We start from the raw sequence: 52,430 nt of genomic DNA, 5'->3' as shown, positions 1-52,430 counted from the left end.
ACGAGTTCGCCGTCTGCATCGAAACAGTCTGCCTCCATGAAGGCAGCGGATTTGCCGAGCTTCAGGATGCGCGCCTCGACGCTCGCCTTGCCGGGCATCAGGCGCTTCAGGTAGCTGGTCTTCATTTCCAGCGTCGGCGCCGTCATGGTGACATTGGACGCGATGATCACTGCCGTGCTCATGGCTTCGTCCAGCATGGCCGCGATGAAGCCGCCCTGCACCGCGCCGGTGGGGTTGGCAAAGCTCGGCGAAACGTCGAACTCCATCTTCACCCATTGCCTGTCCTGATTCAGGTCCGCCAGGCGCATACCGAGCGTCTCCGAACAGGGCGGGCGTTTCTTGGAATTCTGGAACCGCGCCAGCATTTCGGCGTCGGTAACGCGGGGTTTCTCTTCGGTGCTCAATGTGCCTGTCCGGGCTTACTTGCGCCGGAACGCATCGAGACTGACCACCGTTTCGCCAGCGGCCTTCTGCGTCGGCGCAGGCTCCTCAACCGGCGCAGCCGTTGCCGGGGCAATGACGCCGGCATCCTTGGACTGGGCTTCAAACGCGATACCGAAATTCACCGAAGGATCCACAAAGCGCGTGATCGCCGCCAGCGGGATCGACAGGTGCTGGGGCACGCCGGAGAATTTCAGCACGACTTCAAAATGCCCGTCATACACTTCCAGATCCCAATACTGGTGCTGGATCACGATGGTCATCTCTTCCGGGAACCGCTGCACGAGCTGGGGCGGAATCTTCACGCCGGGCGCCCGCGTGCGGAAGGAAATGTAGAAATGGTGCTCGCCCGGCAGGCCGCCATTGGTCTTCCCGCGGCGCAGCGCTTCGCGCACGACACCGCGCATGGCTGCCTGGGAAAGCGCTTCGTAACCGATATAGTCCGTCATGCTGGCGCTCTGCATCCCCGTTAATTTTTCGTTTCAGGTACAAACTAAGGCGGTGGCTTTAGCCTCGCAACGGGCTTCGCACAACGGGCGAGGTTTTTCTTTTCCCCAGCGCTTTTCGGGTGACAAGAACAGGTAACCTGCAGCGGGTGGCCAGTTGGGGAGTTCGCCTCTACTCTCCTGCGCAAACAGAGCCTGAAAACGGAGGAGGACCGCCATGCAGATGCCCAAAGAGGGCCGCCCCTGGGACGAGGTGCGCGCAGAAATGCTGAGCCGCGGCGCAGGCGATGTGGCCTGGCGGGAAGGCAAGACGGCGGTTTATGTCTTCAATGCAGGGGAGGATGTGCACGCCCTCCAGCATGAGGCTTATGGCCTGTTCATGGCGGAGAATGGCCTTGGCCCCCTCGCCTTCCCCTCGCTGGCACAGATGGAGAAGGATGTGATCTCCATGGCGCTCGGCCTGCTGCACGGCCCGGAGGGCGCGGCGGGCGCCATCACCTCCGGCGGCACCGATTCGATCACCATGGCGATCAAGACCGCGCGGGATTATGCCCGCGCCAATGGCAAGCCTAAGGACCGCGCCAATATCGTTATTCCCCGTTCCGGCCACCTGGCCTTCCACAAGGCCGCGCTGCTGATGGACATCGAAATCCGCAGCGTGCCCCTGAAAACCGATGGCAGCTATGAAGCCGACCCCGCCGCTATGGCGGAGGCCATCGACGAGGCCACGATCATGATGGTCGGCTCGGCCCCGAACTTTCCCCACGGCATCATCGACCCCATCGCCGAGCTCGGCAAAGTGGCCGAGGAGAAAGGCGTGTGGCTGCATGTGGATGCCTGCGTCGGCGGATACTTTGCCCCCTTCGCGCGGATGAACGGCGTGCCCGTGCCGGACTTCGACTTTGCCGTGCCTGCGGTGAAATCGATGAGCGCGGACCTGCACAAATATGGCTACTGCGCCAAGGGCGCCTCCACGGTCCTCTTCCGTTCAGCCGAGCTCTACAAGCATATGCCGTTCACCCTGCATGACTGGTCGGGCGCGCCCATGAAGACACCCACGCTGGCAGGCACGCGGCCGGGCGGCGCCATCTCGGCGGCCTGGGCGGTGATGAATGTGCTTGGCGTCTCCGGTTACCGGGAGAAACAGGGCCTCGTCTGCCAGACGCGGGAGCGAATCGAGGACGGCGTGCGCGCGCTCGGCTTTGAAGTGCTCGGGCGCCCGCTGCTCGGCCTCGTCGCCTTCCGCCATCCGGAAGCAGACACGCTCGCCCTTTACAGCGCGATGCGCCAGCGCGGCTGGTTCACCTCCTTCACCGTGGAGCCGCCAAGCCTGCACCTGATGCTCTCGCCCAAACATGCCGAAGTGGCCGATGACTACCTCGCCGACCTCGCCGCGTGTCTGGAGGCGGTGAAGGCCGGCAATACGGCGCCGAAGGTGGAAGCGCGTTATTCCTGACCCTGCAAATGTCCGGATTTGACCGTGAAAGGGGTTAGAGAGGGTGCAAGCGGAATTCTGGCTTGCGACTTCTTGAAGGATACAAGGCCATGACACGCACCTTCCTAGCTGCCGCTCTTTTCGCGGCTACGCTTTCACTCTCCGGCTGCGGCGGACAGACAGGTGAGACTGACGGTCAGAGCATCACCCGGGCGTCGTCAGGCAAGGACATGGCGTCTGCCTATGTCAAGGAGATGACCCGCGTGGCCGACGCGCTGGACGGTGTGACCGATGAGGCCAGCGCGCGCGCCGCAGCCGCGGAGATTCGCACCGCGGCGCTGGGCATGAAAAACCTGACGGAGGCCCTGGAAGGGTCGGGCATGAAACAGGTGGAAGCCGCTGCGGCCCTCAGCGCCCGCGCGCAGGATATCGGCGCCGCGCAGATGCGGATCATGGCGCGGATGAATGAGCTGCAGCAGAACAATCCTGAACTGGCGAGCCTCGTCGGCGAGGAAATCGACCGGCTGTCGGACTGATACGCCCCTATCGCGCCGCCGGGCAGCGCCCGCCGGTCACCTGCTCCACCACCGCCGGGTCGCCATCGGTTTCTGCCGGCTCGATGCCGAGCGCGCAGGCGATCATCAGATAGACGTTCACATTCTCGAACGGGGCGGTCATCTCCCCTTCCGGGAAGACCGGGCCAGCGGCGATGAAGGTGGCCGCCATGGTGGGATGGAGATTGTCATAGCCGTGCTGGCCGGGGATCGGCGCGCGCCAGCCGCCGAGATTGGCATTGCGCACCGACCAGCCCGGATCGGCCACGAGGAAGAGATCCGGCCCGCGCGTCGGGTGGTCGAAATGATAGTGCGCGGGCATCTCGCCGCGCTTGTAGACATGGATATGCTCGTCGAAATTCTTCAGGCCCTGATAGGCTTTCTCCAGCGCTTCGCCCTCGCCATAGATGTGCAGGAAGGGATGGTTGGAGCCGCCATAGGGGCCGTTGAACTGCGGCACGTTCAGCGCGGTGAGGTCCAGGAATTGGCCGATGTCCAGCACCTTGGCCGGATCCACCCACACCATGCCATGGTCTGACACCACGATCACGGTGGTGCGTTCCAGCAGGCCGCGCGCGCCCAGCCCTTCGACGAGCTGGCCAACATAGCCATCCACCTCAGCAACCGCTTCCTTTGCCTTGTCAGACCCCGGCCCGAAATAATGCGCGGCTGTGTCCACCCGGTCGAAATAGATCGCAGCGAAACGGGGCAGCTCAGCTTCGGGCGCATCATACCAGCCGAGCACTTCGTCCACCCGGTCCTGATAGGGCTTGTTGTGTTCATAGGGCGTCCAGCGCGTGGGACGCACGCCATCATGGGCCACTTCGGAACCCAGCCAGAACATGATGGAGGTGGGCAGGCCCTGCTTTTCAGCGGTGATCCAGATCGGCTCGCCCTGCCACCAGCGCTCCTCCTGCGGGCCGGTGGCGCGGTCGAACTGCTCGTCGGCGGCTTTGTCATAGGGATAGTTCTCCACCATCCCGTGATGCTTGGGGTAAAGGCCGGTCGCCAGCGAATAGAAGTTCACGAAGGTCACGCTCGGCATCACCGGGCGCATGGCTTCGGCCCGCACGCCGCGCGCGGCCAGCGCCTTGAGATTTGGCGCGTCCCAGCGGTCGATCATCGGCGGGTTGAGCCCGTCCAGCCCGATCATCAGCACCAGAGGCGCCTCGGCAACCGGCGGGGCCGCGTCTGTCTCGGTGATCTGCGGCGAGAGAAGCGATGCGGGCGGGGGCACTTCATTTTGCGCGGACTGGCATGCGGCCATCAAGACCGCTGCCACTGCCGAAATCATCCCTGCCCTGAACCGACCCATGCCCTGCTCCTCCGTGCCATCGGCAAACATGTTTCAGCCTTAGACCCTGAATGTAGCGGCGATGTGAAGCCCAGGAACTGAAAAAGGCGTGACGGCGAGGCTGAAAGCACTAAACAAAACGTCATGAAAAACTTCTGATGGGGAAACCGCCATGAAACGACGCAGCCTTCGCCTCGTGTCTATTGCAGTGCTTGCCGCTGCTCTTGCCGCCTGCGCCCAGACCGCTACGGCGCCTGCCGCCACACTCACTGAAGCTGCCGCCCCAACGGTCGCCGCCGAGCGCGTGACCCGGGGCAATCTCGTCCTCGAATCGATTCCGGAAATCCCCGCTGCCGTTTCCGAACGTCTCTCTGCTTATGAGAATGTCCGCAGCCATGGCTTCCTGGACTGGACCGGCGATGGCAGCATCTTGATCACCACACGGTTTGGCGACACCAATCAGATCCATGAAGTGAAGGCGCCCGGCGGGGCGCGCCGGCAGCTCACCTTCTTCAACGAAACGGTCAGCAACGCCGCGATGAGCCCGAAAGGCGGCGCCTTCCTCTTCGCCCGCGACAAGGGCGGGGATGAATATTACCAGGGCTACCGCTTCGACCTGCAGACCGGCACAATCACGGGCTTCACCGAGCCGGGCACGCGCAATGGCTCGCCCCTCTGGGCCGATGACGGCCAGCTTGCCGCCTGGGCCCGCACCAATCCGGGCGACCCGAACAATGACATCATCGTGGGCAACCCGGCCGACCCCGCCAGTGTGCGCGTGGCGCTGGAAGGCGAAGGCGCCATTGGCCCGGTCGACTGGTCCGATGACGGATCAAAACTGCTGCTGCAGCGCTATATTTCCATTGCCGAAAGCCGTCTCTTCGTGCTGGATTTGACATCCGGCGAGCTGACGCAGATCAATCCTGGCGAAACGGTCTCCTATTCCGGCGGCGCGCTGCTTGCCGATGGCTCGATCCTCACCGCCACCGACAAGGACAGCGAGTTCACCAACCTCGTTCGTATCGCGCCCGATGGCACTTTCACCAACTATACCGGAGATATCGACTGGGGCGTGTCCGACTGGACGCTCTCGCCCGATGGCAATACGGTGGCCTTCACGCTGAATGAAGGCGGCCTTGGCACGATCCATCTGCTGGAGGTCGAAAGTGGCCATGTGCGCCCCGGCCCTACCCTGCCTGTGGGCATCGCTTCGGGCCTCGTCTTCTCCCGCAGCGGCAGCCATGTCGGCTTCACCTTCAATGCCGCCACCAGCCCGGCTGACGCCTGGTCGTTCGATGTGGCAACGCTGAACCTCACCCGCTGGACCGAAGCGGAAACCGGAGGCCTCAACCCCGACGCCTTCATTGAGCCGGTTCTCTTCGATTATCTGAATGCGGACGGCATGGATATTCCCGCCTTCATCTACCGGCCGAAAGGCGAAGGCCCGCATCCGGTGATCATCTCCATCCATGGCGGGCCGGAAGGCCAGTCGCGCCCCGGCTTTGCCTCCTCCTACCAATATTGGGCCAATGAGCTTGGCATCGCGGTTGTAGTGCCCAATGTCCGCGGGTCCTCCGGCTATGGCAAAACCTATGTCTCGCTCGATAACGGCCTCAACCGGAAAAAGTCTGTCGAAGATATCGGCGCCCTGCTGGATTGGATCGAAGCACAGCCCGATCTCAACAGTGATAAGGTGATCGTCCATGGAGGCTCCTATGGCGGCTACATGGTTCTCGCCTCGATGATCGATTACGCAGACCGGCTTGCCGGCGGCATCGACATTGTTGGTATCTCGGACTTCAAGACGTTCCTCGAGAATACCGAAGGCTACCGCGCAGACCTTCGCCGGGCCGAATATGGCGATGAACGGGACCCTGTCATTGCCGCCTTCTTTGACGAGATTTCGCCGCTGAAGAATGCCTCGAAGATCACCAAGCCCCTCTTCGTCATTCAGGGCTATAACGACCCCCGCGTTCCGTATACGGAGGCTGAGCAGATCCTTGAAGCGGTCAAGGCCAATGGCGTGAAAGCCTGGTTCCTGATGGCGATGGATGAAGGGCACGGCTTCCGCAAGAAATCGAACCGCGAAGCCCAGCGCGAGGCAGAAACCATGTTCCTCCAGGAAGTTCTGGCGGAAGAATAAGGCGCGTCCTGCCGCTCTTTCCTGGTCCTTCCCGGGAAAGAGCGGCGTTCGCCGCCGGAAACTGATTTTCCTCTCGACCGCGCGGGGCGGCGCGCTAAGTGTAGGCGGGCGCCGCCCCGGCCGAGAGGACACGCCATGATCACCCTGCACCATCTTGAGAAATCCCAGTCCATCCGCATTCTCTGGCTGCTGGAGGAATTGGGCGTTCCCTATGAGATCAAGCTTTACGACCGCGACCCGCAGACACGCCTTGCCCCGGCGGCCTACAAGGCCATTTCCCCGCTCGGCACCGCGCCGGTGATCACCGATGGGCCCGTCACGCTGGCCGAAACCAACGCCATCGTCGATTATATCTGCGACAAGCATGACACCGACCGCCTGCGCCCGGCGCCCGGCGCGCCGGAGCGCGTCAAATACCTCTTCTGGTTCCACACCTCGCAAGGCAGCCTGCAGCCCCTGCTGACCAACAAGTTCGTGATGATGGCAATGCAGACGCGCGCGCCCTTCCTCGTCCGCCCGGTTGCCAAATCCCTCGTCGGCGCGCTGGACCAGGCCTTCTTCGGCCCGCGCCTGGCCGCCCTCTTCCGCGAGATCGAGAAAGCCCTTGGGGAAAGCAAATGGTTTGCGGGCGATGACCTCACCGCAGCAGACATGGTGATGGGCTATTCGATGGAGCTTTGCGTTCACCGCGCCGGCATGGACGAGAAAACCTATCCCAACGCCTACCGTTTCCTGAAACAGATGCGCGAATACCCCTCCTACATCCGCGCGATGGAGAAGGATGGCAAAGGCACCATCCTCCTCTGATCTGATCAGCCTGCGGAGCGGCGTCTAGTCGAGCACATCCTTCACGGCCGGGCCCCAGGGTGAATTGCCGAGCATTGCCAGCTGTGTCTCGCGGGAGACCGCGTTGATCGCTTCCTGCGGCTTGTTGCCGGGGTGAACCGGGCGGCGCAGCGGGCGGGTGCCGCGCGGCATGGCAATGATTTCGGCAATCGCGCGGGGAATATCCATCGGATCTGTGGTTCCGCCGCCGCTGTTTGGCTGGCCCATGCCGGCGGTCATCTCCGGATAGGCATCCAGCAATTCCTGCGGCGTGCGCGCCTTGAGGGCGGCGGCGCGCGCGGTGCTCTTTTCCCAGATCTTCGTGGGATAGCCGCCCGGCTGGATGATCGTCACCTCAATCCCCTGTGCGGCGACCTCATAGGCAAGGCTCTCCGACAATGCCTCCAGCGCAAACTTCGTCGGCGAATAGTGGCCGATGCCCGGCACGATCACGCGGCCGAGTTGCGAAGATAGCTGGAAAATCTGTCCCTTCCCCGCCGCGCGCATGGCCGGCAGAACGGCCCGCGCCATCCGGTGGGGGCCGAACACATTCGTTTCGAAGAGCAGCTTGGTGGCTTCCATGTCCTGCACCTCGGCAGGCCCGCCAAGGCCAATCCCGGCATTGTTGATCAGCACGTCCAGCGTGCCGCCCGTCTTCTCCAGAACGGTGGCCACGCCGCTGGCGGCGCTTTCATCCGACATCACATCGATCTCGACCACCTCGATGGCGAGCCCTTCATCGCGGGCAAGCTGCGTCAATTCCTCAGCTTCTGGCCGGGGCAGGTTCCGCATTGTGGCGAACACGCGCGCGCCAAGGCGGGTATAATGCTCCGCCCCAAGACGGCCAAAGCCGGAGGCCGCCCCGGTGATCAGGATGGACTTGCCTTCCAGCGCGCCGGGCGGCGGGGTTTGCGGGCTCGTCTCGCCCAGGGCTTTGGGCGCCCCGCTCATCGCCCCCAGCACAGCGGCTGAGCCGCCGATCATCTGCCGCCGCGTTGCGCCCATCTTGCCCATGGCTCTCTCCCTGCCTGCTTGCTGACAGAAACAATAGGCAGAAAATCCGGGGAGACAAACGAAACCGGCCTGCGGCCCCGGCAAGGCCTCACCCTTCTCAGAGATTTGAAGCGTGGGCGCGCAAGGCGAGATCTGCCCCCACACGGCAAGGCTGTGGCAGGTCAGGCTCGCGGCAAAAATCCGGCCAGCGATTGGTTTCACGCCAATAATTCACAAGGCCCATGTCCGCGACCAGCGGCCAGAACCGGGCATCGTTCCGGAACGGGGCCATATCCGGATAGAAGAATACGATTTCATGATAGCTCCGCCCCTTTCTGAAGCTGCGCACTTCGGCAAATGCCCGGTCAAGATCACCCAGCTGGGTGAACATGCGGATCCGCCAGTCAATCTGGGTCCGGACGCAGACGCTGTCGACGCGCGCCACATCGGGCTCACTTGCAAGCTTCTCTTCAAGAAAGGCAATCTGGCAGCGTTCGCGGTTATCAGGGGGCCGGCCAGCGGCAGCGATCGCTGCACGTTTCTTTTCCAGCGCAATCGCCGGCTCTTCATGAAAGAGGGCGAACTGATCGGTGCGTTGGGCAAGTTCCTCAAAACCTGGATCGCCGCGCTCGACGATATCAAATTCCCGGCGCGCTTCCGCAAGGTTGCCCATTGAGGCTTCCAGCCACCCTCGGCGCGTACGCCAGACGCTGGAGGAAGGATGCGAACGGAGTGTATCACGCAGGCCGAAACTTGCCTCTTCCACACGCCCGGTCCGGCGAAGAAACGCGACCATGTCCGAGGTTACCAGATTGCGGGCATCCGCCTGGCGCGCTGCCCGCAAAAGCCAGGCTTCTTCGGCGAGCCAATCGCCGTTGTGCGCCTCAAGAGCCGCCATTGCCAGGCTGGCAAAGAGGTTGTGGGGATCTTCGCTCAGCACTTCCTCGGCAAGACGCTGGCTCTCCTCGCGCAATTGCCGGGCAGCAGGGTTCTCCGCTTCTCCGCCTTCGCTGCTTCCCGCCGCAGCCATGGCAAAAGCTGAAAGTCCCTTTGCTCCGGGCAGGGATGGGTCGTTGACGTATAACGCCCGAATGGCGGACGATGTCTCCAGCGACTTGGACCGGGCATTCTCGCAGATCTCGCGCAGGAGGATCAGCCCTTCGGTATTTCGGACGGGTATCTGTGTGCGCAGATCGTGCAGACAGCGCAGCATCTGAGCAGCCTTCACCGCCGTAAACTCCGGCAGCCGCACCGCCTTCTCTTCATGCGCTACCATGCCCAATGACCAGACCACGTAGTCCGAGGCCGGATCGGTGAGATGCAGGTCGGCGCGCACGGCGCTACCCCGGCGGCTGATGGATCCTGTCAGCCTGTACTGTGCATCCGGCCGGGCTTCTGCGCTCTCCGCCATCGGACGCAAACCATTGCCGCTGAGGCCCGTCGACACGGCAATCGGAAGGGCATCGGCAATGTCGCGCAGGGAAGGATCGTCCCCCGCGATGGTGAACTCGCCGACAGAGACCACGCCCGGCAGCGGCTCAAGCACGTTCTTTTCCCCGGACATCCACGCTGTGCTGCCCATCAGGAAGGCCAGGGCAAGCGTGCTGCCAGCGGCCAGCGGCCATATCCGGTGCAGCAGTCTTTTCTGCGGCGGCAGCGCGGGGGATGGCGCATCAGGGACGGCCAGAGGGACTGGCGCAGCAGGCTGAGGTTCCAGCAGAAGCCGGTATCCCCGTCGCGGAACGGTTTCGATCAGCGTGCGCTGGCCATGCACATCTCCCAGCGCCTTGCGCAGAATGGATATGGCCCGGGTCAGGCTTTCATCGCCGCCATGCTCGACCGCCCAGACTGCCTCGATCAGCTCCTGACGAAGCACAACCTCGCCCCGCCGGGCAGCCAGCACAAGCAGGACATCCATGACCTTTGGCTCGAGCGTTACAGTACCGGCAGGTCCGGCAATGGTCAGAGCAGTAGGCTCGACGCGAAACGGACCGATCATGAGTGTGCAGAGTGTCCCGCCGTGCGGCCCCGCCTTGTTCATGCCTTCCTCACTACGGCTCAAGGCGCAGTTCCTCTCTGTCTCGATGCCCTCCCCTACATCTGAACTCTAGCATAAGGCGAGCGGCTGGAAACATTCTTGGTATTCAATTTTTTCCTTTTGATTCTGAGGCTTCATAAATCCATCAGGAAAAAATCCGCTAGTCCTCAGGACTTGCGCCAGCTTCTGCAGGGCAGGGTCATTCTGCAGCCCGCAACTGCACACACCCCCTGCCCCCCGGAGACAGTCATGACCCTATCATTCAAAAGTGCCGCCGCTTTCCTCGCTGCCAGTGTTGCCTGTGGCGCCGCCTCAGCCGCCGGCCCAACCGCAACCTTCCGCTATGATCCCGCCCTTCCCGCCGAAGCGACCTATGCCAGCTTCGAGAAGCAGGCCCGCAGCGCCTGCAGAAGCGATTCCAAGATGCTGCTGGTCAAGGCGCGTGAAGAAGCCGCCTGCCAGAGCGACATGATGGAACGGATCGTCAAGAAGGCCGGCAATAAGGAAATCGCCGCACTTCACCACGCAAAGTCTGGAGATCGTCAGCCCACCCGGCAATTCGCCGCGATGGATTGATCCTGGAAAGGTGGGGCTGTCCTTTTACTTACGCCCTCGGGGCCAGCCTCATCGCCGGCGGTGACTCCAAACCGCCGGCATTTCCCCTTTTTTCCGGATCACCCGATGCCGGCTGAATAGTCGATATCAAAACAGTGTTCGCCCGCCGTATCCCGCCGCTCGCCGAGCGCGGGCAGCGCGGTTAGGGAGGCGTATGTCAACGGCCCGTTGTCTTGTTTTCGTTTGGTGGCGAAGTTGGCGCAGATCTGTATGACGCGGCCATTCTCACGCATCAGCGCAAACGGCGCCTCCGTTACAGGGTCGGCGCGCAGGTCGCTATTGAAGCATTTCTCCTGGCCCGTAGACCGGTATTCCTTCCATACCGCCTCCTGCTGAGCCCGATCCTCGGGAAACGCCACCCCAGCCCTCTCCAGACAGACAAGCGCATTGGCCGTCGAAAGCAGCGCCGCTTCCCGCAACTGATCTTCCTTCTGCCGCCGTGCTTCGGCAGGCCCGCCCGTCACAAACAGGCCGGCAATGATCGCCGCCACCACGATCGCCCCCAGCCCGGTTCCGATGGCCGTATCCCGGCTAAATGCCATTGGCCTCATCCCGCTCCGCATTGGTGATGAAATAGCTGAAGATCGCCCCGGCAATTGCCGCCACCACAAGCGATTTCAAGGCAAAGCGCAGGGTCAGCTCGCCGCTGAGGAAATTGTAGACGACCGAGATCGCATCGGCGACGAGGATCGTGCCAGCGATCACGAGGCTGACATAGATCAGCCATTTGCGGATGCGCGAGCGTTGCAGGGCGGGATTGCTCCGCCGGGCCTTCAGCAGGATCCGCGCCAGCCAGAAGAAGATCGGCGTACCTACGACCAGCCCGGCAATCGCCGAGCGCATCTGCGTATCCGGTCCGCCCCAGTAACGGTACGGCTGCTCGATCTTGTCCGGCACGGCCGTATCGATCAGCGCAAACAGCAGCGAGCCGAGATTATAGGCCACCACGCTGAGCACGATGAAGAACAGCAGATAGAAGAAGGCCTCCCGGGCCGAAAGATAGGATTGCGGCCGGGGCACGGCGATTGGGAAGACTGTCTCAGCAAAGGCGGAGAGGGATTCATCCACCTCCTCTGCCCGCCATCCCGCATCCAGCAGGACCGCTCGGATTGCGGGCCGCGCCTGCCCCCGTTCGAGCGCTTCCTTGACGAAATCTGTCAGTATGCTGTTGGCCATAGGCTCCCCCGGATCGCCATCGCTGCTGACGCGCAGAGTGGACGCCAATCACGGCGTTCACAAGGCAATTTCCAGGAGGAGAAGGTGGAGGCTTCTGTTGCCAGGCGCCTCCGGGCCCCGCCTAGGGGTCTGATACCCTAGGAGTTAAGGTCGGAAAACATCCGGCCGCTTACGCAGCCATCAGTTCGCCTTCAGCAAAGTTGTCGTTTGCAACTATTTGCTTGTGAGCTTCTAACGCAGCTCATGCGAGCGAAAGCCTCGTCTTTACACGTCCGTCGACACTATTTCGGCCCCGTCAGAAACAGACCTGCGGGGAGGTCTGCTTGTGGTGGAGCCGCCGGGTACCGCCCCCGGGTCCGAGCCGCTTATTACACGCGCGTTTATCGCCATAGTCCGAAGACCGGGCCAATATAGGGGATCGCGGGCGCAAAGGTAAGCCCCCACAATCCCCTATAGGCCCCTCGGGCAGCCATCACCCGGCCTGCCCTGCCGCGCCGGCCGGGAGAGCCGGGCGGTATGCCTCCGCATTTGTTGTGAATTCGGCATGGCCATAGCGCCTGAGCAGCCTGTGGATTTTCGCCACCAGCCGCCGGTCTGCCAGCTCCCGCAGGCCGGGCACCTTCGCCGCCGCGCCATAGAGCGCCATTTTCACCCCGATCATCGGCAACACCAGCCCGGCCACCAGATAGTCGAGGAACCCCACCTCCACCCCCATGTCGCGGGCAGCCTGGACGCTGCCGCCCAGGAAGCTCTGGACCAGCACCATCCGCCCCACCCGGCGCTCCAGCGAATTGTGGATACGGTTGCCCAGCGACCGGTCTGGCGGCAGGTAGGCGGCGAGCGTTGCGCGCACCAGCTCGCCGCAGGTGGCGTCGTCAAAGCCTTCGCGGATGGAGGCGCTGCGGGCATTCATGATGTCGATAATGCCCTGGGGGGTATCCATCAGAAGGTCTTCCGGCAGGCCCAGCAGATAGCAGCGATAACGGCTGAACTCGACGCGCGCGCGCTCCTCCGGCGTAAACTCTGTGCGGCCCTGTTCCACCATCTTGAACGCCAGCAGGAAGACGTCGATCAGCCCGGCGGGCATCTGGTCCACCTGCGGGATCGGAATACCGTAGACGGACTTGTCCCAGCTCTTGCTCATCCCGCGCAGCACATTGAAGCGCACCATCGAGTGCATCAGGCGCACCATTGCCGCCGCCTTGAACCCCTCCCCGCGCGGCTCCAGCGCGTTCGGAAGGGTCGTCACGGTGAAGAAGGTCGCCGTCTCGTTCACGCGCTTGGCTGCCGTGGTGTTGGAGAGCGTGCCGGTCAGCGCCATTGGCAGAGCAGTGTATTTGTTCATGAACGTCGCCAGGAAGGCGCCCCGGATCGTCCAGGGCGCAAACACCGCCATCGGCAGGCGGTTCAGTTCGGCGCCCTTGCGCACCAGGTCCATGTCCAACCAGGCGGGCCTGACTTCCATCTCGGCAATCAGTGCGGCAAGTTCCGGCGGCGCATCCGGCGGCGCGCCGATGCCCTCATCGCAGGCGGTCTGCAGCATGCTGACCAGCCGCTTGAACCCGTATTTCGGCATCAGCGCCGCATAGGCATCGGCCGTCACATCGCCCAGCATCGTGTAGGCGCGCACACGCGCCACCATATCTGCCGGCGGGGCCGGAAACTTGTCCGCATAAGCGGCCATCGAGCTGACGGAAATATCGTCGGTGTAGCGCTCCGGCGTCGCCGAGAAATCCACGCCGCCATACATCACCGGCAAAACAGTCTTCTGGAGCTGGATGCGCTGGTGAACAGCGTCGAGGGATACGGTCATCGAGACAAGTCCTTGGCTACCTTCGAGAAATAATGTAAGCAATTCTCAGATTTTCCACTCGCATCAGAAAAATGCTGAGCGACGGAAGGTTGGGGGACGCAAATGACTGAAAAGACGCGGAGAAATCCGAAACAAGCGCGTGCGCAAGCCACTGTGGACGCAATTCTGGCGGCAACCTTTCAGCTTCTTGAGAGCGAAGGCGAAAGCCGCCTGACCACAAATCGCATAGCTGAGCGGGCCGGTGTCAGCATCGGCACGCTCTACCAATACTTCCGGGACCGGGACGACATTCTTGCAGCCATGGGCGAACGCCAGGCCGAAGCGCTGCGCCAGAAGGTCACCGAGATCGTGCTTGCCGCACCGGAACAGGATGCTATCCGCACCATCATCCAGGCGATCATGGGGGGCATTGAGGGCTCACCTGAAACGCGCATCGTGCTGATGGACGCCCTGTTCAAGGCGCGCGGCGAAAGCATCATGAGCGAGCACCACCTCGCCTTTGTCGAGGCGATCAGCTCACGGAGCGATCTCAATCTTGTGCTGGGCCGGGAGTCTGCCTTTGTGCTGACCCATGCCGTGATCTGCCTGCTGAGGGCTGCGGCGGCCGAACCGGAACTGGAACTTGATCCCAAGGCACTGGAAGACGAGCTGGTGCTGCTGATCGAGAGCTATCTCATCGCCCTGGGCGCGCGCGCCGAGAAGGCATCGGGCAAGCCCTAACCGCCGTGGAAATGGCCGTAGATGCGGATGGCCAGGGCTTCGTTGACGCCCTCCACCTCCATCAGGTCGGCCACCTTGGCGCGGGAAACACCGCGAGCAGAGCCGAAATGGTGCAACAGGGCCTTCTTGCGGGCCGGGCCGATGCCTTCGATTTCATCGAGCGGTGAGCGGGCCGCTTCGGCAGCGCGCTTCTGGCGGTGCGCGCCGATAGCCCAGCGGTGAGCCTCATCCCGCAATCGCTGAAGATAATAGAGAACCGGCGCATTCTCCGGCAGCTTGAACGGAGCTTTGCCGGGGCGGAAGAATTGTTCGCGGCCAGCATTGCGATCAACACCCTTGGCGATGGACACAAGGGTGACATCCTCCGGGGTCAAACCAAGCTCCGCCAGCGTTTCCAGAGTGGCATTCAGCTGGCCAAGGCCACCATCGATCAGCACCAGATCCGGCCATTCCTGGACATTTCCGGACTCTTTCTCCTTCAATGCGCGGGCAAAGCGGCGGCGCATGACTTCCCGCATCATTCCGTAATCATCGCCGGGGGTGAGCTCTGTGTCCTTGATATTGAACTTCCGATAGGCCTGTTTGCGGAAGCCTTCGGGGCCAGCAACGATCATGCCGCCGACGGCGTTGGTGCCCTGAATGTGGGAGTTGTCGTAAACCTCGATCCGCTCCGGCGGACGGGGAAGATCAAACACCTTCTGCACTTCCGTCAGCAACCGCTCCTGGCTGGCGCTTTCAGCCAGCTTGCGGGAGAGCGCTTCGTGGGCATTGCGCTCGGCCTGGGTCAGCAGATCACGCTTGGCGCCGCGTTCGGGACGGCGCAGCTCGATCTTGCGGCCAGCCTTCAGGGCGAGGGCTTCCTCGATGAGCTCGGCCTGTTCGGGCAACTCGTTGACGAGGATCAGACGGGGCGGCGGGCGCTTGTCATAGAACTGCACCAGGAAGGCGGCGAGGATCTCGGCCACGGACTGATCGCGCTCATGGCGGGGAAAGTGCGCGCTCGCGCCCCAGTTCTGCCCGGCCCGGATGAAGAAGACCTGCACGCAGGAGACCCCGCCCTCCATCGAGATGGCAAACACATCGGCTTCCTCGATCCCGTCGGGGTTCACGTCCTGGGTGGAGCGGACATGGGCGATGGCGCGGATGCGGTCGCGCAGGCGCGCGGCGGTTTCGAACTCCATCGCCTCGGAGGCCGCTTCCATCTCTGCGGCGAGCCGCTTCTGAAGGTCAGCCCCCTTCCCGCGCAGGAAGTCGGCCGCCTCATTGGCAAGCTCGGTATAGTCTTCCTTCGAGACGAGGCCGACGCATGGCCCGGCGCAGCGCTTGATCTGGTAGAGCATGCAGGGCCGCGTGCGGGCCGAATACACGCTGTCCTCGCAGGTGCGCAGCAGGAACGCCTTCTGCAGCGTGTCGAGCGTGCGCATCACCGCGCCGGCATTGGCGAAGGGACCGAAATAATCGCCCTCATCCTGCTTGCTGCCACGATACTTCTTGATCTGCGGCGCTTCATGATTGCGGCGGATAAGGATGTAAGGAAACGACTTGTCATCGCGCAGCAGCACGTTGAAACGGGGTTTGAGCGATTTGACGAGGCTGGCTTCCAGCAGCAGCGCCTCTGTCTCGCTTTCGGTGACGACGAATTCCATCGCCCGCGTCATCGAGATCATCCGGGCGATGCGCTGGGTGTGGCCGCCCATACGGGTATAGTTGGAGACCCGCGCCTTCAGGTCGCGCGCCTTGCCGACATACAGCACCTCCCCCGCCTCACCGAACATACGGTAGACGCCGGGCTTGGCCGGGAGGTGTTTCAAATTCTCTCTGATGACGTCCACCCCGCGGATCGGGGCAGCGCCGGGGCTCGTATCGGTCATGGGGCAGAGATAGTCGAGACCGGCGGGGCGGGAAAGCTTGTGCGCTGCGCGTGAACTGTCAGAGGGAAATGTCGCCGGACATCACCAGCCCGGCAAACACGCCAGTGGCAACGAACAACAGGAGGATACCGGCGAAATATCTGCCGCTGGGATTGCCCGCGCCATCGCCCCGGCCACCTGGCATGAACATGTAGCATAACGTCGCCACCCCCAGAGCGCCCAGCAGGATCTTCTCGACCAGGCTCAGCCCGCCGAGAAACTCTGAAAGAGTCTCGGTCAGCCCCGAAAGCTCGTAGCTGGCGCGGGTAAGGGCGGCGTCAAATTTCTGAGTCCAGCTATCCATACTCATGGCACTGCTCGGGATGTGGTACTCTGCTTTCAGGCAGTTTTATCCGCAACACCGCTCATTATGGGCCAGTTGCGTTATCGGCTCGCGAAAAAGCCGGTAAAATTTCATCGATCTGGTTCACCCGCCGGGCATCCCTGCCCATGCCTTGCCTCTGGCGGGATGGGGTAGCGCCAATTCAGCGCCTTGAAGGCCTGCCGGGCCTCCAGTAAGCGTGCGCCGCAACCGCCCCTCCAGAAAAAAGGACCGCCCCAATGGCCGCCGACCTCCGCCTGTCCGATGCAATCGACCGCGTGAAACCCTCCGCCACGATTGCCGTTACGACCAAGGCCAACGAGATGAAGCGTCAGGGGCTGGACGTGATTGGCCTGGGCGCGGGCGAGCCGGACTTCGATACACCGGAAAACATCAAGGAAGCGGCCATCCGCGCCATCCGCGAAGGCAAGACGAAATACACCCCATCGGACGGCATTCCGGAGCTGAAGGAAGCGATCGTGGCGAAGTTCGCCCGCGAGAACGGCCTCACCTACAAGACCTCTCAGGTGAACGTATCGCCCGGCGGCAAGGCTGTGCTGTTCAACGCCTTCATGGCCACGCTGAATGCGGGCGATGAAGTGGTCATCCCGGCGCCCTACTGGGTCAGCTATCCAGAGATGGTGCTGCTGTGCGGCGGCACGCCGGTGGCGGTGACCTGCGGCGCAGAGACAGCCTACAAGCTGACGCCGGCTGCCCTGGAAGCGGCGATCACGCCGAAGACCAAATGGCTGATCCTCAACTCGCCCTCCAACCCTACCGGCGCGGCCTATACCGGCGCCGAGCTGAAGGCACTTGCCGATGTGCTGCTGCGCCACCCGCAGGTCTGGGTGCTGACGGATGATATGTATGAGCACCTTGTCTATGACGGGTTTGAATACAAGACGATCGCGCAGGTCGAGCCTTCGCTCTATGACCGTACCCTGACGATGAACGGTGTTTCCAAGGCGTATGCCATGACCGGCTGGCGTATCGGCTATGCCGCCGGGCCGGAGAAACTGATTGGCGCGATGCGCAAGGTGATGGACCAGTCCACCTCCAACCCCTGTTCGATCAGCCAATGGGCAAGCGTCGAGGCGCTCAACGGCCCGCAGGACTTCCTGCCCGGCTTCCGCGCCGCCTATGCCGGCCGCCGCAACCTGATGGTCGAAGGCCTGAACCAGGCCGCCGGGATCGTCTGCCCGAAGCCGGAAGGCGCGTTCTATGTCTATCCCTCCTGCGAGGGGTTGATCGGGAAAAAAACCGCTGCCGGCACGGTGATCGACAGCGACAAGACCTTCGCTGCCGAACTGTTGGAAGCGGAAAAGGTCGCCCTCGTCTTCGGCGAAGCGTTTGGCCTCCCCGGCACCTTCCGGATTTCCTACGCCACATCTGACGCGATCCTTAAGGAAGCACTGGTCCGCATCCAGCGCTTCTGCGGCAGTCTGTCCTGATCAGCCGCCATAGGCGGAACCTATAGCCGCAGGGCGGGTTTCGGATTGGAAAATCAGTCTCACAGTCCCAATATGCATTGGGCACGGGGAGCTGTTCCCCATTCTGTTTCAAAAGGAGAAATTTCATGTCCATCGACATCGGAATGTCTGACGAAGCCCGCAAATCCTCAGCTGACGCCCTGAAGACCCTACTGGGCGAGACCTATGCGCTCTATATCAAGACCCACGGTTATCACTGGAACGTCACGGGCCCGCGCTTCAATTCGCTACACAGCCTGTTCATGACCCAGTACACCGAGCTGTGGGCGGCCCTCGACGAGATCGCTGAGCGAATCCGGGCGCTTGGCCATTTCGCGCCGGGCTCCTCGGGCGAAATGATGAAACATGCCACGATCAAGCCAGACAACGACGTGCCCGACGCCGACACGATGGTGAAGAACCTTGCGGCGGGCCATGAAGCCGTCAGCCGCGCGGCGAAGTATGGCATCACCATCGCCGAGAAGAATGCCGACCCGGTGTCGGTCGACCTCTTCACCCAGCGCGCGCAGATTGCCGAGAAGACAGCCTGGATGCTGCGGGCTTCAGTCTGATACGCTCCTTGCCATCCTTCCGTACAACGCTCATCCTGAGCGAAGTCGAAGGATGGCCACAAGCGTTGCCGCCAAGCCCCGGCTCGCCCTTCGACTTTGCTCAGGGTGAGCCGAGGCGCGCCCCCTACCCCTCAAACGCTACCCCCAGGCCGCGGGCCATGCCAGCCAGCGCGTCGCGCATATAGGTGCGTGAGACTTTGGCGCGCATATCGCGCATATAAGCATGGGGCGCGCCGGGATAGACGTGCAGTTCCACCGGCACGCCCTCGGCCATCAGGCGGCGGGCATATTCCAGATTTTCCTCCGTAAAGAGATCAAGTGCGCCAGTCGAGATGAAGGTGGGCGGCAGGCCGGCAAGGCTTTCTGCGCGGGCGGCCGCCGCATAGGGCGAGACATCCGGGCTGCCCGGCGGCTGGCCCAGAAGCGAAGCCCAGCCGAAATGGTTTGATCCATTTGTCCAGATGAACTCGCCATACATTGGCGAGAGATCGGCGCGCACCGCCGTGCGATCGTCCAGCATCGGGAAGATCAGCTGCTGATGGCAGAAACGGTATTCGCCCCGGTCACGCACCAAGAGGGCGAGCGCGGCAGAAAGCCCGCCGCCGGCGCTTTCCCCCGTCACCGCGATACGGGCCGGGTCGAGGCCGAGACTGGCCGCTTCCCGGTTCATCCAGGCGGTGGCGGCATACGCGTCTTCCACATTGCCGGGATAGCTGGTCTCCGGGGCGAGGCGGTAAGCCGGCGAGACGACGACCGCATCAAAGAGCTCTGCCCAGAGCGCGCATTGCGGGCCCATGAATTCCGGATTGCCGGAGATATAGCCCCCGCCATGCAGGTGGAGGATCGCCGGGCGCGGGCCCTTGGCGCCGTCTTTCCTGCGGTAGAGTTTCACGCGCACATCGGGGGCGCCCGCCGGGCCGGGGATGAAGCGCTCCTCCATCACCGCCGTCTCGGGCAGCGGCGGCAGCAGCGCGAGCCCCGCCCGGTTCATCTCGCGCACCGCAGGCAGATTTTCAGCATTGATGTTGATCGTCGGGAAGCTCTCCAGGAAGGGCAGCAGTTCAGGATCAACAAGATGGCGGGATGACATGGGTTTCCTCCGGATAGTTTATCGCCACCAGCATTCCCGATCCTGAAGGGAGCGTCGAGCCCTTGCGGCGGGGCAGCCAGAGAGAATCCCGTTGACAGAAGCCGCTGACATGCGACCACTCAAACCGCATGACGATAACCTCCCTGCCCGGACGCGAGCGTAGCGACGCCCTCGAAGGCGGCGTGATTGCCCATTACATCACGCGGCCTGATGATCCTCATCTCCTGCGCTTCTATGCGGCCTATGACGCCGCCTTCATCCTGCCCGATGAAAAAGAAGACCTGGATGGCTTTCGTGCCTGCCTCGCCCTGAATGAGGGCGAGGCGTATGAGCGTCTGTCGGCGCTTTACGGGCCCTACCGGGAGATGGCGATCCTGCTGACGGAAGGGGCCAATGGCCCGGTGCTGGGCGCGGCCAATTTCATCGCCTTCGCTGGCGATGGAACAGACCCGACCGTCTCTCTCTCTTACATTTTTGTGGACGCAAACCAGCGCCGCCGCGGCCTGTTTGGCCTCCTGATGCACCTCGTCCGCGAGGAAGCGCGCGAGGCTTTTGCCTGGCCCGAGGGCGAAATACCCACGCCGCTGATCTTCATCGAGATCAACAATCCGGTGAAGATGAGCCCGGAAGACTACGCCCTCGACAGCCAGCATGCGGGGCTCGACCAGGTTGACCGGCTGAAAATCTGGGAGCGCCGCGGGGCCCGGCTTGTCGGGATGGAGTATCGCCAACCACCCCTGTCAAATGATCAGGGATCGGAGGATGAGTTGCTGCTCGGCGTGCTCGGCTCTGGCGGCGCGGAGTCTCTGCCCGCCTGCCGGATGCTGGCGCACATGCGGCGTTTTTTCGGTGTGACCGTGCTTAAGGGGCGCGATCCTGCCTCCTCGCCGGTGGCTGCCGCCCAGCTGGAGGTGCTGGAAGCGGCCTGCCAGCGCGGCGATCACATTTCCCTGACAGGGTTTGACGCGGTTTTTGCCGCCGCCGCACAGGTGTCCCGGGACCGAAGCTAGCCGGCGGGGGGCCGGCGACCGATACTGCAGGAGAGGCCCGGATGACCGAAATGGCGAGCATCACGCACGACTTTGAGGAATGCGAGGACAAGTCGGTCTACTTCACCCTCTCGCTCTATGTTAGTGAAAAGAAGGTCACTGCTGCGCTTGGCGCGCCTCTGGGCGCTGAAACGGTACGGGATTTTCAGCGCGGCTATCGCGGCAGCAAGCGCCTGCGCGACGCGGTAGAGCCCCTTTTCAATGATATTGCCGACCGCGAACGGCTGGGCGCAGTGGATGATTTCCTGCTGGACACCCTCTGCCCGCAGAATGGCGAGTTCATCGAGATCACGGCGCCGGACGAGATTGCCTGGTCAACCGAGGGACGCCGCTTCATCGCCACACCGCCTGGCCTTGGCAAGGCGCGCACCCTCCGGGTACGTCGCTTCTGGTACACCCATGCCAATGGCGCGATCGGATATCATCTTTCCTTTCGCTACAATTACGACCACACGCCAGGGGAGTTCTACTTTCTCTCCCTGCTCCAAAAAGCGGCCGCGCCGAAGGAATTTGAAGCCGCACCCCGCCCGCACGGCGCCCCGCCCTTCCGCGCCACCGATGACCGCACCGGCATTGCCCCGCTGGACCTCCTGCGCGTCAAAAGCCCGCGCGGAGAAGACCTGAGCTTCTGGCAATATGTGCGCGCCTCCTTCGATCTGGATGCGGAAGACCTGTTTGGAAAGCTGCCGCGCGATCCCGGCAAGGGTCAGGCCCCTCCGCTGGCGCCAACCTTTGACGCGCTGGTGGCCGAAGCGCCCTTCATCGAGGTGCCCGGCCTTGTGATGCCGGTGTCCCGTCTTCTCTTCTTCTTCGAGGATGCCACCTTCTTCCGCCGCCTGCTGCCAGAACCGGACAAGGTGACCGGTGTGCCTCCGCCGCGCACGCTGATGGTGCAGGAGGAGTGCTATCTGCCCTATCAGCGGAAGCTGGACGGGTTGAACCCGCGCGGGCTGGTGGATGTGCCCGAAATCCGCATGGGGCCGGACTATTGGCACTGGGTGATCAACCGGCCGGACTATGACCAGTTCACCGACGCGCAGATCGACGCGGCCCGCAAGACCCGGCCCGGCATGGATGACCGCCGGCGGCAGGACTGTCTGCAATACCTGTTCATCGCTGGCTTCAACCAGAACATCATCGATTTCATGAACCAGGACCCGTCAGAGATCCTGGATTCGACCGACCCGATCTATCCGGCCACCGAGGAACAGGCGACCGAGCGGAAATTCGTGCGCTTCGCCAATCCGCGCGCGCTGACCACCTATGTCGAGAAGGCCCGCAGCCTGGAAGCGGCCAATGACTATATCGGCACCTGCCCCTACGCCTTCATGATCCATGTCGTCTCGATGCATAACGAGTTCATGACGCGGGAATATGAAGCCTCCGCCTTCGAGCTGATCGACGAGGTGGAAAAGCTCGGCAACAAGGGCAGGCTGAAACGCGCAGCCGAAGCCTTCTACGCCTTCCGCACCGGGCAGTATGCCAATTATTACCGCGACCGGTACATGAACGTGTTCCGCTATGACACCGAGAGCGAAGTATTCGAGAAGATGACCCAGCTGCGCGGGATCGGCCGGCGGAATGATTATATCGAACGCCTGATCTCCAACATGGAAAGCCAGACCCGGGACCGGGAGGCGCGCCTCGCCAAGAAGGACGAGAGCGCGATGAACCTGCTGCTTGGCGCGCTGGGCGTGTTCGGCTTCTTCCAATTGGCGATGATGTGGGCCGACAAACTGCGCGATCTCAGCCGGAATGACGAGGTTTCTGTCAGCCTCAGCTGGGTGCCACCCTTCCTGGACCTGTCCGGCGGGAATCTCGATCAACCCTGGAACGAGTTTTCCGTATTCGTGCTCTACGCCTCGATGACCTTCACGATCGCCCTCGTGATTTTCCTGGTCTGGCGCCTTATTCGTGGCTTCTTGCGGTAAAGTGTGTTTTGTAAATTCTGTAAATTCAGAAACCCGGCTTTTCAGACCTTACAAGCGGGAGCAGCGGGCCGGAAAAAAGAAAGCCCGGCAGCATCATAAGACGCGCCGGGCATAAAGTGGGGTCCTGAAGGGGGGAGGAAACGCCCAATCGGAGGAATGATCGGGTTATGCCCAGGACCCTTGGCATGACGCCTAGATAGGGCATTTTCGCTGCATTGCAACATGCGACACAGCAGCTCACTCATGCAATTCTGCATGTGTTACCTAGAATTCACGAACCTTGACGCATAGAAACCCGGCGCAGGGGCTCCGTCTCGGCCGTCAGGAACTCCCGGAACGCAGCCACGCGCTTAGACCGGCGCAAGTCGCTGGGGTAAATAAAGTAAAGATCGAAAACCGGCCCGGTTACTTCAGGAAGGACCCGCACCAGACGGGGCAACGTAGCGGCCATATAGTCCGGCACATCGGCAATCCCAAGACCAGCATCAACCGCCCGGAGCATGGCGAACACATTATTCACCTTCAGGGTCGCGTTGCGCGGGGGGGCGTCATCACGCCCTACCCGGCAGGCAAAGGCCATCTCGAACAGCGGCGTGGACTCGTCGCCATAGGCGATGATCCGGTGGTTATCGAGATCCTGAGGCTCCTTGGGCACGCCATGGGTCTTCAGATATTCGGGCGAGGCATAGAGGTTTGTGCCCAGCGTGCCGAGCTTGCGCTGGATCAGGTCTGCCTTGTCCGCCGGCCAGAGGCGCACGGCGCATTCGGCCTCCAGCTTGAGCAAATCATACTCAAATTGGTCATCCAGGCGCAGATCGAGCCGCAAATCAGGGTGGCGGCGGACGAAATTGCCCAGCCGCGGCACCATCCAGATCGACCCGAACGCCACCGGGGCGGCCACGATCAGCTCCCCCTGCGGGGTTTCCTGCTGGTCGCGCAGGGCTGTGTTGGCTGATTGGGCGGCCGAGGCCATCTCCATCGTCGAGCGGTAGAGGGTGTGGCCGCTATCGGTCAGCACCAGGCCGCGGGCATGGCGCTGGAACAGCGAGACGCCAAGCTGTTCCTCCAGCGCCGCAATCTGGCGGGAGACGGCTGATTGGGAAATGCCAAGGCGCTCGCCCGCAAGGGTGAGGCTGCCGGATTCGGCGGCGGCGTGGAATGATCTGAGCTTACCCCAATCCATGGAAAGGGTTTGTGACGGGAGTTTGAACCTGCGGCAAGAGGAATGACGCGCCGGGTTGCTTTTTGGAACGCATTATCCTTGGCGCTGCGTCACCATTTGCAACCCGCCCGCCCCTGCCTAAACAGGAATAAAGACAGCCAGACAGGGAAGGAAACCGTCCATGCAAATCACCAAAGAGACCGCCGCCGTCGTCACCGGGGGTGCCTCGGGCCTCGGCCAGGCCACTGCCCGCGCCCTGGCAAAGGCTGGCGCCAAGGTTGCCATTTTCGACATCAATGCCGAAGCCGGCGAAGCCACCGCCAAGGAAATCGGCGGCATCTTCTGCAATGTGAACATCATGGATGAAGCTTCCGTGGTCGCCGGCTTCGAGAAAGCCCGCGCCGCCCATGGCCAGGAGCGGATCACGGTGCACTGCGCCATGGCCTCGAAAGGTGGCAAGACGCTTTCCTGGGACAAGGAAAACGCCCGCTACAAACGCCTTTCCACCGAGGACTATGAGTTCGGCGCGAAGGGCGTGCTGGTGGCTTCCTACCGTATTGCCTCGCTGTCGGCCGAGGGCATGGCAAACCTGCCCGAGCTGGAAGATGGCGAGCGCGGCTGCATCACACTGACAGCCTCTGTCGCCGCCCAGGATGGCCAGATCGGACAGGTCGTCTACGGATCATGCAAGGCGGGCGTCAATGGCCTCGTCCTGCCGATGGCGCGCGACCTGATGGATATCGGCATTCGCGTCAATTCGATCATGCCGGGCATCTTCGCTACCCCGCTGATGCTGCGCGCGTCGGACAAGGTGCTCAACAGCCTCGCCTCGTCAGTCCCCTTCCCCAAACGCCTCGGCAAGCCGGAAGAATATGGCTCGCTGGTTCTGGAACTGGTGCGCAACACCTATTTCAACGCCCAGTGCCTCCGTCTCGATGGCGGCATCCGCATGGCGCCGCGCTGACCGTATACTCCGCCCACCCCCGTTTTTGACGGGGGTGGGCTGGATACTCCGGCCTACCTCGCTCAGCCGGCGAAGCCGCGCTGGGCCATGACGTCATACCAGCGGCCGAGATTGGGGAGCTCCTTGTGCGGCGCCCATTTCATCACACGGCAGAAGCCACAGGTGATGAAGAGGGTGATGTCGGCAATCGAGAAGCGATCAGCGGCAACGAATTCGTTATTCGCCAGGTGTTCGTTAAGGCGTTCGGCCATCTTGCGGGCGGCCTTCTCGCTCTTCGCGGCCGCTTCAGCGCTCTGGGGCACTTCGAGCGGGGCCATCATCGGGTGGACATTTCGGAACCAGCCGGCGAACTGGATGAAAAACATCAGCTCGATGCGGCGATCCCACATCTCGATCAGGGCTTTCTCCTTGGGGTCTGCGCCCATCAGGTTCGGCTCCGGAAAGATGCCTTCGAAATAGGTGCAGATGGCGCGGCTCTCGGTGAGCTTGGTGCCATCATCGAGAACGAGCGCCGGCACCTGCGAGAAAGGCGAAACCTCACGGTATTCGGGCTTTTTATGATCCTGCTGCATGATCGAGACTTCCTGCAGGTCGACCGCGTCGAGCTTGCCCTTGGCGCGCAGGAAATAGACGACGCGGTCCGGATTGGGCGCCATCGGGCTGTGATAGAGTTTCATTGCTTCCTCCTAGAATTTTTTCGTTAGCCCGAAGGCCGCATTGACGGGCTCTCCGGGGAAATAGCGTTCATTGCCGAATCCGACATCGGCGCGGTCGGCATATTTTTTATCCGTCAGGTTGCGGACGATTATGTAGCCCTCAAGACCGTCCGTAAACACATAGCCGGCGCGGGCGCCGAGGACCGTGTGGCCGGGATAGGTGACGGTGTTGGCCGGGTCCATGAAATACTCGCCTACATGATCGAGCGTCAGGGAGAGTTTCAGGGCGGGGCTTGCCTGCCAGTCCAGCCGTGCATTGCCCAGCCATTCGGGGGCGGTGTCGATCAGGTTTCCGTCCACGATGCGTTCTTGGGCAGCGACGACCGGGCGGTTGAAGGTGTAGGTCTGGTCGCTCCAGGCAAGATTGCCGGTGGCGGAGAGCGTGTCCGTAAGCCGGAAGGTGGCTTCGGCGTCGATACCGAAATGACGGGTGGCGCCATCGGTGACATTGAGACCATCGGAATCGCGGAAGAAGAAGTTTTTCTTCTCCATCCACCAGGCGGCAACATCGAAGGTGAGGTGGCCGTAGAGCAGCGCGCCGCGCGCGCCGATTTCGAGGCTGTCGAGCGTTTCGGTGTCGATCTCTCCGGGGAGTTGGAGGCTTTGCAGGCGATAAAGATCCGACACCTGCGGGGCACGGGCGCCCCGGGCATAGTTGGCATAGAGAGCGCCCCAGGACTGATCCCAGACGAGGCCGAGCTTGGGCGTGAGGAAGGTGAAATCATCCGTGCGGTCCGGCGTGACATTGAAGCGGCCATTAATGCCGGTGGGCGCGCGGGTGGTGTAGTCGTAGCCATGGGTCTCCCCGCGCAGGCCGGCGAGGAGGCGGAAATTGTCCGTAAGCTGCCAATCGGCTTCGCCCCAGAGCGCGAAGACGGCGGTATCCACCGTGTAGTCGTAATGGATGCCCTGGGGGAAATTCGGGCTGGGGTTTGGATCGGGCTGGATTTCGCGCAGGTAGCCCGTGGCGAAATCGGTATCCGCGCCCAGGCGCCACTGGACGGGGCCGGTGGGGGCAAACTCGTAGCGGGCGAGGACGCTGCCGCCGGTATGGGCGTTCTTCTCCACCCCGCCATAGGGCAGGAAATGCTGGGAGAAGATCATCGCCTGAGAATGGATGTTCGGCAGAAGGGTCAGCGTGCCGGGGCCAAGCTCGCGGGAGAGGCGGGCGCCGAGACGGGCCGACCAGGCATCGCGGAAGGCTTCGGGGTTGGGATTGGTCTCTGAGAGATCGCGGTCCTTGTAAGCGTCCGGGCCCTGGATGAAGCTGGCCGTTTCCTGATTGAGGCTGGAGGCGGCGAGCCAGAAGGACGCGTCCCATCCGGCGAGGTCGGCCTGCGTCACGAGGGAGAGCTTCTGCTGCTGGCTGCCAGTATCATCACGCCAGCCGTCATCCTCCATCAGGGAGAGGTTGAGGCGCGTGCTGGCAGAGAGATTGACCGAAGCATCGCCCCGCAGGCGGCCGAGGGTGGAGTAGCTGAGGCGCGCACTTTGCGGGCTGCCGGCATCCGGCAGGATAAAGTTCAGCAGGCCGTGAACAGCATTGGAGCCATATTTGGCGCTTCCCGGTCCGCGGACGACCTCGATAGCATCGGCGACTTCATGATGGGGCTCGATCAGCGAGTTGACGTTGCCGAAGGCCGGCGAGCGGATGGGCACGCCATTCTCAAGGATGAGGAAGCTGCCCTGCCCTGCCCCGCCGGTGAGCACAGGCGAGCGGATAGAGATCAGATGCTCCTGACCGGAATTCATCTGGATGTTGACGGCGGGGGCCTGGTTCAGAATTTCGGCGGGGCGGTCTGCGGCGGTCTCACTGATCAGGGTGGCATCGAGCACGGAGCGCGCGCCGGCGGCCTGCTGGGGCCGGTCAGAATAGACTTCCACCGGCTCGAGGCGCTGGGGCAGCTCTGCAAGGGCAGCGGGCGCCATCAGCAGCGCGGTAAGGGCGGCAAGTCCGGTCCGATGATACAAGCGGGGCCTCCTGTCAGCCTGGCCGCAGGAAGGGGCGGCCCGCGCACCATTTAGAGGCTTGGCGCGCCGATGGCGACCCCGGCGCGGTTCAGAAGCGCGATGCCGTGGCGTCAGCGGAGCCTAGCTGAAGGCGCGCCACAGATTGTAGACGCTGACGAGGCAGATGGCGGCCCCGACGATAAGGGTGAGCGCCTTGCGGGGCACGCGGCTGGCTGTCCACGCCGCGATGGGGGCAGCGGCAAGGCCGCCGATCAGCAGCGCGAGCGCCGCCTTGCCAAAATTCGGCCCGAGGGCAACCAGAAAGGCAGCGCTGGCCGAAACGGTGACGACGAATTCGGCAATGTTGACCGTGCCAACCATCTTCCGCGCCTCCCCGCCCCGCGCGATGAGGTTTGAGGTGACAACCGGCCCCCAGCCACCCCCGCCGATGGCATCTGCGATGCCGCCGCAGAAGCCGAGGAGGCCGACCTTGCGGATCTGCGGCGGGGCGCTTGGCGGGCGCAGGGCCTTCCAGATGACGATGAGGCCCATCAACAAAAGATAGGCAGCGATGAAGGGGCGGATGAAGCTGGTATCGGCATGGCTGAGGAAGGCGGCCCCGATGACGGCGCCGATGGAGCCGAAGAGGGCAAGGCGCCAGAATATGCTCCAGTCGACATTGCGGGCGATGGCGTGGGAGGTGCCCGAGGCAGCGGTGGTTAAGATTTCAGCGGTGTGGACGTTGGCGCTGGCGATGGCGGGCGGAATGCCGAGGGCGAGCATGGCCGAGGTGGAAACCACGCCATAGGCCATGCCGAGGGCGCCATCGATCATCTGGGCGAGGAACCCCACCAGCACCAGCCAGAGAAACAGCTCATCAATTGCAAACGGCATCGGCGGCCCCGAGGAATACCCAACTTAGCCTACCTAATGACTAGAGTTTCGGATTCAGGGCCATGGGCATTTGCTCAAGGCAAATGTCAGGAAAGCTGTATCCGGAGGCACGGGTCTGCTGCGCGCAGGCCCTGACGGCCATCAGCCTGCGGCGAACAGGCCGTACGGCAAAGCGGCCACCACAGCGCCGGACAGGCAGGTGGCGAGCGTGCCCGCCAGCAGTGTGCGCCAGGCGAGGGCCAGGAAATCTTCCCGCCGTTCCGGCTCAACGATGGAGAGGCCGCCGATCAGGATGCCCATCGAGCCGAAGTTGGCAAAGCCGCAGATGGCGTGGGCGGTGATCATCCGCGTGCGCGGATCCATCGCCTCGACGGGCACTTCTGCCAGCTGAAGGAAGGCGACGAATTCGGTCAGCACCGTTTTGACGCCCATCAGGGAGCCGGATTGGGACGCTTCGCTCCACGGCACGCCGATCAAGTACATCAGGGGCGCGAAAATCCAGCCGAGGATACGCTCAATGGAGAGCGGGCTGCCGTTCACATCCGGGAAGAGGCCGAGGCCAGCATTGACCAGCCAGAGCAGCGCAAGGGCGGCGATCAACATGGTCGCGATGTTGAAGACGATCTTGAGGCCATCGGTGGCGCCGGTAGAGAAGGCGTCCATGGTGGAGGCGTATTTGAAATCGGGGTCTTTCATCCGCTCCGATACCGGGGTGGTTTCCGGGATCATGGCGAGGGCGACACCGACAGCGGCAGGGGCAGCGATGATCGAGGCGGCCAGAAGCTGGGGCAGCGGATTGGCCATCTTCCCTTCCAGGAACGCGCCGTAAACGACGAGGACCGAGCCGGCGATGGTGGCAAAACCGGCGGTCATCATGATGAGCAGCTCAGACCGGGTCATGCCTTTGATGTAGGGCCGGATGAGGACGGGGGCTTCGGTCATGCCCATGAAGACGTTGGCCGAGACGGCAAGCGAGGTGGCCCCGCCCAGGCCCATGCCGCGCCGGAAGACGAAGGCAAAGCCATTGGTGATCCAGCGCAGGATATGCCAGTGCCAGAGGATGGCCGAGAGGGCGGCCACCACGATGATGATGGGCAGGATCTGGAAGAAGAACAGCGGCGGGGGAGCGCCCCCGATCAGCTCACCGGCGGCGACGTTATCGCCGACATAGCCAAAGACGAAGCTGGTGCCCGCGCGCGTGGCGTTCTGCAGGCCATCTACCAGCGCATTGGCCTTGAGCAGGATTTCCTTGATGAAGGGAATGCCGAAGAGGATGAGCGCGAAGGCAAACTGCATCGCCGTGGCGCCGAGCACGATCTTCCAGGGAAAGAGCTTGCGCTTTTCCGAAAGCACCCAGCACAGGCCGTAGATCAGAACGATCCCGATCAGCGCGCGGGCATTGTCCCAGCCCCATTCAAATCCTGCCGGCATGTTGCGATAGCCCTCCCGCAAATCAGACCCAAGCCTTCAGACTTAACGGGCACGGAAAGGCTTGGAAAGCGGCAATGGCAATTGCGAGCCGGTGGGGACGCCGATGGAAAAAAGCCCTCACGGCGAACAACCGGAGGGCTCCATTCTGTTACAGCACCTGAAGCGGGCTTAGCCGAGCTTGCAGACGCAGATCTTGTTGCCGTCGGGATCACGGAAATAGGCGCCATAGAAGGTGGGCATACGGTTGCCGGGGGCGCCTTCGCAGGCGGCGCCGAGTTCGCGGGCCTTGTTGTAGACGCGGTCGACGGTTTCCTTGTCGGCCACGGCGATGGCCGGCATCACGCCATTGCCAGCGGTGGCAGCGCCTTCATAGGGCGTGCCGATCGCGAACATCGGCTGGCCGGGCGCGACGCCATAGAACTGGAGCCGGTCATTGGCGTAGAAGCGCTTGGCGCCCATTTCGCCGAGCACAGCGTCATAAAAGGCGAAGGCCTTTTCCTTGTCATTGGTTCCGAGGGTCAGGTAAGCGAGCATGGTGTCCTCCCTATTCGCGCCGCGACAGCAATCATGCCGCAGCCCCTGCGGCAAGGGGTGACGCAGCGGACATGCTTGACGTTGACGTGAACGTCTGGTGTGACACCGGCCATATAAACCCACCGTTTGAGGGAGATACCCATGTCCGACATCCGTTTTGACGGCCGCGTTGCCATCGTGACCGGCGCAGGCGGCGGCCTTGGCCGCGCTCACGCACTTGAACTCGCCCGCCGCGGCGCAAAGGTCGTGGTCAACGATCTCGGCGGCTCGCGCGATGGCTCGGGTGGCGGCTCGGATGCGGCGCAGGCCGTGGTCAAGGAAATCGAAGCCCTCGGCGGCGAAGCGATCGCCAACGGCTCGTCGGTGTCCGACGTTGATGGCGTGAAGCGCATGATCGACGACACGATGGCCAAATGGGGCCGGATCGACATCATCATCGCGAACGCCGGTATCCTGCGCGACCGCTCCTTCTCCAAGATGAGCGTGGAAGACATCGACCTGGTTCTGGCGGTTCACCTGCGCGGCACCTTCCTGCCCGTGCACGCCGCCTGGGACATCATGAAAGCCCAGAATTACGGCCGGATCGTCGTCACCACCTCCTCCACCGGCCTTTATGGCAACTTCGGCCAGGCCAACTACGGCGCCGCCAAGCTCGGCGTGGTCGGCATGATGAACACGCTGAAAATCGAAGGCGCGAAGAACGACATCAAGATCAACGCCGTCTGCCCGATCGCCGCGACGCGGATGACCGAGGACATCATGTCCGAGCAGATGCTGGCTGCGCTGAAGCCGGAATTCGTGACGCCGGGCGTCATCAACCTCGTCAAGGAAGATGCCCCCACCGGCATGATCCTGTCGGCGGGCGCAGGCGCCTTCTCGATGGCGCGCATCGTGGAGACCGCCGGCGTGTTCGTTGGCCAGGGCGACGCGCTGACCGCCGAAGCCGTTGCCGCCAAATGGGACCAGATCACGGATGTGAACACCACCCGCCCCGCCTTCAAGGCTGGCGGTGAGCATGGCCAGAACATCTTCTCCGCCGTGGCCGCTGCCGCCGCGAAATAAGCCTGCAAGGCTTGCCAAACAGAATGATTGAGGCGCAGGCTGGCCTCCGGAAACGGAGATTCAGCCATGCGCCTCTTTCTTTTTGCCGCCGCCTTTGCCCTGCTTGCCGCTTGCGCCGCGCCGGGAACGACAGACACGACCGGGACAACAGCGCCTGAGCCTCCCCCGGTCAGCCGGCCACTGGCAGAATCCGGCGGCATGTGTGGCGGTATTGCCGGCATCGAGTGCGCGGGCGGCCTCAGCTGCTTCTATGAAGATGGCGCCTGCCGGACGGTTGCCGACGCTGCGGGCATCTGCCTGCCCCGCCCGCAGATGTGTACGTATGAATATGCTCCTGTCTGCGGCTGCGACGGGCAGACCTACGGCAACAAATGCGCCGCCCAGGCCGCCGGTGTCAGCGTCGATACGCCCGGCGAATGCGCACCTGCCGAAGAAGGCTGAGGCTGCGCGTCAGCCGCCTTTGAAGTCATCGTCTGCGCCGGCCGTCTCGCGCGGGCGGGATGCATTATCCGTGCCCGGAGTACTTTCCTGCGGCAGTCCGAGACGGCGGCCGGGCGGGCCGCCTGGCCCGTTGCCCTCATCGTCATCATCACGCCGCCAGTCGCCCGGCGGGCGGCGGTTTACCCAGTTGAAGAAGTAGATGACGGCCAGCAGAAGCGCCGCGAGAACGAGGAGTTTCAGCATGGCCGCCCTTTCAAGCTATTCTTCGGTCTTGCGGAGATACATCGAGTTCTTCGGCCTTGAGAAGACGCGCTCCACCATTGGCACGAAGAAGTCCAGCGGCTCGCTCTGATAGTCTGGATCGAAGGCAGACTGGTCATAAAGGTGGCAGAACTGGGCGCAGTATTCAAAGTGCGGATGATCGCGGAACTGGTCGCGCATGTTCCGGTCGAGCCCCAGATGGTGGAAGAAATAATAGCCCTGGAACATGCCGTGATTGGCGACCATCCAGTGATTGGCTTCCGACACGAAGGGCTTGAGGATCGCGGCGGCAACATCGGGATGGTTGAAGCTGCCGAGCGTATCGCCGATGTCGTGCAGCAGGGCGCAGACGACATATTCCTCATCCCGGCCATCGCGGTGGGCGCGGGTGGCGGTCTGCAGGGAATGGGTCAGCCGGTCGACCGGGAAGCCGCCAAAATCGCCATCCAGCAGTTTCAGATGGTCGATGACGCGCCCCGCCAGCCCCTTGTTGAAGTGGCGCGAATGCTCCGCGATGATGTCCCAATCATCTTTCGAGCCTTCCAGCATCTCGCGGAATTTTGCGCGGGTTTCTACTTCCTGTCCGTCGGCCATGATGTTTCCTCCTTTTCCCGGCAGGCAGCCTAACCCGGAAAGCGCCTGCTGCAAAGCAAGGCGCCGCCGGACGCAGGGTCAGGGGGCGCCCGAGATTTCCGCAGCCTAATCCCAGAGATAGCCGAGATAGAGCCGTTGGCGCGTGCTGGCCGCCGGGCGTGTCGCGCCCTGCAGATCCTGGGCCTTGTGGACCTGATCGGTCAGCTGGCTGCGCAGCAGGTGCCAGGGCTCGCCCGCGCGGATACCCGCCTGCCTCAGGACCGGGAGGATCTCGTGGAGAACCTCGTCAGGCAAGTCGGCATTGTCCTGCCCGAGCGCTTCGGCCAGGCGCCAGCCGCCCGTATCCCGCCAGAGCGCGACGGCCACCGGGCCGCCTCCCCCCTGCCAGATCCACAGCGCCATCCGGCCGGAGGCAAGAGCGGGCGCGTAATCCCTCAAGCAGTTGCGCATTTCCAGCGCGACGGCCTGAAGATGCTCCATCCGGCGGACCGGCGAGAACGGCGCCGGAAGGGTGGGCACCGCAGTCGTCTCGCCGAACGCTGGCGGCTGGATCGCCGAGAGCGCCATTTCGAACAGGGCCGTTGCATCCTTCGCCCGGGCGAACTGGCGGGCAATGTCTGCGCTTGCCCCCTCACCGCGGATATGCAGGGCCATGTTCCAGGTTGCAACGAGGCAACGCGCCGCTTCCATATCCGGCCCGAGGGCCGCAACAATGGACGGGCGGCGGAGCAGCGCGGGAAGCGCGGCGACCACCGAAAGAACCGCAGACTGAATATCCGCCATATGACGGATAAGCTGGCGCGCGGCCTCATCGCGAAACAGACCGAAGAACTGGGCGTAGGCCGCCTCCGTCCAGAGCGCCTCGCCCATCCGCCCAAGCGCTTTCATCACGCCGCCGGGCGGGTGACTGCCGAAAAGCTCGACCGCCAGCTCACTATCCCGCGCGCGGCTCGCGAGCCATTGAACGCGCTGCGCGGTGTAGCCATCCCGCAGGGCGAGAATGGCTGCGGCATGGCGGCGCGCCGACGGCAGCATGAGGAAATCCTCATGCGGCGCAGGCCAGATGCGCGCGATTGTTTCCGCATGCGGACCGGCAAGGAAAACTATAAGCGGCGTGACCGGCAACGCCCGGCTATCGGCCAGGAGCACCGGCAGGCTCATGGGCGTTCCCATGATCACCTCCAACTGATTATGCGCAGGCGCCGACTAGGCGCGCTGGGCAGGGTCAGATCAATTCTGCGAGGGTCAGTCAGCCACCGGCAAACGCGCGGGGGCCGCAGACGGCGCTCCCCGGTAAAGCGAGGAGCAGGTATGGACTTCAATACACTGCTTCATGGGTGTTTCCGTTTCTGAGGCGGCGCCATCAAATCCTTTGACGGATCATTTTATGCGCCAGGATGTGCGTCATGCCAATGGCGCGACAATCTGTCAATGAGCCTTCTCGAAAATAAATTCCGTCTAGAGATTATTTTCAGCAGAAGCCGCGGAAGGCTGAAGCGCTGGCGCGCCTCAGCCCTTTACACAGACGACCTGTTTGAGGGTGTGGACCACTTCCACCAGATCAGACTGCGCCGCCATGACGGCATCGATGTCCTTGTAGGCCATCGGCGTTTCGTCGATCACGCCGGCATCCTTGCGGCATTCCACGCCGGCGGTTGCGGCGAGGTGGTCCTCAAGGGTGAAGCGGCGCTTGGCTTCGGCACGGCTCATGGTGCGCCCTGCCCCATGCGAGCAGGAGCAGAATGCCTCCGCATTGCCCTTGCCGCGCACGATGAAGGATTTCGCCCCCATCGAGCCCGGAATAATACCCAGCTCATCCTTGCGGGCGCGCACGGCGCCCTTGCGGGTGACCCAGACATCGGCGCCGAAATGGTGTTCCCGCTCCACATAATTGTGGTGGCAGTTCACCGCCGACTTCTCCAGCGTGAAGGCCGGAAGCACCTCCCGCATGGCCATCAGCACACGGTCCATCATCACTTCGCGGTTGAGGCGCGCATAGTCCTGCGCCCAGCCGACGGCTTCGATATAGTCGCCGAACAGGGGCTCTCCTTCCATGAAGAAGGCGAGATCCTTGTCCGGCACGTGATAGCCGAGCACCCGTTTCTCCAGCGCCTCGCGAGCTTCCTGGATAAAGTAGGTGCCGAGGATGTTGCCCGTTCCGCGCGAACCCGAATGCAGCATCACCCACACGCGGGCCTCTTCATCAAGGCAAAGCTCGATGAAATGGTTACCGCCGCCGAGCGTTCCGAGCTGCCTGGCAAGCATCGTGCGCTGGATGCGCCGGTGTTTGGCAAGCACCTTATCGAGCCGCTCGGGCAGCCCCGAATTGCGCAGCGCAGTCGCCGCACGCGCCGGAGCATCCTTGTGATTGCCACCAGGGCCATTGCCGACCGGGATCTTGCGTTCGATCTGACTACGGACGGCCGCAAGGCTATCGGGCAGATCATTCGCGGTGAGGCTGGTGCGGATCGCCATCATGCCACAGCCGATGTCGACGCCCACAGCCGCCGGAATGATGGCGCCTTTGGTCGGGATGACGGAGCCCACGGTCGCGCCACGCCCGAAATGAACGTCCGGCATCACGGCGAGATGCGAATGCACGAAGGGCAGACCGGCAACGTTTTCCAACTGCTCGCGCGCTTCAGGCTCCACCTCAACACCTTTCACCCAGGCCTTGATGCGGCCCGCAGCGTAGGTTTCGAAGACTTCAAACTCACTCATCGTCTTTACAGCTTCCTCCCGGAAGCGCCTCCTTTTCAAGCCCTCCACGCGGCCCCTTCGGATTTCAGACAAGAAAAAACCCTCCGGGCGAAACGCGCGGAGGGCGGGCATAAGGCCCTTTCGGGCCTTCGGGACTGATCGTCAGCCCCTATCCAGCAACCTCCATGCGGAAACGCGCCGCGACCTGTTCCAGGCCCGCGTCCTTCCTTGGCTGAGTTAAGGGCCGATACGTCATCGGGCACTCCGTTGCTGAATGGAGGCGCCCTATGATGGAGACGGATGAAACCGTCAAGCAGAAAATGAAAGGCTCCGGACGGAATTGTCCGGAGCCTTTTGATCTTCTTCGGAAAAATAATTCCCGGATAATCAGTTTACGGCGCGGCCGGATTGGTCAAACCGTATACGGAAGTCTTCCAGCGTGATGGTGTAATCATCCGCGTCGTGGAATTCAGCATCGGTCATTTCCGGCTGCTCATGGCCGCGATACCAGGCGGCATATTCGGGCATTTCGCGGCTGAACTTCTTGTAGTGCGTGGAGTAGCTGGAGACCTTCACGCTGGGCACATCGGTGCTGAAATCGAAGGTCATCAGGCGCAGCCAGCCATCACCGATGCCAACCGGCCAGGCGGACTGAAGTCCCGCATCCTTGGCGGTCTGGCCGCGATCCTGAAAGTCGGCAAGGATCTGCCAGACCTTCTGGCCCGAAGCGTTGTCATCCACGCGCATCGACTGGCCATGCTGGTGACCGGCCAGCACAAGGAAGATCTGGTCGTTCTGGCTGATGAACTTGTCCCACACCATCTGGGGTGTGTTGTGTGCGTCGGGATCGGCAGCATGGCTGTCGACAACGGGGCTCGGCACGCGCTCGCCCTTGCGGTTGAGGAAGTCGTGGGTGGTGACGATGGTGGGCAGGCCCTCATACTGATCGATCACCGAAGACGCCCAGACAAGGGATGTATCCGGCGGATCGAACTGCAGGCCGATATGCAGGAAGCGATAGCCGCCCGCTTCGAAGATCTGGGCGCTGTCCGTGCCGCCATCATGGGAGGCAACATACCAGGGCTGGTCTTTGAAAAAGGCAGAGTCCGGATTGAACACTTCGCGGAAATTATCGAGCCCGCCAGCATGCAGCATGCCGAGGGAGGTGAGGTCGTTGGGATCGACTTCGGCGGGGCTGGTAACGCGCGGGGGGAATTTGGAATCGGTCCAGGTGGCGTCATAGTCATGATTGCCTGGAACGACGGAGAACGGCGTCTTGCCGGCGATCAGCTCGAAGCCTTCCCGGGCCTTGGGCATCTCGACGGTTTTCACCTTGTCGCTGGGCGAGAGATGGGCGTCGAAAATCGGATTGGGGACGGCCTTGAAGCCGCGCGCCTCATGCTCGGGATCGATCTTGACGGTGCCGTGCTGCCAGACATCGCCGACATGCGTAACGAAGGCGATATCCCCGCCCTGGCTTTCGAGATTATCGGCGATCCAGCCCATCTGCTCGATGAAGAGATCGGCCGCATCAAACGGGAAGCCTTCTGCGGTCTGGTGCGTGTAGTCGGTATAGTTCTGCGTGTCGGGGATCACCGCGATGGTGAAGCGGGCATCGGTCGTGGTGGCTGCGGTGGGCATTTCAGGGGCGAGGGCAGCGGGCTGCACCGGTGTGGCGGCGCAGGCGGCGAACAGGCCAAGCGCGGCCAGCATCGCCGTCGCTGACAAGAGGTGAGGGCGTTTCATCGGACTGTCTCCAGGAGGGTGGCCCTCTGCGCCTAACGCGCATGGATGACAGTTTTTACAGCGGCCCGCCCCCTTCCCCGGCCGGAAGACGGCAAAAAGCAAAACGCCCCGGAGCGGGGCTCCAGGGCGTCATGAAATCGATCTGGAAAGATCCAGCGAAAGACTAGTCTTCTGCAGCTTCCAGCTCAGCGGCGTGACGGGCTTTGTCAGCAGCGCCCTTGGCCGATTCGTCACGGTCCACGAGTTCGAGGACGGCGATCGGGGCGTTGTCGCCCGGGCGGAAGCCGGCTTTCAGAACGCGGGTGTAGCCGCCGTTGCGGTCCTTGTAACGCTCGCCGAAGACTTCGAAGAGCTTGCGGACAGCCGTTTCATTGCGGACTTGCGACAGCGCGGCGCGGCGGGCAGCAAGGTCGCCCTTCTTTGCGAGGCTGACGAGCTTGTCCATGATCGGGGCCATTTCCTTGGCCTTCGGCAGGGTGGTGATGATCTGCTCGTGCTCGATCAGGCTGGCAGCCATGTTCGCGAACATCGCCTTGCGGTGCGAGGTCGTCTTGTTGAGCTTGCGGTGGGCAATCTGGTGGCGCATGGCTACATTCCTTCCGAGGTGGTCAGGCCCCGGTCATTCCTGGGCTAGATGTGATCGTCGTATTTCTTGGCGAGACCTTCGATGTCCTCCGGCGGCCAATCCGGCACTTCCATGCCAAGATGCAGGCCCATGCCGGCGAGAACTTCCTTGATCTCGTTCAGCGACTTGCGGCCGAAGTTCGGCGTGCGGAGCATTTCCGCCTCGGACTTCTGGATCAGGTCGCCGATGTAAACGATGTTGTCGTTCTTGAGGCAGTTGGCCGAGCGAACAGAGAGTTCGAGCTCGTCGACTTTCTTGAGCAGAACCGGGTTGAAGCCCAGATCCGTTTCGTCTGCCGAGCCGCCGGTTTCGAGCGTGGGCTCTTCGAAGTTGATGAAGAGCTGGAGCTGGTCCTGAAGGATGCGGGCAGCATAGGCGACAGAATCTTCCGGCGACAGCGAACCATCGGTTTCCACGTCAAGGGTCAGCTTGTCATAATCGAGGACGGTGCCTTCACGGGTGTCTTCAACCTGATAGCCAACGCGGCGAACCGGCGAATAGATGGCATCAATCGGAATATAGCCGATCGGCGCGTCTTCCGGGCGGTGGCCTTCGGCGGCGACATAGCCCTTGCCGGTGGCAACGGTGAATTCCATGCGGACTTCAGAACCGCCGTCCAGCGTACAGATGACAAGATCCGGGTTGAGGATCTTCACATCGCCGGGGGTTTCGATCTGGCCAGCCTTGACTTCGCCGGGCCCCTTGGCGCGCAGAACCATGCGCTTGGGCGTATCGGATTCCATGAAGATCGCGACCTGCTTGAGGTTCAGCACGATCGTCGTGACATCTTCACGCACGCCAGGGATGGCGGAGAATTCGTGGACAACGCCGTCGATCTGGACGCCGATGATGGCGGCGCCTTGCAGCGACGAGAGAAGTACGCGGCGCAGGGCGTTGCCGAGCGTCGTGCCGTAGCCGCGCTCCAGAGGCTCGACCACGAGCTTTGCTTTGCGCTTGGCGTCGTATCCGGCCTGGACGACAGGACGGTTCGGACGGATCAGCACTTTCCAGTTACGGTCATTCACAGTGGTCATTCAGGGTTCCTCGAAAAGGACAGCAGCGCCGGAGAGGCGCTGCCGGAGAGTATTCGTCAGACGCGGCGGCGCTTGGGCGGGCGGCACCCGTTGTGCGGGATCGGCGTCGTATCGTTGATGGCCGTCACGGTGAGGCCAGCGGCCTGAAGGGCGCGCAGGGCGCTCTCACGGCCCGAACCCGGACCACGCACGCGCACTTCAACCGTCTGCAGGCCATGCTCTTTCGCCTTCTTGGCGGCGTCTTCAGCAGCCATCTGAGCGGCATAAGGCGTCGACTTGCGCGAGCCTTTGAAGTTCATCACGCCCGAGGACGACCAGGAGATGGTGTTGCCCTGTGCGTCGGTGATGGTGACCATCGTGTTGTTGAAGCTCGAGTTCACGTGAACAATACCAGAGGTAATGTTCTTGCGTTCCCGGCGGCGGATACGAGTAGCTTCGCGGGCCATGGGGCGTCAGTCCTATTATTTCTTCTTGCCGGCGATCGGCTTGGCCGGGCCCTTGCGGGTCCGTGCGTTCGTGTGGGTACGCTGACCGCGCACCGGGAGCTTCTTGCGGTGACGCAGGCCACGATAGCAACCAAGGTCCATCAGACGCTTGATGTTCATCGAGGTGTCACGGCGGAGGTCACCCTCAACGAGATAACCGGCGTCGATGGTTTCGCGGATCTTGATGACCTCAGCGTCCGTCAGCTGGTTCACGCGGCGCGACGGCTCAACACCAACCTTCTCGCAAATCTCTTTGGAGAAAGCCGGGCCGATCCCGTGAATATAGCGCAGCGCGATTTCGACGCGCTTGTTGGTCGGAATATTTACGCCTGCAATACGGGCCAAGGCCGTTTCTCCTCAAGCGGATGTCAAAACATGAAATGCGCGCCAAGCGGGAGTATCACGCCCGTCGCGCGCACCGGCGGTTAAGCCTGAAGCTAAGTTTCGAGGCTTATAGCCACGGTTTTCTCCCCGTCAACAGCAGAACTGCGCCGTTCACGCGGATTGTTTCAGAGCCGCATCGATTTCGCCTGACACGGTATCAATCGTGCCCATTCCATCGATCTCGGTCAGCACGCCCCGCTCGGCATAAAGGGGAACCAGCGGTGCGGTGTCTTCGTAATAGCGCTCCAGGCGGCGGGAGAAGGTGGCTGGATTGTCGTCCGCCCTTCCCTGCTCCTCAAAACGCTTGGTCACCCGCTCAAGCAGCTTGGTATCGTCCACGATCATGCGGATCACCAGATCCACCTGTGAACCGCGCGATTCCAGCAACCTGTCGAGCGCTTCGGCCTGTCCAATCGTGCGGGGGAAGCCATCAAAGATGAATCCCGGCGCGCCGGCCTGGACGGTTAATTGTTCGTCAATCAGGGCAATCACGATCTCGTCGGAGACCAGGCCGCCTTCATCCATGATCTTTGCCACGCGCTGACCAAGTTCGGACCCGGAAGCCCGAGCGGCGCGAAGCATGTCGCCTGTAGAAAGCTGCACAAAGCCGCGCTGCTCAACGAGTCGCTTGGCTTGAGTGCCCTTGCCCGCAGCAGGCGGACCAAACAGAATCAGGTTCACTTCTTCTTGCCCCCGAGTTTCGATTTCTTGATCATCCCCTCATACTGGTGGGCGATCAGGTGCGACTGGATCTGTGTGACAGTGTCCATAGTCACCGAAACGACAATGAGCAGAGACGTACCCCCAATGTAAAACGGAATCTGAGGGAAATATCGCCGCAGGAGCTCAGGCAGAATACAGATGAAGACCAGGTAGAGGGCGCCGATGGTGGTCAGGCGGGTCAGCACATAGTCGATATAGGCGGCCGTGTTGGAGCCCGGACGGATGCCCGGAATGAAGCCGCCATACTTGCGCAGATTGTCCGCCGTTTCCTGCGGATTGAACATGATCGACGTGTAGAAGAAGGCAAAGAACGCCACCAGGACCGCATAGGTGATAATGTAGGTCCAGGAGCCGGGCGCGAAATTCGTCGCGAGCCAGCCCAGAACGCCTGTCATCCCCGTCGTTTCCGGGTCGGCGGCATTGCCACCAAGGAAGCCAACGGCCGTCAGCGGCAGCATCAGCAGCGCTGTGGCGAAGATGGCGGGGATAACGCCCGAGGTGTTGATCTTCAGCGGCAGGAAGCTTTTCTGCCCCTGGGCAAAGCCCTGGGCCTGCTGGCGCTTCGGATAATGGATGATCAGGCGGCGCTGCGAACGCTCCACAAAGACGATGAAGACGACGAGTGCCAGCACCATCACCACGATGGCCAGGACGAAGCCGATATCCACCGAGGTGGTGCGGGCCTGGGCCACGAGGTTGTAGATTGCCCGTGGCAGCTCTGCCACGATGCCGGCAAAGATGATCAGCGAGATGCCGTTGCCGATGCCGCGCGCGGTGATCTGTTCACCCATCCACATCAGCAGCATGGTGCCGCCCGTCAGCGTGACAACGCCCGTGAGGATGAAGAACCAGGACGCGATTCCATCAAGGCGCACGGCCACGAGACCGCCGGTGATGGCGAAGGCCTGCACCAAGGCAAAGCCGAGTGTCAGATAACGCGTATACTGGTTGATCTGCTTGCGGCCCGCCTCCCCTTCTTTCTTGAGCTTCTCAAGCGAAGGAGACACCGAGGTCATCATCTGGATGATGATCGAGGCGGTGATGTAGGGCATGACGTTGAGCGCGAAGACGCCCATCCGCTCGACGGCGCCGCCGGCGAACATGTTCATCGAGCCCAGAATGCCGCTCGACTGGCTTTCGAACAGCGCCGCATATTGTGACGGGTCAAGGCCGGGGATCGGAATGAAGGTCCCTAGCCGGTAGAGGACCAGAATACCGAGCGTGAAGAGGATCCGCGCCTGTAGGTCTTTGGCTTTTGCAAAGGTCGCAAAATTAAGGTTGCGAGCCATTTGTTCCGCAGCATTCGCCATCGGCTGCACGAGCCTCCCTGAAAAGCGTTCGCCGCCAAGATCGGCGGCGACACGGGATTTGTGAAGAGGGGTTAAGCAAGAACCCCAGATTATTCCTCAGCAGCGTCTTTCGCTGTGCCGGTCAGGGTGACCGATCCGCCAGCCTTTTCAACGGCTTCCACGGCAGCCTTCGAGGCTCCGGTAACCGTGATGTTCAGCTTCTTGGGCGCGTCGCCCTTGGCCAGCAGACGGATGCCGTCGCGGGCGTTGCGGACCACACCGGAAGCCACGAGGGTTTCTTCGGTGACGTTGGAAGCGTCCAGCGTGCCAGCGTCGACAGCCTTGGCGATGCGGCCCAGGTTGACCCAGGACATGGTCTTGGCGCCCGGCGCTTTGAAGCCGCGCTTGGGCAGACGCATGTAGATCGGCATCTGACCGCCTTCGAAGCCGTTCACAGCAACGCCCGAACGAGCCTTCTGGCCTTTCACACCGCGACCAGCCGTCTTGCCCTTGCCCGAGCCAACGCCGCGACCAACGCGCATGCGCTTCTTGGTGGAGCCATCGGCGGGAGAAAGTTCATTGAGTTTCATGGCAGTAACTTTCGAATAAGCGAAGGAAACGGCCGGCAGGCTGCAGGAGCCTTATTCGCCGACCACTTCCACGAGATGCGAGACCGTGCGGATCATGCCGCGGACTTCCGGCGTGTCGACCAGCTCACGCGTGCGACCGACCTTGTTGAGGCCGAGGCCGATCAGCGTCTGACGCTGGTTCGGCTTGCGCGCGATCGGGCTGCCGATCTGACGGACGGTGACTTTCTTCTGGGACATAGAGGTCTCCTATCAGTTCACCGAATCGGCCATGCCGGCTTCGGAGGCGCCATCGGTACGGCGGCCAACGATATCCTGGACTTTGAGGCCGCGCTTGGAGGCAACCGTACGCGGGTTGGCCTGACCTTTCAGGGCATCAAAGGTGGCACGCACCATGTTGTATGGGTTGGACGAGCCGAGCGACTTGCCGACGACGTCCTGGACGCCGAGGACTTCCATCACGGCACGCATCGGACCGCCGGCGATCACGCCGGTACCCGGAGGGGCTGCGCGAAGCACGACCTTGCCGGCGCCGTGACGGCCATTGCCGTCATGGTGCAGCGTGCGGCCTTCGCGAAGCGGAATGCGAACCATGTTGCGCTTGGCTTCTTCAGTCGCCTTGCGGATGGCTTCAGGAACCTCACGGGCCTTGCCCTTGCCGAAGCCGGCACGGCCCTTCTGGTCGCCCACAACGACGAGCGCAGCGAAACCGAAGTTCTTGCCGCCTTTCACCGTCTTCGCAACGCGGTTGATGCCAACCAGCTTGTCGACGAGTTCAGAGCCTTCCTCCTCACGATCGCGCGGTTGCTCGCGGTCGCGGCGGCGGCCCCTTTTCTCACCTCTTTCCTCAGCCATCAGGCAGACTCCTTCAGAATTTCAGGCCGCCCTCGCGGGCAGCATCTGCCAGGGCTTTCACCCGGCCGTGGAACATGTAACCACCGCGGTCGAAGACAACATCCTCGACGCCAGCCTTCTTCGCGCGCTCGGCGATTGCCTTGCCCACGAGTGCGGCGGCTTCGACGTTGCCGCCGGTTTTCGCGCTACCGATAACTTCCTTCTCGAGCGTCGATGCCGAGGCGAGCGTGATGCCCTTCTCGTCGTCGATGATCTGCACCGAGATGTTCTTGTGGCTGCGCGACACCGAAAGGCGCGGACGGCCTTCAGCGACCCGGCGGAGCTTGGTGCGGACGCGCTGGGCGCGGCGCTGCATCTTTTCGCGTGACGTCTTCATGGCGTTACTTCTTCTTGCCTTCCTTGCGGCGGACATATTCGCCCTGCAGGCGGATACCCTTGCCTTTGTACGGCTCCGGCGGACGGAACTTCTTGATCTCGGCAGCAACCTGACCAACGGTTTGTTTGTCAGCGCCCGAGATGATGATCTCAGTCGGCTTGGGCGTTTCGAGCTTGATGCCCTGCGGCGCCTTGAAGATCACATCGTGCGAGTAGCCGAGCGCCAGCTTCAGGTCAGTGCCCTGCATCTGGGCACGGTAACCGACGCCGACGAGTTCGAGCGTCTTGGTGTACCCCTTCGTGACCCCTTCCACCAGGTTGGCGGCACGGGCACGAGCGGTTCCCCACTGGGTACGCGCGTCCTGCGTGAGAGACTGAGCCAGCGTCGGCGGACGCTTGCCTTTCGCCTTCTCTGCTTCGATCGCGTCGTTCGCAGCCTTCATCAGGTCAGCGCGCGGAGCAACCAGAAGCTCGTTGTTTTCGAGCTTCGGCGTGATGACTTCCGGCAGGACAAGCTCAAGCTCGCCTTTCGGACCTTTGGCCTTGATCGTCTGGCCGGCGACGGTGACAGTTGCACCTGCCGGAACCGGGATCGCAAGCTTACCAATACGGGACATGGAACCTGCCTCCTAGAATACGCGGCAAAGCACTTCGCCGCCGACATTCTTGGCGCGCGCGGCATTATCCGACATCACACCCTGCGAAGTCGACAGGATGGAAATGCCGAGGCCGTTACGCACCAGCGGAATGTCCGAGACGGACGAATAGACACGGCGGCCAGGCTTCGAGACACGTTTGATCTCGGAGATGACCGGCTGGCCTTCATAATATTTGAGTTCGATTTCGAGGGTCTTGTGACCGCTCTTTTCGATCTCGGCGTAACCCCGGATGTATCCCTCGTCCGTGAGGACGTCGAGAACACGTGCACGCAGCTTCGATGCCGGCGACGTCACTTTGGACATGCCGCGCATCTGCGCGTTGCGGATCCGGGTGAGCATATCGCCGAGGGGATCGGAAATGTTCATGTGCTTCCCTCCTCTCTTACCAGCTGGACTTTACAAGGCCGGGGACCTGGCCACGCGAGCCAAGCTCACGAAGCGCGATACGCGACATTTTGAGTTTACGATAGAATGCACGCGGACGGCCGGTGACTTCGCAACGGTTGCGAACACGGTTCTGAGCCGAGTTGCGCGGCAGTTCGGCAAGCTTGAGACGCGCCTTGAAGCGCTCCTCCAGCGACAGATTTTCGTCCATCGCAGCTGCCTTGAGCTGGGCGCGCTTGGCCGCGTAGCGGGCGGCCAGAGCCTTCCGCTTGTTGTTCTTCTCGATTGCGCTCTTCTTTGCCATATCAGCAGATCTCCTGGCGCTAGTTCCGGAACGGGAAGCCACACTCGGCGAGGAGTGCTTTGGCTTCTTCGTTCGTTTCGGCAGTGGTGCAGACGATGATATCCATGCCGCGCACCTCTTCGACCTCGTCATAGTTGATCTCAGGGAACACGATGTGCTCCTTGATACCCATGGCGTAGTTGCCGCGGCCGTCGAAGCTCTTGCCGTTCAGACCACGGAAGTCTTTCACGCGCGGCAGAGCGATCGTCGTCAGACGGTCAAGGAATTCGTACATCTGGTCGCGGCGCAGGGTAACCTTTGCGCCGATCAGCATGCCTTCACGGACCTTGAAGCCGGCGATCGACTTGCGAGCCTTGGTGGCAACGGGTTTCTGGCCAGCGATACGCTCCAGCTCAGCCAGGGCCGCCTTGATCTTCTTGGAGTCGTTGACGGCTTCGCCAACACCCATGTTGATCACGACCTTGTCGAGCTTCGGAACCTTCATCGGGTTCGAATAGTTGAACTGCTCTTGCAGTTTCGTCCGGATCTCTTCCCGGTATTTCCGCTTGAGGCGGGGTTCATATGCCTCAGACATCGATCGATTCCCCTGAGCGTTTCGCAAAGCGCGTCTTGCGGCCATGCTGGTCAATCTTGAAGCCAACGCGAACGGCCTTGCCATCACGCGGATCTGCAAGGGCAACGTTGGAAACGTGCACCGGTGCCTCGAAGGTCTTCAGACCACCGGGGTCCATCTGGCTCGGCTTCTGGTGACGTTTTACCAGGTTCACGCCGCGCACGACCACCCGGCTCTCGTCCGGGATCACCTTCAGGACTTCGCCCTTAGTGCCCTTGTCCTTGCCGGCGATCACGATGACCGTGTCACCTTTTTTGATCTTTGCAGCCATGACTACAGGACCTCCGGCGCCATGTTAGCGATCTTGACCTGGTTCTTGCCGCGCAGTTCGCGCGGAACAGGGCCAAAGACGCGCGTGCCAATCGGCTCGCCATTGTTATTGATCAGAACGGCAGCGTTGCTGTCGAAGCGGATCGTGGAGCCATCCGGACGGTTGATGTCCTTGGCGACGCGAACGACGACGGCCTTGCGGACGTCCCCTTTCTTCACGCGGCCCGTCGGGATCGCTTCCTTGATCGAGACGACGATGACGTCGCCCACCGAGGCGTAACGGCGGCCTGCGCCACCGAGCACCTTGATGCACATCACGCGGCGTGCGCCAGAGTTATCGGCGACCCGCAGGTGGGTTTGCATCTGGATCATGCCTCACTCCCTTCATCGGTAACGAGTTCCCAGCGCTTCAGTTTGGACTTCGGCGCGCACTCGCGAATCGCAACAGTCTGGCCCTCGACCGCGACGTTGTTCTCGTCATGGGCGTGGTACTTGTTCGTTTTCCGGACGATCTTCTTCAGCATGGGGTGCGTGAAGGTACGCTCGACACGGACAATAGCGGTCTTGTCCTGCTTCGCGGAGACAACAACGCCTTTCATAATACGTTTTGGCATCTCAGTCTCCTTACTTGCCTGCCTGGGCTTTCTCGCGCAGGACCGTCTTGATCCGAGCGATGTCGCGACGAACCTCGGTAACGCGGCCCGTCTTCTCCAGCTGGCCCGTGGCTGCCTGGAAGCGCAGATTGAACTGTTCTTTCTTGAGCTTCACCAGCTCGTCATTGAGCTGATCGACGCTCTTGGCTCTTACATCGGCGGCCTTCATGATCAGATCCCCTCGATACGCTTGACGACTTTGGTCTTGATCGGGAGCTTCGCAGCGCCGAGGGCAAGAGCCTGGCGGGCGACCTCTTCCGGGACACCGTCGATTTCGAACAGGATACGGCCAGGCGCAACGCGCGCGACCCAGCGGTCAACGCCGCCCTTACCCTTACCCATGCGGACCTCGATCGGCTTCGCGGTAACCGGAACATCCGGGAACACGCGGATCCAGACCTTGCCCTGACGCTTCATCTCACGCGTGATGGCACGGCGGGTGGCTTCGATCTGGCGCGCGGTAACGCGCTCCGGTTCGAGAGCCTTGAGGCCAAACTGGCCGAAAGCCAGCGTGAAGCCGCCTTTCGACTGTCCGCTGATCTGGCCCTTGAAGGCCTTGCGGAACTTGGTGCGTTTCGGTTGCAGCATGAATTAAGCTCCTGCAGCCTGGGCGCCCGATGCCGGGCCGCGCTGGTTGGCGTTGGCGCGAGCGCGCGACTGGCCAGACGTCTCAAGACGCTTGTCCTGAGCCATCGGATCGTGCTCGAGGATCTCACCCTTGTAGACCCACACCTTCACACCGATAATGCCGTAGGTGGTTTCCGCTTCGGCCGTACCGTAGTCGATGTCGGCGCGCAGCGTGTGCAGCGGCACCGAACCTTCGGCATACTTCTCGGTACGGGCGATCTCTGCGCCGCCGAGACGGCCGGAGACAACCACTTTCACACCTTCAGCGCCGAGGCGCATGGCGGACTGGATCGAACGCTTCATCGCGCGGCGGAACGAAGCCCGGCGCTCAAGCTGGCGGGCGATGTCGTCGGCGATCAGCGTGGCGTCGATTTCCGGCTTGCGGATTTCAACCAGGTTCACGCGGACTTCGTCCGAGGTCATCTTCGCAAGCTCTTTGCGGAGCACTTCGATGTCCCCGCCCTTCTTGCCGATCACCAGGCCCGGACGGGCCGTGTGGATCGTGATAAGGCATTTCTTGTGCGGACGCTCGATGATGATCTTCGAGATACCGGCTTGCTTCAGCTTCTCGCGGATCGCTTTGCGGATCGCGAGGTCTTCGTGCAGCAGGCGGCCAAAGTCGGCGCTATCCGCGTACCAGCGGCTGTCCGAGGTACGGTTGATGCCGAGGCGCAGGCCAATCGGATTGACTTTCTGACCCATTATGCGGCCTCCGCAGTCTGGCTATTGTCCCGCAGGACGATCGTGAGTTGCGAGAACGGCTTCATGATCCGGGCAGCACGGCCGCGGGCGCGGGCGCGGATGCGCTTCATGACCAGGTTCTTGCCGACATGTGCTTCAGCAACCACCAGGCTGTCGATGTCGAGGCCGTGATTGTTCTCGGCGTTCGCGACAGCGGACTGAAGGAGCTTGTAGACATCCTTTGCAGGGCGCTTGGGCGAGAACTTCATCTCGTTGAGCGCGCGCTGGATCGGCATGCCACGGATCTGCTGAGCCAGAAGGTTCAGCTTCTGCGGGCTCGAGCGGTACATGCGCAGCACGGCGCGCGATTCATTCGCTGCCTGCTTTGGAGGATTCTTGGCCTTTGCCATGACTACTTCCTCTTCGCTTTCTTGTCGGCGCCGTGACCGTAATAGGTCCGCGTCGGCGCGAACTCGCCGAACTTGTGGCCGACCATCTCGTCGGTCACCGTGACCGGGATGAACTTGTTGCCATTGTGGACCTGAAAGTTCAGGCCGACGAATTGCGGCAGGATCGTCGAGCGGCGCGACCAGGTCTTGATCACAGCGCGTTTTTCCGAAGAGCGGGCGTCTTCAGCCTTCTTCAGGAGGTAGCCGTCGACGAACGGGCCTTTCCAGACAGAACGGGACATGTCTCTCGGGCTCCCTGATTAGCGTTTAGCGTTACGGCGACGGATGATGAGACGATCCGTTGCCTTGTTGTTGCGAGTTTTCGGACCGCGGGTTTTCTTACCCCACGGCGTGACCGGGTGACGGCCGCCCGAAGATTTGCCTTCACCACCACCGTGCGGGTGGTCGACCGGGTTCATGACGACGCCGCGGACGGTCGGGCGCTTGCCCAGGTGACGGTTACGGCCAGCCTTGGAGCTGACTTCGTTCATCTTGTCCGGGTTCGACACAGCGCCGATCGTGGCCAGGCAGTTGTCGAGCACCATGCGGAGCTCGCCGGAGGCCAGCTTGATCTGAGCGTAACCAGCGTCACGGCCAACCAGCTGAGCATAGGTGCCGGCGGAACGGACCATCTGCGCGCCCTTCTGGGGCTTCAGCTCGATATTGTGGATGATCGTACCAACCGGGATGGACTTCAGCGGCAGCACGTTGCCCGGCTTGATGTCAGCCGTGGCGGAGGTGATGACGGTGTCCCCTACTTCAAGGCGCTGCGGCGCGATGATGTAGGCCAGCTCGCCGTCCTCATACTTGATGAGGGCGATGAAAGCCGTGCGGTTGGGATCGTATTCGAGACGCTCGACAACAGCCGGGATGTCCCAGCGGTTACGCTTGAAATCGATCTTGCGATAAAGGCGCTTCACGCCGCCGCCCTGGTGGCGGACGGTCACGCGGCCCTGGTTGTTGCGGCCACCTTTGGAGCTGATGCCCTCGGTGAGCGCCTTGACCGGCTTGCCTTTGTGCAGACCCGTGCGGTCCACCAGCACGAGCTGGCGGCGGCCGGGAGAGGTCGGATTGAATGTCTTCAGTGCCATGAGCTTCGTCCTTCTCCCTTAGAGGCCCGTCGAAATGTCGACCGACTGGCCTTCAGCGAGCGTAACGATGGCTTTCTTCACGTCGGAACGGCGGCCTTCAAAGCCACGAAAGCGTTTCGTCTTGCCCTTCTGGGTCAGGGTGTTGACCTTCGTGACGCTCACTTTGAACAGGGCTTCGACAGCCTCTTTGATCGCTTTCTTGTCAGCGCCCGGAGCAACTTCGAAGATGATCTTGTTCTGCTCGGAAACGAGCGTCGACTTTTCGGTGATCAGCGGACGGCGGATCACGTCATAATGGTGGGGTTTCACTTCGGCCATTATTCAGCCTCCGCTTTGGCGCCATCGAAGCGGGCTTTGATACCCTCGGCGGCTTCCTTGGTGATGACGAGCGTGCGGCGGCGCAGGATGTCATAGACGTTCAGGCCGGCAACCGGCAGCACGTCGATGTTCGGGATGTTGCGCGCAGCGCGGGCGAAGTTCTCATTCACTTCCGCGCCCGAGATGATCAGAGCGTTCTCGATGCCGAGACCTTTGAACGATTCCAGCAGCGCCTTGGTCTTGGGCGAGTCGAGCTCGGCCTTGTCGAGAACCAGGATCGAGCTTTCTTTCGCTTTGGACGACAGGGCGTGCGCCAGAGCCATCTTGCGGATCTTTTTCGGCAGGTCGTGCGCATGGCTGCGAACACGCGGGCCGTGAGCTGCGCCGCCGCCAACGAAGATCGGCGCATTGCGCGAACCGTGACGGGCGCCGCCCGAGCCTTTTTGCTTGATCGACTTCTTCGTCGTGCGGTTCACTTCCGAACGCGATTTTGCCTTGTGCGTACCGGCCTGACGGCGAGCGAGCTGCCAGCGCACGGTGCGCTGCAGGATGTCGCCACGGATTTCGTCAATACCGAAAATCGCGTCGTCGAGATCAATCTTGCCGGCGGCGTCGCCAGCGAGGGTTTTAACTGCGAGTTCCATTAGCCTTCACCCCCGGCGGAGAGCTTTTCCGGAGCCTTGAAGGAACCAGCAGCAGGCGCGTTCGCCGGCAGGGCCTTCTTCACAGCATCGCGGATTTCAACGAAAGTCCCATCATGGCCCGGAACCGAACCCTTGACGAGGATAAGGCCGCGCTCGACGTCAGTGCGCACAACAACCAGGTTCTGGGTCGTGACGCGCTCATCACCAAGGTGACCGGCCATTTTCTTGTTCTTGAACACGCGGCCCGGATCCTGGCGCATACCAGTCGAACCATGCGAACGGTGCGAGATCGAGACGCCGTGCGTGGCGCGCAGACCGCCGAAGTTCCAGCGCTTCATGGCGCCGGCAAAACCTTTACCGATGGTCAGAGCCGAAACGTCAACCATCTGGCCTTCAGCGAAATGGTCGGCCTGAACGGTCGAGCCAACTTCCGGCAGATCGCCGCTGACGCGGAACTCTTTCAGTTTCGCCTTGGGCGCAACACCGGCTTTGGCGAACTGGCCGCGCTGAGCCTTGGTGGTGTTCTTCGCCTTCTTCTCGCCGGCACCCATGATCACGGCCTTGTAGCCGTCGGTGCGGGTAACTTCCCCGCCCTTCTTGGTGGTGACGGCGCGCTCGTCTTCGGTGCGCACGCCAACAACCTGGCAGCCATCGAGCGACAGAACGGTGACGGGCACATGGCGGCCGTCTTCAGCGAAGATGCGTGTCATGCCGACTTTGCGGGCAAGAACGCCGGTACGGGCAGCAGGAAGCGTCATTAGCGGGCTCCCTCGAGCTTGATCTCGATGCCGACACCCGAAGACAGGTCGAGCTTCATCAGCGCGTCCACGGTCTGGGGGGTGGGATCGACGATGTCGAGAATACGGGTGTGCGTGCGGATTTCGAACTGCTCACGCGACTTCTTGTCGATGTGGGGCGACCGGTTCACCGTGAAGCGCTCGATACGGGTCGGGAGCGGAACCGGGCCACGAACTTCAGCGCCAGTGCGCTTCGCCGTGTTCACGATTTCCTTCGCCGACATGTCGAGCGCGCGGTGATCAAAGGCCTTCAGCCTGATCCGGATATTTTGTCGTTCCATCGTTTGGTCCGTCCGCGCAAAACACTTTAACCCAAGGCGCGATGGCTCGTCAGCATCGAGCGCCCGGGTGGGGGTGTGGATTAATTGTCAGTTTCGAGGGAGCGTTCGCTGTTAAAGAAGCGCAGCCATCCCGGCGAAGTGCGGCTTCTATGCCAGAGAATCGGGTGCGTCAACAGCTGGTTTAGATGAATCTGCAGGCCAACTGACCCGGATTGACGCATCCCCTGCCCTGTCTGCGCTCAAGACCGCAAAGATGCTCTCCTCAAGCGCATTCTGCAGCAAAAAGGCCGCCCTTGCGGGGCGGCCTTCTCGATTACGGACTTGCCGGAGCGAGAAGCTTATTTCTTGATTTCGGACACGACGCCGGCGCCGACGGTGCGGCCGCCTTCGCGGATGGCGAAGCGCAGACCTTTGTCCATGGCGATCGGGCTGATCAGCTCGACGTCCATTTTCACGTTGTCGCCCGGCAGGACCATCTCTTTGTCAGCCGGCAGCTTGACGATGCCCGTCACGTCGGTGGTGCGGAAGTAGAACTGCGGACGGTAGTTGGTGAAGAACGGCGTGTGACGGCCACCCTCTTCCTTCGTCAGGATGTAGGCTTCAGCTTCGAACAGCGTGTGCGGCGTGATCGAGCCCGGCTTGCAGAGAACCTGGCCGCGCTCAACGCCTTCACGGTCAACACCGCGCAGCAGCGCGCCGATGTTGTCGCCGGCCTGGCCCTGGTCGAGCAGCTTGCGGAACATCTCGACGCCCGTGCAGGTCGTCTTCACCGTCGGGCGGATGCCGACGATCTCGATTTCCTCACCGACCTTCACGATGCCCTGCTCAACCCGGCCGGTCACAACCGTACCGCGGCCCGAGATCGAGAACACGTCTTCCACCGGCATCAGGAACGGCTTGTCCAGCGGACGCTCCGGGGTCGGGATGTACTCGTCGACAGCCTTCATCAGCTCGAGGATCGCGTTCTGGCCGATTTCGGCGTCGCGGTCTTCAACGGCGGCCAGAGCCGAA

Annotated in this window: 63 protein-coding genes and 1 other RNA gene (1 of these 64 running past the window's edge); 13 read left to right on the top strand and 51 right to left on the bottom strand. The window is 62.3% G+C overall.

Annotated features, from left to right (window positions below; genetic code table 11):
• Together HPO_RS00315 and HPO_RS00310 are read right to left on the bottom strand one after the other, a co-directional pair.
• On the bottom strand, positions 1 to 404 hold the 5' portion of the coding sequence (locus HPO_RS00315) for a PaaI family thioesterase (protein ID WP_035593092.1). Its footprint begins 49 nt before the window's first position; only the first 404 of its 453 coding nucleotides appear in the window; the start codon lies at positions 402 to 404; its stop codon lies off the left edge, out of view.
• 15 nt (positions 405 to 419) lie between these two features.
• Complete coding sequence (locus tag HPO_RS00310) at positions 420 to 890, bottom strand: SspB family protein (RefSeq protein WP_051612160.1); 471 nt, start codon at positions 888 to 890, stop codon at positions 420 to 422.
• 214 nt (positions 891 to 1,104) lie between these two features.
• Here HPO_RS00310 and HPO_RS00305 point away from each other — a divergent pair, with 214 nt between their 5' ends.
• Positions 1,105 to 2,343, top strand: a complete 1,239-nt coding sequence (locus HPO_RS00305; RefSeq protein ID WP_051612108.1) for a pyridoxal phosphate-dependent decarboxylase family protein — start codon at positions 1,105 to 1,107, stop codon at positions 2,341 to 2,343.
• 89 nt (positions 2,344 to 2,432) lie between these two features.
• Positions 2,433 to 2,858, top strand: coding sequence for a hypothetical protein (locus HPO_RS00300; protein WP_035593086.1), 426 nt, complete (start codon positions 2,433 to 2,435; stop codon positions 2,856 to 2,858).
• 7 nt (positions 2,859 to 2,865) lie between these two features.
• On the opposite strand, the gene HPO_RS00295 is transcribed toward HPO_RS00300, so the two are convergent.
• A complete protein-coding gene (locus tag HPO_RS00295; protein WP_035593586.1) occupies positions 2,866 to 4,191 on the bottom strand; it encodes an alkaline phosphatase family protein in 1,326 nt (441 codons plus the stop codon).
• Between the two features lie 151 nt (positions 4,192 to 4,342).
• Here HPO_RS00295 and HPO_RS00290 point away from each other — a divergent pair, with 151 nt between their 5' ends.
• Entirely contained in the window at positions 4,343 to 6,313 is a 1,971-nt protein-coding gene (locus HPO_RS00290; RefSeq protein ID WP_051612106.1) for a S9 family peptidase, read from the top strand.
• 135 nt (positions 6,314 to 6,448) lie between these two features.
• Positions 6,449 to 7,120 carry a glutathione S-transferase family protein gene (locus HPO_RS00285; protein WP_035593084.1) on the top strand — a complete coding sequence of 224 codons (672 nt, stop codon included), beginning with the start codon at positions 6,449 to 6,451 and terminating at the stop codon, positions 7,118 to 7,120.
• A 24-nt stretch (positions 7,121 to 7,144) separates the two neighbouring features.
• On the opposite strand, the gene HPO_RS00280 is transcribed toward HPO_RS00285, so the two are convergent.
• Together HPO_RS00280 and HPO_RS19435 are read right to left on the bottom strand one after the other, a co-directional pair.
• Positions 7,145 to 8,152 carry an SDR family oxidoreductase gene (locus HPO_RS00280; protein WP_084324077.1) on the bottom strand — a complete coding sequence of 336 codons (1,008 nt, stop codon included), beginning with the start codon at positions 8,150 to 8,152 and terminating at the stop codon, positions 7,145 to 7,147.
• 97 nt (positions 8,153 to 8,249) lie between these two features.
• A complete protein-coding gene (locus tag HPO_RS19435) occupies positions 8,250 to 10,193 on the bottom strand; it encodes a winged helix-turn-helix domain-containing protein (RefSeq protein WP_157532576.1) in 1,944 nt (647 codons plus the stop codon).
• 225 nt (positions 10,194 to 10,418) lie between these two features.
• On the opposite strand from HPO_RS19435, the gene HPO_RS00270 reads away from it, so the two are divergent.
• Positions 10,419 to 10,745 carry a hypothetical protein gene (locus tag HPO_RS00270; RefSeq protein ID WP_035593082.1) on the top strand — a complete coding sequence of 109 codons (327 nt, stop codon included), beginning with the start codon at positions 10,419 to 10,421 and terminating at the stop codon, positions 10,743 to 10,745.
• A gap of 98 nt (positions 10,746 to 10,843) precedes the next feature.
• Here the strand turns inward: HPO_RS00270 and HPO_RS00265 are convergent, their stop codons facing one another.
• From HPO_RS00265 to HPO_RS00255, 4 genes are all read right to left on the bottom strand, one after another.
• The gene (locus HPO_RS00265) at positions 10,844 to 11,326 is read right to left on the bottom strand and encodes a hypothetical protein (RefSeq protein WP_035593080.1); all 483 of its coding nucleotides are present in this window, start codon (positions 11,324 to 11,326) and stop codon (positions 10,844 to 10,846) included.
• Positions 11,316 to 11,960 (bottom strand): DUF5671 domain-containing protein, encoded by a 645-nt coding sequence (locus HPO_RS00260; protein WP_035593078.1) that lies wholly within the window; start codon positions 11,958 to 11,960, stop codon positions 11,316 to 11,318. The genes HPO_RS00265 and HPO_RS00260 overlap by 11 nt, the downstream gene beginning before the upstream one ends.
• Before the next feature lie 83 nt (positions 11,961 to 12,043).
• Positions 12,044 to 12,400: a transfer-messenger RNA gene (gene ssrA / locus HPO_RS20140) on the bottom strand.
• Between the two features lie 32 nt (positions 12,401 to 12,432).
• A complete protein-coding gene (locus HPO_RS00255) occupies positions 12,433 to 13,773 on the bottom strand; it encodes an oxygenase MpaB family protein (RefSeq protein ID WP_035593077.1) in 1,341 nt (446 codons plus the stop codon).
• A 102-nt stretch (positions 13,774 to 13,875) separates the two neighbouring features.
• On the opposite strand from HPO_RS00255, the gene HPO_RS00250 reads away from it, so the two are divergent.
• Positions 13,876 to 14,493 carry a TetR/AcrR family transcriptional regulator gene (locus HPO_RS00250; protein WP_035593075.1) on the top strand — a complete coding sequence of 206 codons (618 nt, stop codon included), beginning with the start codon at positions 13,876 to 13,878 and terminating at the stop codon, positions 14,491 to 14,493.
• On the opposite strand, the gene uvrC is transcribed toward HPO_RS00250, so the two are convergent.
• Positions 14,490 to 16,364 carry an excinuclease ABC subunit UvrC gene (uvrC, locus tag HPO_RS00245; RefSeq protein WP_035593073.1) on the bottom strand — a complete coding sequence of 625 codons (1,875 nt, stop codon included), beginning with the start codon at positions 16,362 to 16,364 and terminating at the stop codon, positions 14,490 to 14,492. The genes HPO_RS00250 and uvrC overlap by 4 nt on opposite strands.
• 58 nt (positions 16,365 to 16,422) lie before the next feature.
• Entirely contained in the window at positions 16,423 to 16,707 is a 285-nt protein-coding gene (locus HPO_RS00240; RefSeq protein WP_035593071.1) for a hypothetical protein, read from the bottom strand.
• A gap of 257 nt (positions 16,708 to 16,964) precedes the next feature.
• On the opposite strand from HPO_RS00240, the gene HPO_RS00235 reads away from it, so the two are divergent.
• Positions 16,965 to 18,176 carry a pyridoxal phosphate-dependent aminotransferase gene (locus tag HPO_RS00235; RefSeq protein ID WP_035593069.1) on the top strand — a complete coding sequence of 404 codons (1,212 nt, stop codon included), beginning with the start codon at positions 16,965 to 16,967 and terminating at the stop codon, positions 18,174 to 18,176.
• 125 nt (positions 18,177 to 18,301) lie between these two features.
• Positions 18,302 to 18,766 carry a Dps family protein gene (locus HPO_RS00230; RefSeq protein ID WP_035593067.1) on the top strand — a complete coding sequence of 155 codons (465 nt, stop codon included), beginning with the start codon at positions 18,302 to 18,304 and terminating at the stop codon, positions 18,764 to 18,766.
• Positions 18,767 to 18,890: 124 nt separating this feature from the next.
• Here HPO_RS00230 and HPO_RS00225 read toward each other — a convergent pair whose 3' ends face one another.
• Positions 18,891 to 19,856, bottom strand: a complete 966-nt coding sequence (locus HPO_RS00225; RefSeq protein ID WP_035593065.1) for an alpha/beta hydrolase — start codon at positions 19,854 to 19,856, stop codon at positions 18,891 to 18,893.
• Positions 19,857 to 19,984: 128 nt separating this feature from the next.
• Between HPO_RS00225 and HPO_RS00220 the strand changes: the two genes are divergently transcribed.
• Complete coding sequence (locus tag HPO_RS00220; protein WP_051612104.1) at positions 19,985 to 20,866, top strand: hypothetical protein; 882 nt, start codon at positions 19,985 to 19,987, stop codon at positions 20,864 to 20,866.
• A gap of 41 nt (positions 20,867 to 20,907) precedes the next feature.
• Positions 20,908 to 22,836: a hypothetical protein gene (locus tag HPO_RS00215; protein ID WP_035593062.1), complete on the top strand. Its 1,929-nt coding sequence runs from the start codon at positions 20,908 to 20,910 to the stop codon at positions 22,834 to 22,836.
• 271 nt (positions 22,837 to 23,107) lie between these two features.
• Here HPO_RS00215 and HPO_RS00210 read toward each other — a convergent pair whose 3' ends face one another.
• A complete protein-coding gene (locus HPO_RS00210; protein ID WP_035593060.1) occupies positions 23,108 to 24,019 on the bottom strand; it encodes a LysR family transcriptional regulator in 912 nt (303 codons plus the stop codon).
• A 160-nt stretch (positions 24,020 to 24,179) separates the two neighbouring features.
• Between HPO_RS00210 and HPO_RS00205 the strand changes: the two genes are divergently transcribed.
• Positions 24,180 to 24,962, top strand: a complete 783-nt coding sequence (locus HPO_RS00205) for an SDR family NAD(P)-dependent oxidoreductase (protein ID WP_035593058.1) — start codon at positions 24,180 to 24,182, stop codon at positions 24,960 to 24,962.
• A gap of 62 nt (positions 24,963 to 25,024) precedes the next feature.
• Here the strand turns inward: HPO_RS00205 and HPO_RS00200 are convergent, their stop codons facing one another.
• The 5 genes from HPO_RS00200 to HPO_RS00180 all read right to left on the bottom strand — a co-directional run bounded on the left by HPO_RS00200 (position 25,025) and on the right by HPO_RS00180 (position 30,487).
• Complete coding sequence (locus tag HPO_RS00200) at positions 25,025 to 25,639, bottom strand: glutathione S-transferase family protein (RefSeq protein WP_035593055.1); 615 nt, start codon at positions 25,637 to 25,639, stop codon at positions 25,025 to 25,027.
• A gap of 9 nt (positions 25,640 to 25,648) precedes the next feature.
• A complete protein-coding gene (locus HPO_RS00195) occupies positions 25,649 to 27,649 on the bottom strand; it encodes a TonB-dependent receptor (protein WP_241767839.1) in 2,001 nt (666 codons plus the stop codon).
• Between the two features lie 120 nt (positions 27,650 to 27,769).
• A complete protein-coding gene (locus HPO_RS00190) occupies positions 27,770 to 28,522 on the bottom strand; it encodes a sulfite exporter TauE/SafE family protein (RefSeq protein ID WP_051612103.1) in 753 nt (250 codons plus the stop codon).
• Between the two features lie 141 nt (positions 28,523 to 28,663).
• Positions 28,664 to 29,953 carry a NupC/NupG family nucleoside CNT transporter gene (locus HPO_RS00185; protein WP_035593052.1) on the bottom strand — a complete coding sequence of 430 codons (1,290 nt, stop codon included), beginning with the start codon at positions 29,951 to 29,953 and terminating at the stop codon, positions 28,664 to 28,666.
• Between the two features lie 168 nt (positions 29,954 to 30,121).
• On the bottom strand, positions 30,122 to 30,487 hold the full coding sequence (locus HPO_RS00180) for a VOC family protein (RefSeq protein ID WP_035593050.1): 366 nt from the start codon (positions 30,485 to 30,487) through the stop codon (positions 30,122 to 30,124).
• Between the two features lie 141 nt (positions 30,488 to 30,628).
• Here HPO_RS00180 and HPO_RS00175 point away from each other — a divergent pair, with 141 nt between their 5' ends.
• Positions 30,629 to 31,549 carry an SDR family NAD(P)-dependent oxidoreductase gene (locus tag HPO_RS00175; protein ID WP_035593049.1) on the top strand — a complete coding sequence of 307 codons (921 nt, stop codon included), beginning with the start codon at positions 30,629 to 30,631 and terminating at the stop codon, positions 31,547 to 31,549.
• Between the two features lie 66 nt (positions 31,550 to 31,615).
• Complete coding sequence (locus HPO_RS00170) at positions 31,616 to 31,990, top strand: Kazal-type serine protease inhibitor family protein (protein ID WP_035593048.1); 375 nt, start codon at positions 31,616 to 31,618, stop codon at positions 31,988 to 31,990.
• Between the two features lie 9 nt (positions 31,991 to 31,999).
• Here HPO_RS00170 and HPO_RS00165 read toward each other — a convergent pair whose 3' ends face one another.
• From HPO_RS00165 to HPO_RS00005, 33 genes are all read right to left on the bottom strand, one after another.
• The gene (locus HPO_RS00165) at positions 32,000 to 32,233 is read right to left on the bottom strand and encodes a hypothetical protein (protein WP_035593047.1); all 234 of its coding nucleotides are present in this window, start codon (positions 32,231 to 32,233) and stop codon (positions 32,000 to 32,002) included.
• A gap of 15 nt (positions 32,234 to 32,248) precedes the next feature.
• On the bottom strand, positions 32,249 to 32,845 hold the full coding sequence (locus HPO_RS00160) for an HD domain-containing protein (RefSeq protein WP_035593046.1): 597 nt from the start codon (positions 32,843 to 32,845) through the stop codon (positions 32,249 to 32,251).
• 105 nt (positions 32,846 to 32,950) lie between these two features.
• Positions 32,951 to 34,018, bottom strand: a complete 1,068-nt coding sequence (locus HPO_RS00155; protein WP_035593044.1) for a hypothetical protein — start codon at positions 34,016 to 34,018, stop codon at positions 32,951 to 32,953.
• Between the two features lie 336 nt (positions 34,019 to 34,354).
• Positions 34,355 to 35,566, bottom strand: a complete 1,212-nt coding sequence (locus HPO_RS00150; RefSeq protein WP_035593041.1) for an RtcB family protein — start codon at positions 35,564 to 35,566, stop codon at positions 34,355 to 34,357.
• A gap of 366 nt (positions 35,567 to 35,932) precedes the next feature.
• Positions 35,933 to 37,291 carry a metallophosphoesterase gene (locus HPO_RS00145; protein WP_035593039.1) on the bottom strand — a complete coding sequence of 453 codons (1,359 nt, stop codon included), beginning with the start codon at positions 37,289 to 37,291 and terminating at the stop codon, positions 35,933 to 35,935.
• Positions 37,292 to 37,454: 163 nt separating this feature from the next.
• Positions 37,455 to 37,877, bottom strand: a complete 423-nt coding sequence (gene rplQ / locus HPO_RS00140; protein WP_035593036.1) for a 50S ribosomal protein L17 — start codon at positions 37,875 to 37,877, stop codon at positions 37,455 to 37,457.
• Positions 37,878 to 37,921: 44 nt separating this feature from the next.
• Positions 37,922 to 38,941, bottom strand: a complete 1,020-nt coding sequence (locus HPO_RS00135) for a DNA-directed RNA polymerase subunit alpha (RefSeq protein WP_035593568.1) — start codon at positions 38,939 to 38,941, stop codon at positions 37,922 to 37,924.
• Between the two features lie 65 nt (positions 38,942 to 39,006).
• On the bottom strand, positions 39,007 to 39,396 hold the full coding sequence (gene rpsK, locus HPO_RS00130; RefSeq protein WP_011647803.1) for a 30S ribosomal protein S11: 390 nt from the start codon (positions 39,394 to 39,396) through the stop codon (positions 39,007 to 39,009).
• A gap of 15 nt (positions 39,397 to 39,411) precedes the next feature.
• Positions 39,412 to 39,780: a 30S ribosomal protein S13 gene (rpsM, locus tag HPO_RS00125; protein ID WP_035593034.1), complete on the bottom strand. Its 369-nt coding sequence runs from the start codon at positions 39,778 to 39,780 to the stop codon at positions 39,412 to 39,414.
• Positions 39,781 to 39,930: 150 nt separating this feature from the next.
• On the bottom strand, positions 39,931 to 40,500 hold the full coding sequence (locus tag HPO_RS00120; protein WP_035593032.1) for an adenylate kinase: 570 nt from the start codon (positions 40,498 to 40,500) through the stop codon (positions 39,931 to 39,933).
• A complete protein-coding gene (secY, locus tag HPO_RS00115; RefSeq protein WP_035593029.1) occupies positions 40,497 to 41,852 on the bottom strand; it encodes a preprotein translocase subunit SecY in 1,356 nt (451 codons plus the stop codon). Before secY ends, HPO_RS00120 begins: the two co-directional genes overlap by 4 nt.
• A gap of 89 nt (positions 41,853 to 41,941) precedes the next feature.
• Positions 41,942 to 42,421: a 50S ribosomal protein L15 gene (gene rplO, locus HPO_RS00110; protein WP_035593027.1), complete on the bottom strand. Its 480-nt coding sequence runs from the start codon at positions 42,419 to 42,421 to the stop codon at positions 41,942 to 41,944.
• A 51-nt stretch (positions 42,422 to 42,472) separates the two neighbouring features.
• Entirely contained in the window at positions 42,473 to 42,658 is a 186-nt protein-coding gene (rpmD, locus tag HPO_RS00105; protein WP_035593025.1) for a 50S ribosomal protein L30, read from the bottom strand.
• 12 nt (positions 42,659 to 42,670) lie between these two features.
• Positions 42,671 to 43,273, bottom strand: a complete 603-nt coding sequence (rpsE, locus tag HPO_RS00100; RefSeq protein ID WP_035593022.1) for a 30S ribosomal protein S5 — start codon at positions 43,271 to 43,273, stop codon at positions 42,671 to 42,673.
• Positions 43,274 to 43,286: 13 nt separating this feature from the next.
• Positions 43,287 to 43,649 carry a 50S ribosomal protein L18 gene (gene rplR, locus HPO_RS00095; protein ID WP_035593020.1) on the bottom strand — a complete coding sequence of 121 codons (363 nt, stop codon included), beginning with the start codon at positions 43,647 to 43,649 and terminating at the stop codon, positions 43,287 to 43,289.
• Positions 43,650 to 43,653: 4 nt separating this feature from the next.
• On the bottom strand, positions 43,654 to 44,265 hold the full coding sequence (gene rplF, locus HPO_RS00090) for a 50S ribosomal protein L6 (RefSeq protein WP_035593018.1): 612 nt from the start codon (positions 44,263 to 44,265) through the stop codon (positions 43,654 to 43,656).
• A 12-nt stretch (positions 44,266 to 44,277) separates the two neighbouring features.
• Positions 44,278 to 44,673: a 30S ribosomal protein S8 gene (rpsH, locus tag HPO_RS00085; protein ID WP_035593016.1), complete on the bottom strand. Its 396-nt coding sequence runs from the start codon at positions 44,671 to 44,673 to the stop codon at positions 44,278 to 44,280.
• Between the two features lie 16 nt (positions 44,674 to 44,689).
• Entirely contained in the window at positions 44,690 to 44,995 is a 306-nt protein-coding gene (gene rpsN / locus HPO_RS00080; RefSeq protein ID WP_035593014.1) for a 30S ribosomal protein S14, read from the bottom strand.
• A gap of 19 nt (positions 44,996 to 45,014) precedes the next feature.
• Positions 45,015 to 45,569 (bottom strand): 50S ribosomal protein L5, encoded by a 555-nt coding sequence (gene rplE, locus HPO_RS00075; protein ID WP_035593012.1) that lies wholly within the window; start codon positions 45,567 to 45,569, stop codon positions 45,015 to 45,017.
• On the bottom strand, positions 45,562 to 45,879 hold the full coding sequence (gene rplX, locus HPO_RS00070) for a 50S ribosomal protein L24 (RefSeq protein WP_035593010.1): 318 nt from the start codon (positions 45,877 to 45,879) through the stop codon (positions 45,562 to 45,564). The genes rplE and rplX overlap by 8 nt, the downstream gene beginning before the upstream one ends.
• Positions 45,880 to 45,881: 2 nt before the next feature.
• Entirely contained in the window at positions 45,882 to 46,250 is a 369-nt protein-coding gene (rplN, locus tag HPO_RS00065; protein ID WP_035593008.1) for a 50S ribosomal protein L14, read from the bottom strand.
• A complete protein-coding gene (gene rpsQ, locus HPO_RS00060) occupies positions 46,247 to 46,492 on the bottom strand; it encodes a 30S ribosomal protein S17 (RefSeq protein ID WP_035593006.1) in 246 nt (81 codons plus the stop codon). Before rpsQ ends, rplN begins: the two co-directional genes overlap by 4 nt.
• A 10-nt stretch (positions 46,493 to 46,502) precedes the next feature.
• The gene (rpmC, locus tag HPO_RS00055) at positions 46,503 to 46,700 is read right to left on the bottom strand and encodes a 50S ribosomal protein L29 (protein WP_035593004.1); all 198 of its coding nucleotides are present in this window, start codon (positions 46,698 to 46,700) and stop codon (positions 46,503 to 46,505) included.
• A gap of 2 nt (positions 46,701 to 46,702) precedes the next feature.
• A complete protein-coding gene (rplP, locus tag HPO_RS00050) occupies positions 46,703 to 47,119 on the bottom strand; it encodes a 50S ribosomal protein L16 (protein ID WP_035593002.1) in 417 nt (138 codons plus the stop codon).
• A 3-nt stretch (positions 47,120 to 47,122) separates the two neighbouring features.
• Positions 47,123 to 47,860, bottom strand: a complete 738-nt coding sequence (gene rpsC, locus HPO_RS00045) for a 30S ribosomal protein S3 (RefSeq protein ID WP_035593000.1) — start codon at positions 47,858 to 47,860, stop codon at positions 47,123 to 47,125.
• Positions 47,860 to 48,249 (bottom strand): 50S ribosomal protein L22, encoded by a 390-nt coding sequence (gene rplV, locus HPO_RS00040; RefSeq protein WP_035592998.1) that lies wholly within the window; start codon positions 48,247 to 48,249, stop codon positions 47,860 to 47,862. Before rplV ends, rpsC begins: the two co-directional genes overlap by 1 nt.
• 2 nt (positions 48,250 to 48,251) lie before the next feature.
• Complete coding sequence (gene rpsS / locus HPO_RS00035; RefSeq protein WP_035592996.1) at positions 48,252 to 48,530, bottom strand: 30S ribosomal protein S19; 279 nt, start codon at positions 48,528 to 48,530, stop codon at positions 48,252 to 48,254.
• 18 nt (positions 48,531 to 48,548) lie between these two features.
• Positions 48,549 to 49,379 (bottom strand): 50S ribosomal protein L2, encoded by an 831-nt coding sequence (rplB, locus tag HPO_RS00030; protein ID WP_035592994.1) that lies wholly within the window; start codon positions 49,377 to 49,379, stop codon positions 48,549 to 48,551.
• 18 nt (positions 49,380 to 49,397) lie between these two features.
• Complete coding sequence (locus HPO_RS00025) at positions 49,398 to 49,697, bottom strand: 50S ribosomal protein L23 (RefSeq protein ID WP_035592992.1); 300 nt, start codon at positions 49,695 to 49,697, stop codon at positions 49,398 to 49,400.
• Positions 49,697 to 50,341 (bottom strand): 50S ribosomal protein L4, encoded by a 645-nt coding sequence (rplD, locus tag HPO_RS00020; protein WP_035592991.1) that lies wholly within the window; start codon positions 50,339 to 50,341, stop codon positions 49,697 to 49,699. Before rplD ends, HPO_RS00025 begins: the two co-directional genes overlap by 1 nt.
• The gene (gene rplC, locus HPO_RS00015) at positions 50,341 to 51,099 is read right to left on the bottom strand and encodes a 50S ribosomal protein L3 (protein WP_035592989.1); all 759 of its coding nucleotides are present in this window, start codon (positions 51,097 to 51,099) and stop codon (positions 50,341 to 50,343) included. Before rplC ends, rplD begins: the two co-directional genes overlap by 1 nt.
• On the bottom strand, positions 51,099 to 51,419 hold the full coding sequence (rpsJ, locus tag HPO_RS00010) for a 30S ribosomal protein S10 (RefSeq protein ID WP_011647827.1): 321 nt from the start codon (positions 51,417 to 51,419) through the stop codon (positions 51,099 to 51,101). The genes rplC and rpsJ overlap by 1 nt, the downstream gene beginning before the upstream one ends.
• Positions 51,420 to 51,757: 338 nt before the next feature.
• On the bottom strand, positions 51,758 to 52,430 hold a 673-nt coding region (locus HPO_RS00005; RefSeq protein ID WP_035592987.1), incomplete at its 5' end, for an EF-Tu C-terminal domain-related protein.

This window comes from Hyphomonas polymorpha PS728 (assembly GCF_000685315.1).
Taxonomy (GTDB): Bacteria; Pseudomonadota; Alphaproteobacteria; order Caulobacterales; family Hyphomonadaceae; genus Hyphomonas; species Hyphomonas polymorpha.
Note: the sequence above shows the minus strand (reverse complement) of the source record. Positions and strands in the feature narration are given on the sequence as shown.

What these genes read in the sequence shown, in the direction of transcription:
- HPO_RS00310 (WP_051612160.1), bottom strand. Translation starts at nt 890, where the DNA reads ATGACGGACTATATCGGTTACGAAGCGCTTTCCCAGGCAGCCATGCGC.
- HPO_RS00305 (WP_051612108.1), top strand. Translation starts at nt 1,105, where the DNA reads ATGCAGATGCCCAAAGAGGGCCGCCCCTGGGACGAGGTGCGCGCAGAA.
- HPO_RS00300 (WP_035593086.1), top strand. Translation starts at nt 2,433, where the DNA reads ATGACACGCACCTTCCTAGCTGCCGCTCTTTTCGCGGCTACGCTTTCA.
- HPO_RS00295 (WP_035593586.1), bottom strand. Translation starts at nt 4,191, where the DNA reads ATGGGTCGGTTCAGGGCAGGGATGATTTCGGCAGTGGCAGCGGTCTTG.
- HPO_RS00290 (WP_051612106.1), top strand. Translation starts at nt 4,343, where the DNA reads ATGAAACGACGCAGCCTTCGCCTCGTGTCTATTGCAGTGCTTGCCGCT.
- HPO_RS00285 (WP_035593084.1), top strand. Translation starts at nt 6,449, where the DNA reads ATGATCACCCTGCACCATCTTGAGAAATCCCAGTCCATCCGCATTCTC.
- HPO_RS00280 (WP_084324077.1), bottom strand. Translation starts at nt 8,152, where the DNA reads ATGGGCAAGATGGGCGCAACGCGGCGGCAGATGATCGGCGGCTCAGCC.
- HPO_RS00270 (WP_035593082.1), top strand. Translation starts at nt 10,419, where the DNA reads ATGACCCTATCATTCAAAAGTGCCGCCGCTTTCCTCGCTGCCAGTGTT.
- HPO_RS00265 (WP_035593080.1), bottom strand. Translation starts at nt 11,326, where the DNA reads ATGGCATTTAGCCGGGATACGGCCATCGGAACCGGGCTGGGGGCGATC.
- HPO_RS00260 (WP_035593078.1), bottom strand. Translation starts at nt 11,960, where the DNA reads ATGGCCAACAGCATACTGACAGATTTCGTCAAGGAAGCGCTCGAACGG.
- HPO_RS00255 (WP_035593077.1), bottom strand. Translation starts at nt 13,773, where the DNA reads ATGACCGTATCCCTCGACGCTGTTCACCAGCGCATCCAGCTCCAGAAG.
- HPO_RS00250 (WP_035593075.1), top strand. Translation starts at nt 13,876, where the DNA reads ATGACTGAAAAGACGCGGAGAAATCCGAAACAAGCGCGTGCGCAAGCC.
- uvrC (WP_035593073.1), bottom strand. Translation starts at nt 16,364, where the DNA reads ATGACCGATACGAGCCCCGGCGCTGCCCCGATCCGCGGGGTGGACGTC.
- HPO_RS00240 (WP_035593071.1), bottom strand. Translation starts at nt 16,707, where the DNA reads ATGGATAGCTGGACTCAGAAATTTGACGCCGCCCTTACCCGCGCCAGC.
- HPO_RS00235 (WP_035593069.1), top strand. Translation starts at nt 16,965, where the DNA reads ATGGCCGCCGACCTCCGCCTGTCCGATGCAATCGACCGCGTGAAACCC.
- HPO_RS00230 (WP_035593067.1), top strand. Translation starts at nt 18,302, where the DNA reads ATGTCCATCGACATCGGAATGTCTGACGAAGCCCGCAAATCCTCAGCT.
- HPO_RS00225 (WP_035593065.1), bottom strand. Translation starts at nt 19,856, where the DNA reads ATGTCATCCCGCCATCTTGTTGATCCTGAACTGCTGCCCTTCCTGGAG.
- HPO_RS00220 (WP_051612104.1), top strand. Translation starts at nt 19,985, where the DNA reads ATGACGATAACCTCCCTGCCCGGACGCGAGCGTAGCGACGCCCTCGAA.
- HPO_RS00215 (WP_035593062.1), top strand. Translation starts at nt 20,908, where the DNA reads ATGACCGAAATGGCGAGCATCACGCACGACTTTGAGGAATGCGAGGAC.
- HPO_RS00210 (WP_035593060.1), bottom strand. Translation starts at nt 24,019, where the DNA reads ATGGATTGGGGTAAGCTCAGATCATTCCACGCCGCCGCCGAATCCGGC.
- HPO_RS00205 (WP_035593058.1), top strand. Translation starts at nt 24,180, where the DNA reads ATGCAAATCACCAAAGAGACCGCCGCCGTCGTCACCGGGGGTGCCTCG.
- HPO_RS00200 (WP_035593055.1), bottom strand. Translation starts at nt 25,639, where the DNA reads ATGAAACTCTATCACAGCCCGATGGCGCCCAATCCGGACCGCGTCGTC.
- HPO_RS00190 (WP_051612103.1), bottom strand. Translation starts at nt 28,522, where the DNA reads ATGCCGTTTGCAATTGATGAGCTGTTTCTCTGGCTGGTGCTGGTGGGG.
- HPO_RS00185 (WP_035593052.1), bottom strand. Translation starts at nt 29,953, where the DNA reads ATGCCGGCAGGATTTGAATGGGGCTGGGACAATGCCCGCGCGCTGATC.
- HPO_RS00180 (WP_035593050.1), bottom strand. Translation starts at nt 30,487, where the DNA reads ATGCTCGCTTACCTGACCCTCGGAACCAATGACAAGGAAAAGGCCTTC.
- HPO_RS00175 (WP_035593049.1), top strand. Translation starts at nt 30,629, where the DNA reads ATGTCCGACATCCGTTTTGACGGCCGCGTTGCCATCGTGACCGGCGCA.
- HPO_RS00170 (WP_035593048.1), top strand. Translation starts at nt 31,616, where the DNA reads ATGCGCCTCTTTCTTTTTGCCGCCGCCTTTGCCCTGCTTGCCGCTTGC.
- HPO_RS00165 (WP_035593047.1), bottom strand. Translation starts at nt 32,233, where the DNA reads ATGCTGAAACTCCTCGTTCTCGCGGCGCTTCTGCTGGCCGTCATCTAC.
- HPO_RS00160 (WP_035593046.1), bottom strand. Translation starts at nt 32,845, where the DNA reads ATGGCCGACGGACAGGAAGTAGAAACCCGCGCAAAATTCCGCGAGATG.
- HPO_RS00155 (WP_035593044.1), bottom strand. Translation starts at nt 34,018, where the DNA reads ATGGGAACGCCCATGAGCCTGCCGGTGCTCCTGGCCGATAGCCGGGCG.
- HPO_RS00150 (WP_035593041.1), bottom strand. Translation starts at nt 35,566, where the DNA reads ATGAGTGAGTTTGAAGTCTTCGAAACCTACGCTGCGGGCCGCATCAAG.
- HPO_RS00145 (WP_035593039.1), bottom strand. Translation starts at nt 37,291, where the DNA reads ATGAAACGCCCTCACCTCTTGTCAGCGACGGCGATGCTGGCCGCGCTT.
- rplQ (WP_035593036.1), bottom strand. Translation starts at nt 37,877, where the DNA reads ATGCGCCACCAGATTGCCCACCGCAAGCTCAACAAGACGACCTCGCAC.
- rpsK (WP_011647803.1), bottom strand. Translation starts at nt 39,396, where the DNA reads ATGGCCCGCGAAGCTACTCGTATCCGCCGCCGGGAACGCAAGAACATT.
- secY (WP_035593029.1), bottom strand. Translation starts at nt 41,852, where the DNA reads ATGGCGAATGCTGCGGAACAAATGGCTCGCAACCTTAATTTTGCGACC.
- rplO (WP_035593027.1), bottom strand. Translation starts at nt 42,421, where the DNA reads ATGAAACTCAATGAACTTTCTCCCGCCGATGGCTCCACCAAGAAGCGC.
- rpmD (WP_035593025.1), bottom strand. Translation starts at nt 42,658, where the DNA reads ATGTCCCAGAAGAAAGTCACCGTCCGTCAGATCGGCAGCCCGATCGCG.
- rpsE (WP_035593022.1), bottom strand. Translation starts at nt 43,273, where the DNA reads ATGGCTGAGGAAAGAGGTGAGAAAAGGGGCCGCCGCCGCGACCGCGAG.
- rplR (WP_035593020.1), bottom strand. Translation starts at nt 43,649, where the DNA reads ATGAAGACGTCACGCGAAAAGATGCAGCGCCGCGCCCAGCGCGTCCGC.
- rplF (WP_035593018.1), bottom strand. Translation starts at nt 44,265, where the DNA reads ATGTCCCGTATTGGTAAGCTTGCGATCCCGGTTCCGGCAGGTGCAACT.
- rpsH (WP_035593016.1), bottom strand. Translation starts at nt 44,673, where the DNA reads ATGAACATTTCCGATCCCCTCGGCGATATGCTCACCCGGATCCGCAAC.
- rpsN (WP_035593014.1), bottom strand. Translation starts at nt 44,995, where the DNA reads ATGGCAAAGAAGAGCGCAATCGAGAAGAACAACAAGCGGAAGGCTCTG.
- rplE (WP_035593012.1), bottom strand. Translation starts at nt 45,569, where the DNA reads ATGTCTGAGGCATATGAACCCCGCCTCAAGCGGAAATACCGGGAAGAG.
- rplX (WP_035593010.1), bottom strand. Translation starts at nt 45,879, where the DNA reads ATGGCTGCAAAGATCAAAAAAGGTGACACGGTCATCGTGATCGCCGGC.
- rplN (WP_035593008.1), bottom strand. Translation starts at nt 46,250, where the DNA reads ATGATCCAGATGCAAACCCACCTGCGGGTCGCCGATAACTCTGGCGCA.
- rpsQ (WP_035593006.1), bottom strand. Translation starts at nt 46,492, where the DNA reads ATGCCAAAACGTATTATGAAAGGCGTTGTTGTCTCCGCGAAGCAGGAC.
- rpmC (WP_035593004.1), bottom strand. Translation starts at nt 46,700, where the DNA reads ATGAAGGCCGCCGATGTAAGAGCCAAGAGCGTCGATCAGCTCAATGAC.
- rplP (WP_035593002.1), bottom strand. Translation starts at nt 47,119, where the DNA reads ATGCTGCAACCGAAACGCACCAAGTTCCGCAAGGCCTTCAAGGGCCAG.
- rpsC (WP_035593000.1), bottom strand. Translation starts at nt 47,860, where the DNA reads ATGGGTCAGAAAGTCAATCCGATTGGCCTGCGCCTCGGCATCAACCGT.
- rplV (WP_035592998.1), bottom strand. Translation starts at nt 48,249, where the DNA reads ATGGCAAAGGCCAAGAATCCTCCAAAGCAGGCAGCGAATGAATCGCGC.
- rpsS (WP_035592996.1), bottom strand. Translation starts at nt 48,530, where the DNA reads ATGTCCCGTTCTGTCTGGAAAGGCCCGTTCGTCGACGGCTACCTCCTG.
- rplB (WP_035592994.1), bottom strand. Translation starts at nt 49,379, where the DNA reads ATGGCACTGAAGACATTCAATCCGACCTCTCCCGGCCGCCGCCAGCTC.
- HPO_RS00025 (WP_035592992.1), bottom strand. Translation starts at nt 49,697, where the DNA reads ATGGCCGAAGTGAAACCCCACCATTATGACGTGATCCGCCGTCCGCTG.
- rplD (WP_035592991.1), bottom strand. Translation starts at nt 50,341, where the DNA reads ATGGAACTCGCAGTTAAAACCCTCGCTGGCGACGCCGCCGGCAAGATT.
- rplC (WP_035592989.1), bottom strand. Translation starts at nt 51,099, where the DNA reads ATGACGCTTCCTGCTGCCCGTACCGGCGTTCTTGCCCGCAAAGTCGGC.
- rpsJ (WP_011647827.1), bottom strand. Translation starts at nt 51,419, where the DNA reads ATGGAACGACAAAATATCCGGATCAGGCTGAAGGCCTTTGATCACCGC.